This is a genomic window from uncultured Paraglaciecola sp. (genome assembly GCF_963977085.1).
Lineage (GTDB): Bacteria > Pseudomonadota > Gammaproteobacteria > Enterobacterales > Alteromonadaceae > Paraglaciecola.
This window is the reverse complement of record NZ_CAXBNC010000016.1, coordinates 1-57,671: the sequence shown is the minus strand read 5'-3', so window position 1 is coordinate 57,671 and position 57,671 is coordinate 1. Positions and strand designations below refer to the sequence as shown.

Sequence of the window (57,671 nt, the reverse complement as noted above, 5' to 3'; positions counted from 1 at the left end):
CCATCTAAGTCACCAAATGCAGGACCACTGCCTATGGCGAGCAAATTAACATCTGCAAATTCAGCCATATCTAAAAATGAACCGTCAGCCATATTTTTTAGTAACAAGTTCTCTTGGCCATCACCGCCTACTGCATACAAATCAACCCAACCATCATTATCAAAATCTCCCGCTGCCACACCTCCAGACATACCTAAAATACCGTCTCCGTTTGGCACAGAATGGCTAAAATTTAATCCAGCTTGAGTGGAAATATCGGTAAAACTGAAGTCTGTAGTTGTTACTGTGGTTGAGTGGCAGGCGTCGGTGTCACTGCCTTGTGGCGAGGTTGAATCCACTATTACGGCAACACCACTGCGTAATGCAGGCTCTGGTGTGGCAACAATAGGGGCGCTTGAATTGTTTGATGAGCCACCGCCGCAACTCATAAGTAATATACCCAATAGGGTCGTGGATAATGTTGATTGTTTAATTTGATTCATATTTATTACTGCTAAAAGTGAAGATCTAAAAATGACTTATGATCCTGAAAATTAAGACTTGAACGTTGAATAAAATCATCAACATAATCGAGGTCATATTTATGGGCGATATTATCCTTGGGAATATCGGTCAATTGGTTAGGAAAAATGCCATAACCGGCCAAAATACAAAGCCATGAAAAAGGTGGGTAATAACTCTGTAATTTGGCTTGTTTTATCGTTTGTGTGATATCTTCTGCGGCCATCCAACCATTGACTATTCGTTTTAGTTGATTTGAAATATTCGGATTAGCCGCATTTTCTAACCAATAATCTGTGTCGTCTCTGGAGTTCAACCTATAGTGCGCCACTATGTAATCTCGTATCCCTTCAAAACGACGATTTATTAGTTGGTTAAATTCATCTTGCTGGTTATTCGAAAAGTGGCTGGTTTCATTGGCTTCAATAAAACGTTCAATGGTTTCTTGCACAAAGTGTAATGCGGTAGCTTCAAGTGGCTCAATAAACCCCTGTGATAAACCCACAGCTAGGCAGTTTCGATGCCAATGTTTTTCTACTCTTCCTACTTTCATTTTTAAGTGACGGGCTTGTACATCCGAATCTAATAAATTCAGTTTATTTCTGAGTTCAGTTTCAGCTTGATCGGCGCTGCAATGTTCGGAGCTATACACATAACCATTTCCGACTCTATTGGTAAGTGGGATGTCCCAGGCCCAGCCATATTTCATAGTGGTTGAAATTGTTTGGGATCGCAGTGGTTGGCAGGCAGGTGAGGGGATAGCAACAGCACTGTCGTTAAAAAGGTTTTCTTTAAAACTCACAAAAGGCACGTTTAGGCTTTGTTGGATCAGCACACCACTAAAACCTGAACAATCAATAAAAATATCACCGTTGATTGTATCGCCATTATCAAGCTGCAGATTAGCTATGTCTCCATTAGTTTGCATACCCACATTTAACACTTTAGCTTGAATGTGTTTAACACCTTTGGCAATCCCTTTGTTCGCTAAAAATTGACCCAATAAAGTGGCATCGAAATGATACCCGTAACCAATAGGAAAGGGAAAGTTGTGATCAGGAATAGGAGATTTGTTCTGCTCTGCCAATTTTGCTGACAAATAAAACCTGTCGGGATGGCAAGCTACGTTCAGCCCCTTACGTCTATAAACGCTGTTATAAAATAACGCAGGTGCTGAAAAAGCGTCAATTCTAGACGCAAAAGGATGAAAATAGCTTTCAAATCCTTTACGAGACGACCAACCGTTAAAGCGAATACCATTTTTGTAAGTGGCATTGCAAGCGGGCATCCATTCTTTTTCTTCGACTCCAATCTGTTCAAAAAAGGATTTGAGCTGAGGTGTTGAACCTTCGCCCACACCGATAGTGCCAATAGCGGGTGACTCCACTAAGCTAATTTGAATGCCTATTTTTTGCCATTTAACGGCCATTAAATTAGCGGACATCCAACCTGCGGTGCCACCACCTAGGATCACAATATGTTTATTGGCAATTGGCGTTGTATTCATAGTATCTGCAAAGGATTGTTAAAATTAACGGAGTTCAGTTTAATGCTGAGTTTAGACATTGGATTAATGCCTGATCGTCTTAAAAGCTATAATCCAATGTTTATACTCGAAAATAAAGAAGAGCCACATAGCGCGGCCCTTCTTCACTATCAAACTATATATTACAAGTTGTAGTTAACACCGAAATACACAGTACGTCCGAAGTATTGGATGGTACCGGTACGGTTGGTTTCACCAAAATATGAAATGTTGGGTTCGTCGGTTAAGTTGTCAACCGACACCACTGCTTGCAAGTTTTCTGAAAAGTTATACGACATCTGCGCAGAGTAAATGGTTTCCTCGTTAAAATAAGCAGATTGCTCACTACCTATGGCAATTTGTTGACTTAAGTATGGACCACGATGACGCACACTTACCCTTGCATTAAGTTTCTCATCGTAATCATAAAATAATGTTCCACTAAATACTCTGTTGGATAAACCTTCAAGTGGTGCATCTGAGCCTGCTTCACCTGGCACTGCTGATGGACGGGTAATTTCACTATCAGTATAAGACCAGTTAATGTTAATCCCTAAACCAGACCACAAATCAGGTAAAAAGCTAAAGGTTTGTGTATATGCCACTTCAATACCGCGCATATATCCCCCTTCACCATTATTTTCAGCATGAGTGTAGTTACCATCTTCAAGTTGAATAGGCACATCATTTTCGTCGAATAACGGTGGAATATCGAAACCTATTTGTGAAAGGTCAAAGTCTTTTTCAGTGACTGTACCAACAAAGTTAGTAATGTCTTTGTTCCACAAGGCGACAACAAAAGCGCCATCTGTTTCTGAGAAATAATGCTCATAGGAGATATCGATTTGATTGGCGTAAAACGGACGCAAAAACGGACTGGTTTCACTGTTGTAATCTAAAAACTGGGAACCTTCTCGTTCATTAATACTGATACCACCTACTAAGGCTAAGGTATCCATATCGGGTCGAGATAGTACTTTTGCCGCTGCAAAACGAATCAGTTGTTCTTGATTTAGTGAAAAAGTTAAATTAAGTGAAGGAAGATAATCGGTATAAGTTGTGCCTTCTGTACCTTGAACGTAGTTTGTGCTGATAAGGCCATTGTCATCAGCAATTGGATCTCCGTTACCCGGTCCAACATCAATTAAACCGGTACTCTTTTGTTCAGTTTCAACTGCGCGTATTCCGAAATTACCACGCACCGGAAAATCACCTAATTCAGCATCAATATTGGCTTGGATATAAGCCGCAGTGACGTTTTCTTCAATTACATTGTTTTGAGTTAAGGTCCAAGCGTTATTCCAATCTGTTGTAGGTGTTTGGTCTACGTTTGGGATCCAACTATCCAAAATTTGATTAACGTCTACTGCCAAATATTGAGGCATATTGGAAAAGTCACCGCCTAAACTCGAAATCGTTACTTCATCAGAAGATAACTGATAAGGCTGAAAGCGCTCTACTTCGATTGTATTTCCGTCGGCATCTTGTCCGTAGGTGATGTATTGTCCGCTACGTGAAGTTTGATCTGTTACACCGTAAACAAATCTGCCACGCTCTAATGAATACTCACGTTTTGAAGAACGCAGCCCAGCTTCAACTGAACTAATAAACTCGTTATCGAGTTCATATTTAAAATCAATTTTAATTGCATCAGATGAGTTAGATTCTATACGAGGATAAGCTTCTGCTGCGACAACCATCATATGATCTAAGTCAGTAAAATCACGATTAAAACTAACATTTGGGGATTTCAACCCATTTAACTGATATTGCACAACTAAGCCGTCATCAATTACAGGTGTGTCTATGCTGGCGTCTTCAAAGTAAGCCATACGCATTACTCTGTCTTTGCTGTCTTCGTCACCTTCAGAATGTGCAACATCCACTGTCACTGACAAATCGTCATTAACATCCCATTCTCCCTTTAAGCCCCACGAAGACACTGAGCTTTCTGTAGTTGCGTCATCGGCTTGAGTTTGTACGCGTATTCCGCCGTACTGTGAGGTGAGCGCTGGTGGTGCGTCGACCATATTATTGGGATCACGAGAAAAGGTACCGCCAAGTAAGGTATTACCCGATAAAATAGGGTTGGTTAATACACCTCCATTGGGCGTGCCACCTAAGGACGCTAATCTAACTGTAGATAAACCATCAACTCTTAATCCACGATCAAATTTTTCAGAATCAAATTTTGAATGGAAGCCGTCGAATTGAAAGCGTAAGTCATCACGGGGTTCCCAATTTAAGGCAATAACAACGGCGTTTCTGGTATCTTCACCGCCTCTGTCGTGTAATTCAAAACCATCGGAGACAAACAATTGTTCGGGTAAACCGTCATAAATTCCACCGTGTTCTGATGAAAATGAATTGTTAAGCTCTTCGCTATATTCGTCAAACTGTAAACTGATAAACTGATTTGCAACTGTAGGTTGCTTCATTAACGCTACACCTACTGATACACCAAAAGTGTCATCAAGCATCTTCGCTTGGTACGAGGCAGTAAAACGTTGGCCAATTGAATCGAGATATTCGCTATCTGATACTGCGTTATTAGTATTGCCGTGAGCCGAAAGGCGAATTTTTTGATCTTCTTCATTATCTAGTGCACTGGCTGTTTTTAATTCTACCGTGCCCGCCACGCCACCTTCTATGAGTGATGCTTTTTGTGATTTATATACCTGTGCGGCTGATATAAGTTCTGAGGGAAATTGATCAAACTCTACTGAACGTCCTCCAGAAGATGAAACTTGTTCACGTCCATTAAGTGTTGAAAGGACAAAACCACCTGATAAACCACGGATGTTTAACTCACTGGATTGACCATCGCGGCGTACAGAGGTGACACCGGGTAAACGTGTTAGCGCGTCGGCTATAGATACGTCAGGTAGACCACCAATGTCATCGGCAGATATAGCATCTACAACAGTGTCGGCAAAACGTTTTGTATTTAGAGACTTGATAACACTGCCTCTAAAGCCTTTAACTTGGATTACTTCCAATTCACTTTCTGGTTCAGCCGCAGCATCAGTTTCTTGAGCAAAGCTCGCACCAGAATGCAGGGTAAGTCCTGCTGCCAAAAGGCTGAGCGTCATTAGGCTCGGTTTAAATTTTTTCATTATATTTCTTTCCTAGTGTGTTCTAGTAACTTACAGAGCAGACACCTTTATATGAGTGGCGTCTTTGTGAACTGTAAAAATATTCGATAATCCATATCTTATTTAGGAAGTTTTAGGTGTAACGTGACGATGATAATGCTAATAGCTCGCGGCCCAAATACAACCTTTTATTAACATGCAAAAAAGCCAAAATGACGCCTAAAATCAGCTTTAATATATAAAATTCTATAAAAAACAATGAGATAAGCTTTTTTGTCGATGTATGTTGCAAATTATGAATACGTATTCATAAGTCATGTATTTCATTTACAACATATTACAATTAATCAACAATAGCCTTGCTCGAATGATCGTGGATGCGAATTCCTACGCTGAGCATGATGGTATGGACTCCTGGAATAGTTTTTTGATTACGTGACAGTGTCATTTTAATAACTAGAGAAATAACCATCGAAGCTACTAGTTCTAACATGCTAGCAGCTGAGTAACACACTTGGAGAAACCATTTATGTCTATGTACATGAAGAAACTTTTAACTACTGTACTGTTTGCATTGTCTGCAGCAGTATTGTCTAGCTGTGGAGGTGATCAAGTAGGATTGACCGGCACCGCAGATACCTTACTTGTATGTAAATCACCCGAAACAATAACAGAGGACGGTTCGGCATGTGAACTCGTCATCGTGCCTTGTAACTACCCTGAAGTGCCTAATGACTTGGGCTTGTGCGTTATGGATACAGGCGCATGGCCAGATGGCGCGAATGGCATCACTATGCCAGAACCAGAATATACGCCTAAAGACGGCGAAGTGGTGCTTTATTACGCGTTAAAAGACGCCGAGTATACAGGTTGGGGCTTGCATGCCTTTAATGAAGGACAATGTACTTCATGGTCAATGTTTGATGGACCTGGTGGCGATACAACAGGTACGAGTTGGGGGATTCCTATTGATCCAGTAGGCGTTGATCCTAATTACGGTGTGTATTGGGTAATGGATACAACTGTTAATGTCAATTGTGGTAACTGGATCCCCTATAATTTTGATGCCGGTGTACAAGTTCAATTCACTGCTATTGCGCAATTAGCAGATGAGACGGTTAATCCAACTAACCGCTTTTTCCTGCTTGAAGGTTTAGATATTGTTTTCCCTCACCCTCGTACTTTTGATTCTTTAGTGGTACCAGGCGGCTCTACACTTATTTGTGAAGAACCACAGATATTAAATGAAGCCGGTGATGCCTGTATCGATGACCCTACAGCTTTACAAACCTTTGTTCCGGGTGAAGCAACCCTTTATTTAAAAGGTTCATTTAACGATTGGACAACTAACGAAGAGTACGTGTTCGAATATGCTGATAGTGTGTATACCATGGTCGCTTCTATACCCGCTTCAGCAGATGACTATAGCTTTAAAATTGCAGATGACCTTTGGTCTGAAGCTACTTCTTTTGGGGCAACTGCCACTGAAGAAGAAGTTGTTGTTGGTGAAGGTAAAACCCTAGTGGTTGGCGAAAATGTGGGTCAAAACATCACTTTAACTGTTTCTGCAGATACGAACTACCAATTTATCTTTGATGCGACCGATCCTGAATTACCTGTTTTGACAGTAATTGAAGTGCCACTTAAGCGTGTAATGTACGTTAAAGGTACCTTAAATGAGTGGAGTAATAGCCAAGCTATGGTGTATGAGGGTGACAATATTTATAACTCTGTGTTCACCTTAGATGCAACCGATTACGAATTTAAGGTAGCGGATGCCAATTGGACAGATGATACTAACTTTGGTGCAGCTTTAGGTGATGAAATGATCGACCTTGATGTATCCAAGAGTCTAGTGTTTGGTGAAGGTGTGGCACAAAACATGACTATCACTATTGCTGAAGCGGGTAACTATAAATTTGTATTGGATGCTACGGATCCAGCAGCGCCTATTTTAACAGTTAGTACTGCGGTTCCCTATGGTAATAATGCTTTGTACCTTAAAGGCACTATGAACGATTGGTCACAGGTTGAAGGATATGGTTTGGGCTATGCTGACAATCATTATAGTTTGGTAACATTATTGGACCCTGCTACACACGAGTTTAAAATTGCTCCTGAAGATTGGAATGATGCTGCAACTGTTGGTGGCTTACCTGACAATAATGTGATTACTCTGGATGAAGCGCTTACCGTTGCAGTAAAAGATGACGGTGGTTCAGAGAACTTAAGATTTGTGGTTGATGCGTCAGCTATGTATCAGTTTGATATTGATGCAACAGATAAACATGCACCAGTATTATTGGTGAGCGAATATACACCTTTTGCCGCCCGTACTATGATGCTGAAAGGTACCATGAACGGTTGGAGTAACGATGTTGCTTACGAATTCAGTTATGCTGCCGGTATCTTTACATTAGAAACGACCTTAGACGCGGCAACACATGAGTTTAAAGTGGCTTCTGCTGATTGGGAAGATGATTCAACTATTGGTGGATTGCCTGATATGAACGTAGCACTAGCTGCGGAACCGTTAACGGTTGCCATAAAAGATGACGGTGGTACTGAAAATATAAGATTAGTCGTTGCCGAGCAAACCACTTATATCTTTACAGTGGATGCCACTATAGTAGGCGCACCTGTATTAACGATAACCGTTAAGGAATAATGGTTAACTGATGTTTTTGTAATACACAAAACTGTATAAGAAGCCGCGAGATTATCGCGGCTTTTTTGTATGTCTTGTCTCATCCTAAAATACATTGACATACAAAGGACTTCTTTATGGAAACCTCAAGTAATAAAAAGCCTAGACGCCCAACAGGTATCTCTTGATGGTCGAGAAATTCGAGTTAGTGTCTGTAAGTTTCCGTTAATGTAGTTTTCTTTGTCTTTTTTAATAAACTAATTTTTAACTTTTAATACAACCACTTACTTTAATTTTAGCGCAGATCACTTTGACCACTCCCAGTTTATCAACCTTGAATAGTCCGCTCTATTACCTTAATCTCTATTTTTATTGAACGTTCAATTAATAAAGACACCTGAAGTTACAGTCATAGCCATTCTTTAAAAGTAGTTAATAGACTTAGGTGCTGAGCTTCGATTACAAGCTACTGCTATTAATCCCATTAGCAAAAAAGCAGGCTTTATTGTCTGCATAAGGTAAAGAATAATGATAAAACCGTTTCGCAGTTTCCACCTTGTTTGTACCCTAATGTTAGTTTCTGGTTTGGCTGTTTCAGCCCAAAGTCATGCAGCAGTCAATATTATTCACGGCAAGACTATCATCCCAGGTGGTAATGCCACTTCTGATAAAGACTTAACAATCAAAAATGACAAGTTGGCGTTTTCCTTAGCGTTAGGTTCAGCGCCTCCTTGGGGGGTGGCCCGTGGTTGTATTGTGGATATTGCCAACGTTCAAAAAGATGGAGCCTTAAGCCATGATCGTGTTGCCTTCGCAGATTTTATGCCAAACAATTGGTCAAGCTGGCCGAATACTTATCAAAAGCTCGATATCATTAAAGACTCAAAGGAAGAGGCGATCGTTAAAATTACTCGGGATTTTGGTGAGGTGGTCATTAGCACTGTTTATAGCCTAAAAACTGGGTCTGATCTCATTCATGTTAAAACCACTATGACCAATGAAGGGGAAGCATTAGTCGATATGTTATCCGGTTATGCATTGTGGCCTGATGGTGGTTATAAGTTCGCGGTGCCCGGTTTTGCAGGAAAAGAAGCCTCGCTGGTGACTGAGCCTTTGGCTGACCGTTTTGTTGGTTATGGCGCAGATTGGGCGGTTGCCTTGCATGCTCCTTATATGACAGAGCTGAGATACCAATCACGGGATCTCTACACAAAACATAGCCTGCAAAAATCACAATCCATGTCATTTGAAGGTGACTATCAAGTGCTGGCCAGTGGTGACCTTGCGCCTGTGGTTAGGGCTGAGATTGAGCGTAAAAACCTGTCGTCTGGAACATTAACCGGCAAAGTGAAAACACAACAGGGTAAGTCTGTAGCTGAGCCGGCTCTTGTAGTGCTAAAAGATGGTGTGCCATACATTTGGGCACTGGGTAAGAATGGCGAATATAAGCTTGATTTACCTGTGGGGGATTATCAGGTTTACGCCACCAGTAAAGGTTATTCAGTCAGTGCAACGCAAGACATAAATATTAAAAATGCTGCAACGCAAAACCTGTCATTTAGCGATCTTTTGTCCCCAGGTGAAGTAAATATTCAGGTAACAGACGCTCAAACAAAGTCGGCATTAGACGCTAAAATTCAAATTCAAAAAGGTAACAAACCTTTGATTGAATTTTTTGGCGCAAAAACCTTTTTCACCGAGTTAAGCAACGTTGGGCAGGCAAAATTCACTTTGGCCCCTGGCGATTATCAGCTTAAAGTGTCTGCTGGTGGCGATTTTTTAGCGAAAGCTGTATTGCTTGATGTCAGCGTTGTTGCCAATAAAACCAGCCAACTGGCCAGTGCAATAGCGGTCAGTACTTATCCAACACAACAGGGCTGGTATGCCGGTGATTTGCATCATCATTCAGATGTACTTGAAGGTTCGACATCACCAGAATATCTGGTGCGTTCGCAGCTGGCAGCAGGTCTAAACGTTACTTTTGTCAGTGACCATGATTCAACTAAGAATCATACTGCTATTAAAACGCTATCGGATAAGCGTGGCATACCCTTTATTCCATCAATAGAATTCTCACCATCTTGGGGGCATTTTAACGCTTTCCCCATTGATGTTGGCGCGCAACTATCGGTAGATCCTGGGGTCGATGATATCCATGACATTATTAAAGATGCCCGGCATATGGGGGCAACAGCGGTTGCTTCTAACCATCCCTACATCCCTTATGGTTATCTAAGCAGTCTAGAGAAAAATACTGCAGTGGGTGGTTTTGACCCTAGCATTGACTTGCTGGAGATAAATGCAGTAGTGGATTATCGTCAGGTAGTTCAAAAAGCCCGCCAGTTATGGTCTGCAGGCCTGCCTTATTATTATACTGCTGGTTCTGACACCCATGATGTGTGGAATGAAACCAGCGGTCTTAACCGTATTTTTGTATATACAGGCAGTAAACCAAACCCTAAAGCCTTTGCTCAGGCGATGAAAAATGGCCGCTCCTATGTGTCGTTTGGCCCAATAATCTATCCGCAAAATGTGATGTTTGGCGACACTATAAAGCTGGCTAAAAATCAGCCTCAATCCATTAGTTTTGAGCTGTTATCAGTCAATGGTCTTAAGTCTGTGCAGTTAATTGGCAATGCAGGTGTGATCAGTGAGCAAAGCTTATCGGGCGAGAAGGCATCATTAGTATTTGATTTACCTCTAAAATCAGGGTGGTTAAGTGTAGTGGTTGAGGATAATAAGAAACACAAAGCGTTCTCAAACCCAATATGGCTGCAGTTGGTGGATAAAACACAATTCTGAAGTGTGCTAGCTAAGTTATTAAAACTATACAGGATCAAAAAAGAGGGCGTGTTCATACATGCCCTCTTTTTTTGGGCGATTGAATAGCTGTCAAACTGTCATGGATTTGTTTGCTTAGTCTCAAGCGCCTTAATTTGGCTAAGGAATTGTTCATCGCCTCCGTTTCTTAAAATCATCACTAAAGAATATTGCTGTTTTTTGGTAAATCAAATCATTCTAGCCCAATTTAAAAGGGTGATTTTATGCGGCTAGCTTATTTTATATTGAACGTTCAATTAATCAAATTTGATATTGATTGAACGATCAATTAATATAAATACTGAAATCATAATCAACCCAGTCTTGAGGATCTGCATCCACACATATAAACACACATAAACTAAACAGGATTTTCTATGAACACTAATGTGCCCATGAAGCAAAGTTTAATCGCACTCTCTGTGCTATCAGCAATCTCTATTACCTCCTTGCCTGTAATGGCTCAAGAAGTACAAGGATCACAAGCCAAAACCGAAGAACAACAAGAGCCAATGGAATCCATAGTGGTTACCGGTCGCAGTGTTTCTTACGCAAATAGCGCATCTTCTGCTGAAATGAAAAAACAGCAAACTCCTATGACAAGCGCCTTGGCTTTGATTGATAACCTGCCAGGCGTATTGGTTACTGAAGGAGACCCCTTTGGTTCCGATGAATGGTCAACAAGCATTTCAATCCGCGGCTTTGAGTTAAATTTAGCATCGCAGCAAATTGGTATGACAGTTGACGGCATTTCTAACGGTAATTCAAATTACGGCGGTGGTACAAAAGCCAGTCGTTATATCGATACTGAAAATTTACGCGCCACAGAAGTATCTCAAGGTACTGCCGACATAGGCAGTCGCTCAAATGAAGCACTGGGCGGTACGCTAGATTTCACTACTATACTTCCAGCGTTTGATGAGCAACTTACAGTCAGTACGACTTTAGGTGAGTACAATGCAAAAAAAGTCTATGTTCGCTACGATACCGGTGAAATCGCTCAAGACACCTTTGCTTGGTTGACTATCTCAAGTCAACAAAACGACGACTACATGGGCGGCTCAATAACGAACTCAAGAGATCATGCCGAAGGCAAAATAATCAGCCGTATTGGTGACGTTAATTTAACCGCTTATATCAGTTATGACGACGCTCAGGAATATACTTACCAGCGCATCTATGGCTTAGCACAATATGAGCAAAACCCAGATTGGGATGGCTTAACTGAAGTATGGACAGGCGTTCCTTATCAAGATCAGGTATGGCGTGAAGGTTGGATTACTGAGCGTGAAAATTTGTTTACTTACGTAAAAGCAGATTTTACCTTGGGTGAAGTGGACGTTAGCTCTAATGTTTATTATCACGAGAACGAAGGCGCAGGTAAATGGATCCCTTATTACATGGTGGATGTTATCGATGACGGCGCCGGCAATGCTAACTCAGAGCTAGACGCTTCTTCTACTGTATACGGCGGCGCATCTCAGGGGCTAATTTATTTTGTTGACCGTGCAGGTCAGTCACTTTCACCTATTGAAGGCTGTGCCAGTTCTATCGGCTTTCCTTATGGCGGTGCCGGAGCCGCCCTTGATCCAGGTTGTTACGAGCAAGGCGCTATGCCTGTCAGTTCTAATCGTCACACCCATTACAACAAAAAACGTTATGGCATAAATGCTGACTTTAAATGGAATACTAGTATCGCGGGTATGGAAAACACAGTACGCGGTGGTTTCTGGTATGAGGATTATCAGCGTGATGAATACCGTGATTGGCATAAAACCATTGATGCTGCATCAAGTCCTAGAGCAGAGAACAATCCTTACTGGGTCCAGTATGACCGTGAGTTCCCAGTTGAGACTTTGATGTATTACGTTGAAGATGAAATGGATGCTGGTTTTGCCAAGTTCCGTCTGGGTGCAAAGAAGTTTAATGTTGAGGTAGTTAAGGAAGATCAATTTACGCCCGCTAATGACTTGAGTGTATCCTCAGACTCTGACACTTTGTTATCAGCCGGTTTTGTTGCTCCTATGCCGTTGCGTGGCCTAGAAGTGTTTGGTGGTTATGCAGAAAACTTTGCCGCCATTAAAGATGCAGTGTTAGAGCGTGACGATACTGACTTGAGTTTAGTTGAACCTGAAACTGCAGATAACATTGACTTTGGTCTGCGTTATTCAAGCCCAGGTTTTAACGCCAGTATTACTTATTACAAAATAAAATTTGAAAACCGTATTACTTTTGTGAGTAATGAAGATGTGAATGGCATCGACTTCTTAGAAGCCGCTGCCGGAGGATACATCAACGACGGTGGTATTGAGTCAGACGGTATCGAAGCCTCTGTTGATTACAATTTTACCGATAATTTTGGTATTTACGTTTCGTATACAAAAAATGATGCTACCTACACAGACGAAGCCTACCGCGGTAATACTGTGTTAGGCAGTGCTAAAGACATGGCTGTGGTTAGCTTTGATTTCAGTAAAGGTGACTTTTACGCAGGTTTTAGCACTAAGTACGTAGGTGAGCGCTACTTAGACCAAGCCAATACCCAGAAAACTGACTCTTACATAGTGAGTGATTTGTATATTGGTAAAACGGCATACGATATTGGTGGAGCTATCGACAGTATTGAGCTGAGCTTCACAGTAAACAATGTCTTTGACCAAGATTACCTTGGCTCTATAGCGCCAAGTGCAGGCTGGATTGGTGCACCGCGTATTGCGGCGCTTAACGCTAAGTTCGTCTTGTAACAATAGGTTAATAGGTTACATGCAATAATATTGTATGTGACCTAGTTTATGTTTGGCAAAAAAGGCAATCGTCCATGATGAGATTATTAGTAATTTCTACTTTATTGTTTAGCGCTGTGCTCTGCGCCAAAGCACCAAGCCGTATTTTGTTTGGTTCTTGTTCTCATCAAGATAAAGACATGGCGATTTTTAATAGCATTATAAAGGACAACCCTGAGGTGTTTATTTTTCTTGGGGACAATATATATGGCGACACCCAAGACATGACGGTGTTGGGCAACAAATATCAAAAACTGGGCGCTAAGCCGGGTTTTAAAAAACTAAAAGAGCAGGCTGAGTTAATCGCGATCTGGGATGACCACGATTTTGGTGCTAACGACGCGGGTAAGGAATACCCCATGAAAGAAGCGTCTCGAGCGCTTATGTTGGATTTTTGGCAAGAACCTGAATACTCGCTACGCCGTACTCGTGAAGATGGCATTTATACTTCCTATCTTTATGGAGAAGGACAACAGAGTATTCGTGTCATTTTACCTGATCTGCGCTGGAACCGTGATGCCCTGTCTCATGTATCTCCCGAAGAATATTCGAGTGAACGTAAACCTAAAAAAATGGGTCCTTATAAAGCAAACAGCAATACAAACGCTAGTATGCTGGGTGAAAAGCAATGGTTATGGCTAGAACAAGAATTACAAAAACCAGGTCGGATAAAAGTTATCGGCTCTAGTGTACAATTACTGGCTGACTTTACCGGTTGGGAATCTTGGGCAAATTTCCCTGCTGATCGCCAGCGTTTGTTCAAGCTTATTAAGCAGCATAAAGTCAATGCTGTTGTACTCATAAGCGGTGATACTCATTGGGGTGAAGTTAGTTATTATGATCAGGATCTTGATTATCCGTTATGGGAGGTCACTTCTTCAGGATTAACAGAAGAATGGAAAAACGTCAGTCCCAATAAAAATCGTATTGGTCAGTTTACCAATAACGTAAACTATGGGACGCTAAATGTGAATTGGCAAAAACAAGATCCAATTATCACCCTAGGCCTTTATGATGAAGTGGGTGACGTTGTAAACGAACACAGGTTTAGGCTGTCATTGCTTGAACCTTACTAAAAATAGCAACTGTGTAGGAAAGATATGCCAAAAGTAGGAATGGAACCGATGCGTCGTCAGCAGTTGATCGATGCCACTATTGAGGTGATTGCAGATGTTGGTCTGCGAGGTGCCACAATTAACCTAATCTCTCGTCGCGCTGGAATGTCATCAGGCATTATCAGTCACTATTTTGGCAGTAAACAGGCGCTTATTGAAGCGACTGTACGTTATCTATTAACTGGCTTAAAGGATGCGTTGATTGAACGCGTAAGTCCCACGACAACACCAGAGCAAAGATTAATGCTGATTATTGAAGCAAACTTTGCGCGGCTACAGCAATTAAGTGATACCACCAAAACCTGGTTAAGCTTTTGGGCACAATCGATGCACGACGCTGAATTGCACCGTTTGCAGAATGTAAATAGCAAACGACTACTTAGTAATTTAGCCAGTTCATTTAAAAAACTAATGGGCGATGACGACGCCAAACTAGCAGCTGAGTTATGTGCTGCAATGATCGACGGCCTGTGGTTAAGAGCTGTACTCAGTAAGTCTGATCAAGATCAATTTAATCACAGTGAGCAATTAGCGAAAAATTACGTGCGTTCACTTATCAAACTGTATGGAGCTTAAATTGACGAGACCCGTTTACCAAAATTTTATTAATGGCCAATTTTTAGGCAATCAAAGTGGTGCAACATTTGGGGTTAAAAACCCAGCCACCGATGAGGTGATTTATCATGTTGAAGTCGCTGATGAATCTATTCAAAACGCCGCCATTCAAAGTGCTAAACAAGGTTTTGCTCTTTGGTCGGCACTGACACCTATTGAACGTAGTCGTATTTTATTAAAAGCCGTAACCTTGCTCCGTGAACGTAACGATGAATTGGCAAAAATTGAAGTGCTAGATACCGGTAAACCTTGGCAAGAAGCCGAATGTGTGGATGTGCAAACCGGCGCCGATGTGATTGAATATTTTGCCGGACTTGCTCCGGCACAAGTGGGACAGCAGCAAATGGTAGCCGAAGACTTTTATTATACCCGTAAAGAACCTTTAGGTATTTGTGCTGGAATTGGCGCTTGGAACTACCCATTACAAATTGCGTGTTGGAAGTCAGGCCCAGCCTTGGCTGCGGGCAACGCTTTTATCTTTAAACCTTCAGAAGAAACCCCTTTAGGCGCAATTAAATTAGCAGAAATCTACATCGAAGCAGGTGTGCCAGCTGGCGTATTTAACGTTGTGCAAGGTGCGGCTGAAGTCGGGCAGTGGTTAACCCACAGCCCTGATATTGCAAAAGTATCCTTTACCGGTGAAGTGGGTACAGGTAAAAAAGTGGTCGCCAGTGCCGCAAACTCCCTTAAAGAAGTCACTATGGAGCTGGGTGGTAAGTCGCCACTGCTGGTGTTTGATGATGCTGATGTATCACAAGCAGTGAGCGCAGCTATGTTGGGGAACTTTTACACTCAGGGTGAAGTTTGCACTAATTGTACCCGTGTTTACGTACACAAAAGCATCTATCAGCCATTTATTGAAGAGCTAAAACTCCGCACCGAACAAAATATTATTGCTGGTGATCCCCTTGATCCTAAAGTGAATTTTGGCGCGCTAATTTCAAAAAAACATCAAGATTTAGTCATGAGTTATATAGATAAAGGTATAGCCCAAGGCGCGACACTTTTAACAGGTGGTAAAATATTACATCCTGATTCCGCACCCAATGGGTATTTTGTGGCACCCACTGTGTTTATCGACTGTAGCGATGACATGACCATAGTCAAAGAAGAAATCTTTGGCCCTGTTATGAGTGTGCTGGTGTTTGAAGACGAAGACGATGTTATTCGCCGTGCTAACGACACCCATTTGGGTTTAGCAGCTGGGGTGTTTAGCCAAAATATTAAACGGGCCCACCGCGTTATCCATAAATTGAAGGCAGGTATTTGTTGGATCAATAGTTATGGTAATTCACCAGCCGAAATGCCAGTAGGCGGTTATAAACAGTCTGGTATAGGCCGGGAAAACGGCATCGAAACCCTAGATCACTACACCCAAACCAAATCAATTTATGTGGGCATGGGCAATATAGAGAGCCCGTTTTAATGGCTGTAGAAACTTATGATTACATCATAGTAGGTGCCGGCTCAGCCGGTTGTGTGTTGGCCAATCGACTATCTGCAGACAGCAGTAATAGTGTTTTATTACTGGAAACGGGTGGTAGTGATAAAAGCATTTTTATTAAAATGCCAACAGCCTTATCCATCCCCATGAATTCTGATAAATACGCCTGGCAGTTTCATACTCAAGCTGAGCCCTATTTAGATAATCGCAAAATGCATTGCCCAAGGGGCAAAGTGTTAGGCGGTTCATCGTCGATTAATGGCATGGTATACGTGCGTGGACACGCTAAAGATTTTGACGAGTGGCAACAGCATGGCGCTGAAGGCTGGGATTATCAATCTTGTTTACCTTATTTTCAAAAAGCCGAATCTTATTATTTAGGCAAAGATAGTTATCGTGGTAGTGACGGACCTTTAGGGGTGAATAATGGCAATGAAATGGCCAATCCACTTTATCAAGCCTTTATAAAAGCCGGTCAGCAAGCTGGCTATGCCAGCACTGACGATTATAATGCTGCCCAGCAAGAGGGTTTTGGCCCTATGTGTATGACAGTCAAAGACGGGGTACGCAGCTCGGCAAGTCGCGAGTATCTTGATCCAGTTAAGTCTCGAAGTAACTTAACCATAGTCACTGCTGCCTTAGCTGAAAAAGTAGTGTTAGAAGGCAAAAAAGCCGTTGCCGTCGAGTATAATGTTAATGGCAATAAAATAACTGCCAAGGCGAATAAAGAGGTAGTCTTAAGCGCTGGCTCCATAGGCTCTCCGCATTTATTACAGCTTTCAGGCATAGGTGACAGCGATACCCTAAAATCAGCCGGTATTGAGGTAAAACATCATCTACCTGGGGTTGGGCAAAACTTGCAAGATCACTTAGAATTTTACTTTCAATATAAATGTAAACAACCCATCACCTTAAATGGCAAGCTGGGTTTGATTTCTAAAGCTTTGATCGGTGCCCGTTGGTTATTAACTCGCAGTGGCCTAGGCGCGACAAATCACTTTGAGTCTTGCGCCTTTATTCGCTCAAAACCCGGCGTTGAATGGCCTGATATTCAGTATCATTTCCTACCTGCGGCGATGCGTTACGATGGTAGAAGTGCGTTTGCTGGCCATGGTTTTCAGGTACATGTGGGGCATAATAAACCCAAAAGCCGCGGTGCGGTGACTATTCAGTCAGCGGATCCAAGGGTTGCGCCTAAAATTCAATTTAATTACTTACAACATCAAGATGATATTGAAGGGTTTAGAGCCTGCGTACGTTTAACCCGTGAGATTATCGAGCAAAGTGCCTTTGATGAATATCGTAATGATGAAATTCAACCAGGAAAAGAAATACAAACTGATGAACAAATTGATGCCTTTGTTCGACAGTTCGCTGAAAGTGCATACCATCCATCATGTTCATGCAAAATGGGTGAGGACGATATGGCTGTGGTTAATTCACACACCCAAGTCAGAGGGCTTAGGGGGTTGCGGGTGGTAGATTCTTCTATCTTTCCCACCATACCAAACGGCAATTTAAACGCACCAACCATTATGGTGGCAGAAAAAGCGGCAGACTTCATTTTAGGAAAATCAGCACTGCCTCAATCGCAAGTAAAGGTTGCCAATGCAAAAGAGTGGCAAAGTGTACAACGTAGTTCAAAGATCTAAGCTGGCCACCTACAGTACCTAGATACTGTGGGGCTTGCAGTGGTGCACAGCATAAATTGTTTATGCTGTGTTAATGCGAGGCAAAAAGCATGGGGAAACAATGACGTATTATTATTTATTGGAGGGCAGGGGATTATGACCTTATGGCTTAATGCTGGCATCATCTTCACCCTATTGGCAATAATAGTTATTTTATTTAAGTGGGGAAATGTACGCTGCGTAGGTGTTACACCTGTAAGAACCTTTACCTTTATAGCTATTTTATTTACCTCTGGCCTAGATGTTGGCTTGATTATGTTTCCCCTTACTGAGTTTGCTGGTTATGCAGATTTAAAGAGCAACCCAGAATATAGCTTTGCTAATCCACTGGCCATTGAATTTGCCTATTGGGGGTTTCTCATCTGGGGATTTTATTTTGTAACCTGCTTCTATTTTTGTGTCGTAGAACCTAAGGTCAAGTTTTTCGACATTCCATGGGTGAAATTAATCAATAATGTGGTCATTATTGGTACCTGTGCCTTTACTGCCTTCCTGTTGCTCTCCAATTTACCCTGGTATTTACCTGCCATTGGTGATGGCGAGTCTCTTGTTCCTAGCTTCTATTTAATTGTATTTGCAGCCATATGTTTTGCTGTGTATTCAAGCACCGACATTAAATATGTACGTTTTTTAAGTATCTCTACCACCTGGTTATTTATCGGATTAATCGGCTTTATGTGGCTTGGCGCCTTCATGGGCAGCGACAGTCAGTTATCAGCATTTACCGATAATTTAGCGCTGATAGGTAACTACTTTGGCAATATTGATGACTTTGTTTTGCCGCTCAATGCCTACCATGAATTTTATTTATTTTGGTGGTTTGCATGGAGCATTATGATAGGTCAGTTTACGTCACGTTTTGTGGGGGGCTTAAGAACCTACCAGTTGTTGGGGGCTATGTTGATTTTCCCTTCAATTCCCATTGCAGTTTGGTTTAGCGTACTTTACCAATACCATGAAGCTGGTATTCCCACTGCGGGCTTGAAAAATTTTGCTATGGCCTTTGTGGGTATAGTATTTGTGATCAATTCACTCGACTCATTGATCCGTTTGTACACAGATAACTTAAATATGACAGTTAAACGTTTTGGCAAATTTAATTATATTGCGTTAAATGTTGTTGCACTGGCACTCTTAACTCTGTTGTTTAAACTGGAATTTTTAGAAATTCAGTGGGTAGGCGCATTAGTGATTGGGTTATTCTTTGCTTGTGCCATATTTATTGCATACAGCAAATTTAAAACGGTACGCAATATAGATAGTTCCCCTGTAGACAATAAAATTGACTATACAAAAATTGAATCGGCTAGCTAAAACATTGCTAATCTGAGCAATTATTTAAAACTGCTTTTGCCGCTGGTACTTTTGTTTCCAGTGGCTATTTACTTTGTTCAGGTCTTTGGTTTTGGCACTTAAAGATACTATTTGTAAATTTATGAGCAAGCAGCCTATTCCTAATTCGCCACCTCTCTGTGGTCAGAAACGCACAGGGGCACAGCCCCTGGTTTAACAAACATGTTGCAATCAAGCCCTTTGGTCTTTTAGCTTTTTAAGCTGCTGAATACGTATGTAAGCGCTGTTATACATCTCGCTAAACCCTTAGCATATGAACACTAATAAAAGCTAAAAAACAACTACTAAAAGCAGGGTTAAATGAGCCAATCCAAAACGTTACTGCAATTACCTTTTACAATCATGGCAATGTTTTTGGCGAGTTGTGGTAGTGGAGGGGGTAACAGTGGCAGTACTAATCCTGCTCCAGTATCAGAAAATAACGCGCCTACTATAAGTCGTTTTTCAAACGATAATAGTGCTGCAAATCCTCTCGAAGTGACGTTTTCGTGGACTGTCTCCGACCCTGACAGTGATGCTTTGTCTTGTGTATTAAGTCTTGGAAATGGACTACAAGATGTCTCAATATCAGATTGTATAACAACTAACTCAACAGTTGTGAGTTATACCCTTGCTGGCGTGGTTGAAGCTAATCTAACTGTCACCGATCCAAGTCATACCTCTACAAGTCAGAGTCTTTCCTTAACTTTAGAAAATGGCAATAGTGGCTTACCGCAACCTATTGTGATGGCGAGTGATAATGAATTAGTCATCTTTTATAATCGCCCAGATGGAAATTATCAAAATTGGGTTTTACATCTATGGAATAACCAGAGCTGTGACGCCTATGCGGATTTTGCATCTGATGGCGGCACTGAATGGACAGTAGGACAAGCACAAAGTGGGGTGGATTCAAACTACGGCGCTTATTGGGTTTTACCTTTAAAAGCTGACCACAGTGAATGTGCTAATTTTATTGTGCATAAAGGCGATGAAAAGGATATTGGTGATGCCGATCATCAAGCCGATTTAACTGGCAATAGAATGATATGGGCCTTATCAGGCATAGCTGAACTATATGCTGAAGCCTTGTTATTTCCTTCCGGAGTTCTAATTGCCGACACAGCGGCTCACTGGGTAGACACTCAAACAGTATTTTGGGACGTAAATGGCAGTGCCGTGGCGAAAATTCGTATTTACAGCTCTGCAATAGATGACTTAGGTTTCGACGGAGAAACTGGGATTACGGGCAACAATTTTATTGAATTTACACCGCAATCCTCTGGCACTCATCCGGCAACTAGCCTTGGTTTGCCAAGGTATCAGAACCTAGATGCCTATACAGCAGACACGTCTCCAACAGTTGATGTGAAACAAATGCTGACCGGTAAATTATTGGCCATTGCTTATGATAGTAGTGATGCAGTTATAGCGGCGACTTACGTACAAACACCTCGTGTATTAGATGCCATTTATACGGCAGGATCTGACGATGCAAATGAAGCCTTGTTAGGGCTGAATTATTCTGCAAACTCAATTCAATCTAACGTTTGGGCGCCAACAGCCCAACAAGTCAAAATTAATATTTATGATGTGAATAAAACCTTGCAATCCAGCCAGTCAATGACCCTAGATAATAACACCGGAATTTGGTCAATTGACTTAGATAGCAGTGTGGATAGACAATATTATCGATTTGAGCTGACGGTTTACCATCATATTAATCAACGTTTTGAGACCATAGAAAGTACCGACCCGTATTCAGTCTCTCTGTCTACAAACGGCAGTTATTCGCAGTTTGTGAATTTAGACGATGACAATCTAAAACCACAGAATTGGGATACCCATGTTTCCCCAAGTATTGTTGATCCAGAAGATGCGGTTATTTACGAAGGGCATATCCGCGATTTTAGTATCAGAGACGAAAGCACAAGTGCTGCCAACCGCGGTAAATATTTAGCTTTTACCGAACAAGACTCTTTGCCCGTTAGTCATCTTAAATCTCTTGCCGATGCCGGTTTAACCCACTTTCAATTGTTACCGGCGAATGATATTGCCACTATAGGTGAAGACTTAAGTAATAGAGTGAATATTACAGATACAGTCGCGGACTTATGTGCACTTAATAGTAGCGCACCTGTTTGTGGCGTTGAGGATGGCACCGCGACCTTATTATCAGTATTCGAAAGTTATGATCCTAGTACCTCAGATGCGCAAGCCCTAGCAAATGCCATGGGCGGTTTAGATAGTTTTAACTGGGGATACGATCCTAAACATTATTCCACACCAGAAGGCAGTTATGCCTCTGACCCAGACGGAACTGCAAGAATTCTAGAAATGCGCGCCATGATCCAAAGCTTGCATGAAATGGGCTTACGGGTGTCGCTAGACGTGGTGTATAACCACACAAGTTCATCTGGGGTGTTTGATAACTCGGTATTAGACAAAGTGGTGCCCGGTTATTATCACAGAAGAAACCTCACCACTGGCAACGTGTTGCAGGATACTTGCTGTGAAGATACCGCGCCTGAACACCAAATGATGGACAAACTCATGGTGGACTCCCTTGCGCTGTGGACACAGGCTTACAAGTTTGACGCATTTCGTTTCGATATCATGAGTAACAACTCTACCGATTCTATTCTCAACGCTAGAGACGCCGTGCAAGCTTTAGACTCAGATAACTATTTTTACGGAGAAGGTTGGACCCGTAACAACAATGGTTATACCCAAGCCAATCAAAACAATATGGCGGGTAGCGAAGTCGGTACCTTCAACGACCGTCCACGAGATATTATTCGTAGCGCCTCTTTGTTTAGTGATTCGGGCAGTCTGGACGATCAGGACATTATACGCTTGGGGTTAGCGGGCACCTTAGCCGATTATTCCATGCAAGATAAAAGTGGTAATGTGAAATTAGGCAGTGCCTATTCGGCTAAACCGGCTTATGGGAAAGATCCTGCAGACATTATTAATTATGTGTCGAAACACGATAACGAAACCTTATGGGATCAGCTGCAATATGGGTTGTCCAGTGACCTGTCTGTTGACGACAGAGTACGGGCGCAAAATATCGCTGGTACTATTCCCTTTATTAGCCAAGGCATACCTTTCTTTCAACTGGGCGGCGACTTGATCCGTTCAAAATCCATGGATCGCAATACCTACGATGCGGGCGATTGGTACAATTGGGTTGATTTCACTAAAACCTCCAATAACTGGAACATTGGTTTACCACTGGCCCAAGACAACCAAGGACAGTGGAATACTATTGGCAATTTGGCGTCCAATATTGACACCCAGGTTAGTATGAGCCACATAGCACTTTCTGCAGCGGTATTTAATGAAATTGTAGCTATTCGCCAATCAAGCAAATTGTTTAGACTGACTGAAACCCAAGATGTGATTGACCGTCTAGGTTTTCACAATACAGGGGTGAGTCAAACTCAAGGTTTGATTGTGATGAGCCTTGATGACGGTGCTGGCTTAGAAGACTTGGATGGTAATGTCGATGCAATAGTGGTGGTGATAAATGGTACCTCTAGCGAGCAGTCACATAACATACTAACGGCTAGTGGTTTTGAGCTGCACAGCGTACAACAAAGCTCTGCAGATAGTGTGGTACAAACTGCCAGTTTTGTTGAAGGCGCAAATAGCGGAACCTTTACTGTGCCAGCGCTTACCACTGCTGTGTTTGTTAAACCGCAAGTTGGGACCCAAGGTACGGGTCTAGCGGCAGATGTGACTGTCAATCAAGCTGATGTTGCGCCATTTGGAGACACCACTGTTTACCTGCGTGGTTCTATGAATAATTTTGGTGATGATGGTTTAACTACAGCAGATAGTTTTTCTTATGTTGGCAATGGCGTCTATAACCTTGATTACCTATTAGACTCAGGTACGCAAAACTTAAAAATTGCGTCTGATGATTATGCTTTGGTTAATTTAGGTTTTAGCGATGTGTTAATTAATTCTAACTCAGTCACTGCAAGTGCAGATGCTGACGGCAATATCAGTTTTACTGTCAGTGCTCAAGGTAACTATAATTTTCAACTAGATGCCTCCCAAGATACGCCTGTGTTGACTATCGATAGTGTATCCCCAACTGTTAACTGTTCAGCCCTAGAGGATTCAGCACAAGACATTCCCTTTAACATTACTGGTGGCGGACAACTCTACGTACGTGGCAGTCATTCGGGATGGGGCCCTGATGAAACTTACCGTTTGCATTACAAGGGTAATAATACCTATCAAGCGGTAGCCGAATTTAGCGGTGATTTTCAGTTTAAATTAGCCTCCGACGATGGCAGTTGGACTACACAATTATGGGCACAAACTGAAGATGGCAACATAATCTCTGAAAATTTAACTGTGGGGATCAGTTATCCCGTTGCCTTCAATGATGCAGGGGAAACCAATAATCAAATCAGCTTAACGACAGGAACCTATAGCTTTTTATTAACCTTAAACGAATCTAATCCTAGTAAAGGTAGCAATGTTGGCTCTTTAAATATTCAGCAATGTTTGCCTTAATTTAAGGAAGCCAGTACGCGCTTGATTTGCATTCTGGTGTTTTTCCCAATTTTTACCATCTACTTGCAACCCTTGTTGCGTCTGAAATGCCTTAACCTGCTTTCGGCTATTGCTACCCCAAATTCTATCTACAGAGTGTTGGGTGCCTAGAATTTGATTTAGGGCAGATTGGATAAAGCGGATCTCTGCGGGATTGACCATTTCAATTTGATATTTGACAACTTGTTGATTTAAATGCCTCAATATTCGTAATATTTGGTAAGTGTCAAAATTAGGTAGGGAAGTTGATTTTAGCTGATGGCACCTTATTCACCACCAGCTAATTATACGGATTGGTATTAGATTACAGTTCACCGGCACCGTTGCTGGCTTTACAGATATAAATATCTTCTTTAATACCGGTTTGGGTCTGGTATTGCTGTGCAAGCAGTTGTTTTGCGCCATCTACCAAGTTATGGGGCATCACGGCAACTACGCAACCTCCAAAACCGCCGCCAGTCATCCTGACACCACCATTTTCACCTAAGTAGGACGACAGTAATTCGACGATAAAATCTATGGGTGCAACAGTAATTTCAAAGTCATCTCGCATGGATTGATGTGACTCAGCCATTAAACGAGATAGGGTACTGATGTCATTATTACGTAATGCATCGGCCGCCAATAAGGTGCGTTCACTGTCAGATACCACATGGTGAGCGCGGCGATAAACTAGTTCTGATAATTGCGCTTTTTGACGCTCTAAGTCAGTTAAACTAATATCGCGCAGGGCTTTTATACCTAAAACCTGCGCCGCTTCTTCACACTGCAAACGGCGAGTATTGTATTCACTGTCGACTAAACCACGCTTAACGTTAGAGTTGATGATCATCACCGACAGTGATTCTGGCATGGAAATTAGTTGCGTATCTAGTGAGCGACAATCCAATAATAATGCATGATGTTGGGCACCGCAGGCACTGACCATCTGATCCATAATACCGCAGTTGCAACCTACAAATTGATTCTCTGCCGCTTGACCATTTAAGGCAACCTCAGATTTACTCATAGGTAATTGATACAACTGTCTAAAGGTTTCACCTATCACCACTTCTAAGGACGCCGATGAACTTAAGCCAGCACCTTGAGGCACGTTACCAGTAATGGCTAGATCAGCCCCGCCAATTGTCATACCTTGTAGTTGTAGGTGCTTAATGACACCTCGCACATAATTACTCCACTGTTGTGATGGGTGGGACTGAATAGCACTTGTTAGGCTAAATTCATCTTGCTGGTTTTCGTAGTCAAGGGCTACCACGCGCACTATTTGATCTTCGCGAGGAGAAACTGCCACCAAAGTTTGATAATCAATGGCACAGGGTAAAACAAAACCATCATTGTAGTCTGTATGTTCACCTATAAGGTTGACGCGGCCCGGTGCTTGAAAGTGGCGGCTAGGTGCTTCACCAAAACTGTCAGTGAAAACTGCATCGAGTGTCTTAATTCTTGATTCTAATTCCTTAGCCATGATGTCTAGTTTCCTAAAGTTTCGTTGTAATGCATGTGACTGACTTGCTGCAGTTTTTCTGCGGCTTGTTCGGGTGTTAAATCACGTTGTGGCTCTGCCATCATTTCATAACCCACCATAAATTTACGCACTGAAGAAGACCGTAACAGTGGCGGATAAAAATGTGCGTGTACTTGCCAATGATCGGTGTCAGTTAGGTTATTCGGTGCCCAATGCCAACCCATAGAGTAGGGGAATGAACACTGAAACAAGTTGTCATAACGGCTAGTTAATTCTTTAATCGCTATCGCTAAGTCTGCGCTTTGTTCTTTGCTGAGATCCACTAAACGAGCACATTTGAATTTGGGCATTAATAGTGTTTCAAAAGGCCAAGCGGCCCAATAGGGCACTACTGCCAACCAATGTTCAGTTTCTACCACAGTACGACTGCCGTCGGCAGATTCTTTGTGGGCGTAGTCTAATAACAATGAGCTTTGATGTTTATCGAAATAACGTTTTTGATTTAACTCGGCTTTTGCCACCTCATTAGGAATGAAGTCATTGGCCCAAATTTGCCCATGTGGGTGAGGGTTGGAGCAACCCATAGCGGCCCCTTTATTTTCAAATACTTGCACCCAAACATAGTCTTTTGATAATTCTGCGACTTGTTGTTGCCAAGTGTCGATGATCCCTGCAATGGCACTGACAGGTAGTTCAGGCAAGGTCAGGTTATGTGCCTCTGAAAAACAAATAACGCGACTGGTTCCGCGAGCAGCTTCAAGAGTAAATAAGTCATCATTGCTCAGCTCTGATTCGGGAGTGTCTTGCATTAAGGCAGCAAAATCATTAGTAAACACAAAGGTACCAGTGTAATCAGGATTCACTTCACCATTGATCCGTGTATTCCCAGAACACAAATAACAATCTGCATCATGGGCATCATTTTGATTCACTTGGGGTTTTTCTACTTGCCCCTGCCAAGGGCGTTTAGCACGATGGGGTGAAACCAAAACCCAATCACCGGTAAGTGGATTACGACGACGATGGGAATGGTCTGTAGGATCAAAATACATAACAATTTAGCCTTATTAACTTTATATTAACTTAAGGGTACACGTTTTCCCTTTTTAATGCCAAGAATTTTTGAAATGTGACTAATATTGATTTTTAACAAGTTGTAATATAGCGTGTACAGTATCTGTAGAGTATTCCCTAAGATGGGTAAACGTTAAACATGACAACCTTAAAAGACATTGCTAAGGCTGCTGGTGTGTCTCATGCCACTGTTTCAAGAGTGGTCAATAATGGCCCTAAAGTAGGCCCAGTTCTACGTGCAAAAATTAATAAACTAATCAAAGAAATGGGGTATAGACCTAATGCTAATGCTCGAGCTTTAGTGACCCAAAAAAGCACCACTATTGGTGTAGTGATCCCCGATGTTGCCGACCCCTTTTTTGCTACACTTGCTAACGGTATCGACAAGATATCTAGGCAATTAAATATGCAGATGCTTATCAGTACAGGTAAATTAAGTGCTGAATCTGAGCGAGAGGCTATCAATTTATTGCTTGAAAGGCGCTGCGAAACCATCGTTATTCATAGCAAAATGATAGGGGATGAAGAACTCATAGAATTGTTTAATGCACACCCACATTTTGTTTTAATTGATCGCTATATTGCTGAAATTGAAGACAAATGTGTATGGTTGGACAACCAAGAAGGTGGCAAAATTGCCGCTAGGCACTTGTTGTCTTTAAAGCACCAGCAACTTGCCTGTATTACCAGTAGTTATGACATTGAAGATCCCAAGTTACGTTTGCGTGGTTTTGTCGAAGAGTTAGGTAAAGCGAATATCACCCTAGACAGTCAAAGACTGGTGCGGGCAGAACCGACCCTACAAGGAGGTGAAATCGCCACGCAAAAATTACTGGCTTCAGGTCAAGCTTTTAGTGCAATTTTTGTTTATAACGATGCCATGGCCATAGGTGCTATTTCAACACTAGAAGACAATGGATATTCTGTACCTAATGATGTGTCAATTATTGGTTTTGATGATGTTTTACTGGCGCGTTATTCCAGACCTAAACTCACCACACTTCAATATCCCATCGACCTTATGGCGCAAAATGCAGCGCAACTAGCATTACGCATTCATCAAGAACCAACAATGTCATCAGATAAGCTAAAATTTATACCGCAACTGATTAAACGAGAATCCACTTCTCGCTATTTAAAATAAGCTAACACACATTATTCCATCCAAAGTGGATCTCGCAAAACCAAGTAGTTGGAATAAAGGTTGTTAAGGAGGAGTAGGGTAATACAAATTAAGGAAGTTAATTTTCTCTTATGAACATTAAGTTTGAGTTAATCGACTTTAGCATTGAGATAGTTTTTTATTTAGATACTCAGCTTTTAACACTTTTAATGCCTTTGTGCTTATTTAGAGATCCTCATCTTGATTTTGTTGTTTAATTTTTCTGATCCTGTCGAGTATGGAAAGGAAGACCCTAAACAATTTGGGATCAAGATGGTTTTGAGTCATGTCCTCCATTATGGTTAGCGCTTCAGCTTCTGGAATGGCTTTTTTATATACTCTTTTGTGCACCAGTGCATCGTATACATCAACGATAGCCACTATTCTTGCGGCTTCTGGAATTTCTTCACCTTTTAAACCCTCGGGATAGCCGGAACCATCCCATTTTTCATGATGATAGTAAGCAATACTGGATGCGATATCGAGCATAGGGATCCCACTTCCCGCTAACATTTCACCACCAATTCGCGAGTGATCTTTCATTATTTCGAATTCGGCTTCCGTCAAGCGACCTGGTTTTTGTAATATATTGTCAGGAATACCAATCTTTCCAATGTCATGCATGGGGGCAGCGAGTTTTATGTCTTCTATTTGAGATAAAGGCCAGCCGAGTTCCATCGCCATCTCAGCCGAATATAAACCGATTCTGCGGATGTGTGCACCCGTTTCTTCATCCCTTTTAACTGCGGCGGAGATTAATCTAATAGCGATTTCTTCTTCTCTATCACGGATTTGTTGGGTTCTGCGGTGTACTTCTAATTCCAATTTTTCCTGGGTTAGCAGGTTCTCGCGCATCAGTTGTTGTTTTTCTTGGATAGAGTGGTGATCTTTGTCGTTAAAGCTAAGCAATAGTAGTTTGTTGTTGTCTACTAATATGGCTGTTGCTTCTAAATGCCAATCGGCGTCATCTGGCCCCTCTTCGACCCATAGCCCTGAGTTCAAGTGACCTTGCTGTTTGCGTTGCCAGTGGTCTTGCGCATCGAAGATAAAATGTTGTAGAAAAGCAGGCAATTCTTCTTGTGTAAGTTGGCTGCCCTTGTTGATGCTGGGGTAAAAATGTTTAAGCCAAATGGGTGGATCAGTTATACAGCTGAATAGCTCGTTGTTAGTTGTCGCAAATACAGCAAAATTAAGATCTGCATAGAGTTTTTCCAGAATTCCAGCTGACATGAATGTTTATTCCTCGATTCCTAACATCTTCCGTGACAAGGTAGAAAATAACGCTTCAACATTGTCTCCTGACTTGGCACTGGTTTTTATAATCGTAAGATTTTTGTCTATGTTGTCAATCGATTCTGGGGTAATGAGCCATTGGTCCTCGATATCAGCTTTATTTATGGCCAGTACCGCAGGTATATTTCCAAGTACATTTTGGGCTAATTGATGAATGGATAATGCAATATCCAATGTTTTTTCCCTAGTACCATCTGCCACCAGGATATAACCGGCCGCGCCCCGTAAGTAATTGGTATTGATTTCTGTGTAGTCGTCTTCACCTTCGAGATCCCATATCATTAAATTGATATCCTGATTTGAGATCGACAAGGCCTTTTTATTGATTTTCACACCTATAGTTGTTAGATATTTATCGCTAAAAATACTTTCAACAAAGCGTTTTATCAAACTGGTTTTTCCGACGGCAAAGGCCCCCAGTAAGCAAATCTTTTTTTGTATCACTGTATTTTATTCCTCAAGAAACCACTTAGATTTCAAATTAGTCAGTGTTTTCAAATGGATCGTTTATCCTAACAGTCAGTTGCCATAGTATGATTTTTCTTGGCTTCTCTCTAGGAAATTTTTTACCTTTAGATTAACTTTTTAGTAAAATAGTTTCGGATATCGGTGATTTTGTCAATTAGTTAAAAGTGTGAAGGCTTCATGTTAATGTCTAGCCGCGACTATAAAACACAATCGCAAGAAGATAATTATAATTTCTCATACTCTGCTTTTTAAAAAAATACCCAAAGGCTAAGGAGTGTGCTTCCTTTAAATGCTCAATCTATATTAGCGGCTATGTTTAGGAAGTCTTACAAGTCGTAATAATCTGCTAATAGCATGAGTAACTATGTATGTCTGCTTGTATTGGAGTAGACTTTATTTCCCTTATTAATTTGAATTGATAGTGATGATTAAAATTAGAATAATCAATTGGTTAAATTTAAACCTTGGATTGATGGCGATGCTGTGTTTTAGCGTAAATGGGGCTGCACTTAATCTGCAAATCGACACAGATAAAGGCAAGATCGCAGGCCTTTATGAGCAAAGTACTCAGGTATATCAGTTTAAGGGGGTACCTTTTGCCAAGCCGCCAGTAGGAGATTTACGCTGGAAACCACCAGTGGCAATGGATCCTTGGCAAGGTGTGAAGTCAACTAAAGAATTTGCCTCTCGGCCCATACAACTGCCTATATTTGGGGACATGAATTTTCGGTCACCTAGCACCAGTGAAGACAGTTTATACCTGAATATTTGGAGCGCTAATTTAGCTCCTGAAACCCCACAACCAGTATTGGTGTATTTTCATGGTGGAGGCTTTATTGCCGGTGACGGTTCAGAGCCTCGTTACGACGGCACCAGCATGGCGCAAAATGGTATTGTGACTGTGACTGTTAATTATCGTTTGGGCATTTTTGGATTTCTGGCTCATCCAGAACTCAGTGCTGAGTCGAGTTATAGGGGCTCTGGTAATTATGCGTTTTTAGATCAGGTTGCGGCATTACTATGGGTGAAAAATAACATTGCTAGTTTTGGCGGCGATCCACAGCGCATTATCATAGCTGGTGAGTCTGCAGGCTCAATGTCAGTCAGTGCCTTGATGATTTCGCCGCTAAGTAAAGAGTTGATTGCCGGCGTGATTGGTGAAAGTGGCTCTGTTGTAGGGAGTAATCTATCCACTAAATCATTAAAGTCGGCTGAACAAAACGGAGTAGAGGTTTTATCTAAGTTAGGCATAAACTCCATTGCTGAGTTACGAAAACTGAGTGGCACCGAATTACTTGAAAGAACGTCAAAACAAAACCTTATTTGGTATAGACCGAATATCGACAATCATTTTTTCCCAGTCGCTCCTCTTACCTTATTGCAACAAGGGCATATGGCTAAAGTGCCTATGTTAGCTGGTGTAAACTCAGAAGAGGGCAGCTTTAAGCAAATTTTAGGAGACAAAGCCGCTACGCTTGAAAATTACCACAACGCAGTAAAACAACTATACCCAGAGCATTTTCAGCAGGTTTTAGCCTTGTATCCAGCCAGCGATATTCAATCGGTTATGGATGCTGCTCAAGACTTAGCCAGTGATCGCTTTTTAAGTTACAGCACTTGGGTATGGGCAGAGTATGTGCAACGTCATAGCGGCAAGGATGTGTTTTATTATTTGTATACTCACCCAAGACCACCTATGACCTCGGATTTTGATGACATGGAGCCTGCATTAGCAGGGGGATTAGTCGAGAAAACCAAAGATACGCCCATCAAGCCTAGCAGCCGTGGTGCGGTGCATTCAGCAGAAATTGAATATGTAATGGGTAACTTGGCAAGTAATAAAGTGTTTGCGTGGACTGCAGACGACTACGCCATTTCTGATAATTTTCAACGGTATTTTATTGCTTTTATCAAGACGGGCAATCCCAATAGGGCTGAATTACCCACTTGGCCTAAATTTGCAGACAATAAACGTATTGTAATTGATAAAAATATTAGCGAAGAGGCGATGTCATTACTGCGAAAACGTTATGAATTAATGGCTAAAATTAACGGCTTTGAGCTTTGAGCAAATAAAGTAGTGTCCTTTTTAAAATAATTCAAAGAACTGAGGTAATAGAGAGCAGGACTCTCTATTACCTTCTATTTTTGTTACTCAGTAATCATCTCGTCTTGGGGTGATTCACATGTGCTTGTATCCTGTGATTCAAAGGCTTGTTTATCACGTACATTTTTTTGCACAGTGACTGCGGCAAATATACTTAATACATAAGCCATGGCGTAAAAGCCTTTTTCACTCAATAATAACTCGGCATTGAACAACCCTATGGCTAACAGGGCAATAGATATGCCTGCTGATGCCCAAGATATGCTGTGATAAATCTTCGATGTGGCGATACCCTCTGCTTTATCACGAATGGTTTTTTGTAATGACACCATAGAGAATAAACCGTATAAAATAATACATAAATAATAGCCTTTTTCATTTAGCGCCATTTCAGCATTGAATAGGCCTAATCCATAGGCACCTGCACCAATGATTAACGCGGCAATAGAAGCTAAAGTGTAAGACTTGGTGGGGGCTTGAGTATTCATAATCGTTTTCCTTTTCGGTCATTTGGTTAAGTCGTTGAACTGACGCTACAATAAACATTAGCTAATTAAAAATAAACCATGGTGCGATTTGTAGCGGTTATTGCTACGAAAGGTATATTAATTATATACCTTAGGTTAGGGCGAGGGTAATATTTTCATTTTATGGAAAATGACGTTTTGTGTTGCCTTTATTCAACGTTTGCGGCATCAATATATTCTTCATCGTTATTTAATTCACGATCAACCGTAACCCCAAAAGATGTTTGATGTTCATAGTGGTAAAGAAAGAGTAGCAATCCACTTTTTCTATCAAAAATAAATAGAGGTGATGATTTTCTTAGTTTTATAACCATTGAAACTCAAAATCTATTTGAGGTTGGTTCAACACTAAATTAACTCGTGTTCTTCTGTAAAAAATAATGTCGAACTTTCCAAATCCACAAACTTTTTTTCGTCTGCAAGAAATTCCATTCTATGCTTTTTCATCATTGGAGAATTTAACCCTTGAAGATAGTCATCTTCTGACTCCCACCAAATTTCTGCTATGCCATCATATCCATTAGACATACCTCTAATATTACGCATTTTGGTATTTAATTGAGTATCGATAGTATGACTTTGTACGTATTTTTTAGCTCTATAATCTTTAGCTACCTTTAAAAAGTGTGGGCCATGAGTATTCAACCAATAATCTTTAAACGCTTCGCTAGAGAGGTTTGGATGTTTATTGATGCACATTACCATTTTAATCATATTTGAATCCTTTATAAATTATTGCTGCTGTTTCACTTATGCACTAGTGCTGTAATTAGGGAGAATCAAAGCCGAAATTAGTCATTTCGCTTGTCGCATCGCCTCACTAATAATATTACATATTATAGCAATATTATATATTGAGTAATTAAAGTTTATCTTTTCTACTGTTTGTCATTATCGTAAATCGTTGCTTATGTCTTGATTAATCTTGATTGTCTACTCTTCATTTTTTGGCGGGTAAAGGCTTTTGTACTAAGGGTTTAGGAGTTTCTACCTGGTTTGTACTCTTTTATTTTGGCTGGAAAAATACAGTGTTAAGAGAGAAGGAGTTGAGTAATATATTATTCTGTATATTACATATATAGATATTAATATTTATATGTGTAATTATTATTTGGTGTTGATGAGTGAACATACAAACCCTAGAAAAGGATAATAATGTGAAAAGTAGCCAGTCAAATTCATTTTTCAGGAGAGTAGGCGTGACAATTGTCGGGGTCAATATCTCTTCAGGAGTCTCTGCCGCTGTAGACGAAGTAGATAAAACCAGTGCAGATGGTATAGAAGTGGTGGTTGTTACTGCCTTAAAGCGCTCGCAATCCATTGGCGATGTGCCAGCTTCAATTTCGTCCATTGGCGGGCAGGACCTGAAGGACAAAGGCATAGCTGAAATGAGTGATCTTCAGTTTATCGTGCCGAGTTTACATTTTGGCGGCTTTCTGGGCTCACAAAATATATCGATTCGTGGGATCGGCGAATTTAATGGAGAGCCGGGCGTTGCAGTCAGTCTTGACGGCATATATCAAGCCAAGGCAACATCGGCGCAACTCTCTCAACTTGATATCGAACGTATTGAAGTGCTACGTGGTCCACAAGGCACTCTCTATGGCCGAAACTCCAACGGCGGGGCGGTTAACTTCGTATCCGCTGCGCCAACATCAGAACCTGAAAGTTACTTAAAGTTGGGTTACGCAGACTTCGATGAAATGTCAGTGGAAGGTGTATACAGCGGACCAATTACTGATACCACCGCAATTAGGATTGCCGCTAACTATAGGAACATAGGCGAGGGCTGGGTTGAAAATCAAACTGCTGGAGGCGGCGATCTTATGGAGGGCAGTTTCACTAATTTCCGTATTAGGCTGGTTTCTGAACTGACGGATTCCCTCAGTGTTGATCTTATGTATGCACGCAGTGAGATAGACGGGCGCTTGGATCATTATGCTTGGATAACCGACAATCGTGAAATAATTGCATTTCAAGGCGGTGTGCCACAGCTGGCCGATGCGCAGGTCACGACTGAGCCCTGGAAGGTCAATACTGACTTTGATGGTGACGCAACTCGTACATTTGATCTATACGGACTCACCGCCGATTGGGATTTGTCCTTCGCTACCCTGCGTTCAATCACGTCCTACCAGGAGTTTCAAAACGGCAAAGTTGACGATCGGGATTCGACCGATTTGTCCATCTTCTTAGCAGATGAATACGATGAAACACAGTCTCTTTCTCAAGAATTTAACCTCAGCGGTAACGCTGAGTCTGTTGACTGGCTTGTAGGGCTTTTCTATGCCGACGACGAAAACCAGCGCAATTCATACTTTGGCTTCCCGCAACCGGTTTTAGGTTTTCCAGCGCCAGCAGTATTGGAAAATATACGGCCTACTTACGATTCTACTTCCACTGCTGTATTCGTGGATGCTACTTGGAATATTACAGATAAAACCAGAATCAGTGGCGGTGTTCGTCGTACAGAGGATGAACTAGTTGACGCGCATACCAGTGAAATTTTCATTTATGTACCCGATAAACTCAGCGTAGGCGTGGCTTGTGATCAGCAGGAAAATCTCGACTGGTCAGCAACAACTTATAGAGCATCCGTTCAACATGACACATCAGATAACAGTAACATTTATGCGAATTACTCCGAAGGTTATAAAGCCGGTGGTGTCGTTCCATCTGAGTGCAGCGAACCCTATAACCCCGAATTTGTCGATGCTTTTGAAATAGGCTACAAAGGCAGTTTTGCGGGTGGTCGATCGAGCCTAAGTGCTGCACTTTTTTACTATGACTACACTGATTTTCAAGTCGCTCAGATTATTGGTTTAGCCAGCGCTACGGTTAACGCAGGCGATGCTGAGGTGACAGGAGCCGAGTTCGAGATGTCTACCGCTTTAAGTCAAAGTTGGCACCTCAACGGTTCTGTTACCTTGCTTGATACAGAGTATGGTGACTTTATCAATACCGATGGTATGCAGCCTCAGTTGGGCGCGCAGCAGTTGAAGGGGAATCGCTTAAATGGCTCTCCAAAAACCAGTGTAAACTTTGGCTTGGCTTATAATACCGCACTTTCTGTTGGTGGTTCGCTAACTTTACGGGGTGATGTAGCTTATCGTTCTAGAACTTACTTCCGCGAATTTAATGACAAAGACGACTCTCAGGAAGCCTATGCAGTGGTAAACCTCAATGCTGTCTGGGAAAGCGACGATTCACTATGGGGTGGCCGCCTGTTTGCCAAGAATCTCACGAATGAAGACTACGTTGTGGGGCTTGTGGGTTCGTCTGCCAATGGTGGGCGGATGGGTAGCTGGGGCGCTCCTCGCCAAGTGGGTGTGGAGCTAACTTACTGGTGGGCAAAATGAAACAAGATATCAAAGTTATAGTAAGTGATTCGCAACCCAATTCGAATCTTCCAGGGCGCTTAGGCAATCCTGATTTACAGCTGCGTAACGACCCTCGTGCCGAGCCTCGCCTAATTGAAGTGCTAGCAGCGTTCGGTATGGACGTGCAGCCTGAACCCGCTCCAGTTACAGCTGAGTCGACGTACCAGGACTGTCTTGCCTATTTCAAAGAGGTGGAGATAGGTTACGAAGCATTATATACACCGCTGCATCATGGTCTGCCGGATCTTGGTAATGTTCGGTCCACTGAGATTATTACAGGTGTCGATGGCAATGAGATTGCTCTTTACATCCATCGCCCATCAAAGGTCGAAAAAGACCTTCCCTGTGTTGTACATCTGCACGGTGGTGGCATGGTATTTTTAAAGGCGGCGGATGTGAATTATGTACGCTGGCGCGATGAGCTTTCAGTCAACGATATGGTGGTTATTGGCGTCGAGTTCCGCAACGGCGGCGGCGCACTTGGCAATCATCCCTATCCCGCAGGGCTCAACGACTGTGCCAGTGCAATTCGCTGGGTACATGCAAACAAGAAGGAATTGGGTGTTTCTCATATTGTTGTTTCCGGAGAATCGGGTGGCGGAAATCTCAGTTTGGCTGTGGCGCTGAAGGCGAAAAAAGAAGGTTGGCTTTCGGAAATTTCCGGGGTCTACGCCATGTGTCCTTACATCTCTGGGATGTATGCTAATCCGCCTTCCGATTTGGTCTCTATGCGAGAAAATGACGGTTACACCATTAACCTCTCGATGATGGGCGCTCTTGCTAAAGCCTACGACCCAGAGGGGGAAAACCATGAAAACCCGCTTGCCTGGCCTTATCACGCGAAACTCGATGTATTGGACGGGTTGCCACCACATACCATTTCCGTAAACGAGCTTGATCCCTTGCGAGACGAAGGTCTCGCGTATCATCACAAGCTTTTGGCCGCAGGTGTCTCTTCTGTCACTCGCACGGTCAAGGGTACTTGCCATGGGAGTGATTGCGTATCGCCAGCGGTGATGCCAGATGTGTATGCGGCTACAGTGGGCGATATTACCAAATTTACCCGATCTCTCGTTTAGTAGTTACGACGGATAACCAATCAATATTTTCCACTATCGACAGAGCACATACGAGACAGTTGAGGACAACACTATGAGTACACCAATGGATAATTCGGTCGCAAGTAATCAACCTGAACCGCTGACCAATTACAATACCTATACAGGTCACTTAGCACTGAGGGAGGCAATTTCGCGTGAAGCACCGAATCAAAGCGAGGATAGGCTAATTTATCTGGGAGAAAAAACAGGTTCGTGGGAAGCGCAGGAATGGGTGCGTCAATCCCACCAAACTCCTCCTCAGTTAGTGCAATACGATGTACGGGGGAGTCGTATTGATGAAGTGGTTTTCGATCAATCATGGCATAACTTGATGGCTATGGGATTTAAGTCACAAGCTCACTGTTTGGACTGGAACGATCCTTCTGCCGGGTCGAGTGTTGTTCGTGCCGGTATGTTTTATCTCTTGAATGAAACGGACCAATCGATTCTTTGCCCTATAGGCATGACCCACCATAGTCTACCGGCTTTGCAAGTTGATGACGCCCTTGGAGAAAAATGGCGGCCATTAGTCACCTCTAGCGATTATGATCCACGCAGTGTGCCTATCTCAGAAAAAACGAGTGCGATGATAGGCATGTCGTTGACGGAACAGATCGCGGGAACAGATTTGCGCAATCTGCAAACTGTGGCGATAAAAAGTGACGCCCCAGGCGAGTATTTATTGAGTGGCTTGAAATGGTTTTTTTCAGCCCCTCAAGTTGATGCGTCGATTGTTCTGGCAAAGACTGAAAAGGGCATAACCTGCTTTTTGATGCCAAGGTTTCGGCCTGATGGTACAAGAAACAGTATCTTTATTCGCAAGCTTAAAAATAAGGTAGGAGATAAGGCCAACGCCTCAAGTGAAGTTGAACTGGTAAATGCGTCGGCACAAATAATGGGGCAAGAGGGCAAGGGCCTGAACGTGATGTTTCGTATGATCAGTCATTCACGAGCGGATGCGGGATTGGCTTCTGGTGCGATGATGCATCACGCCACAAGCCAAGCATTACATTATGCCCGTCAGCGCCAGGTGTTCGGAAAATCACTAATATCAATGCCCTTGATGGAAAATGTGCTAGCGGATCTCGCGATTGAGACTGAGGCGGCCACAGTTCTGTCTATGCGTTTGGCACGCGACATGGATGAAGAAAAAAGAGGCGTCGGTAACGGGGCATTAACGCGCATTGGGGTGGCACTTAATAAATATTGGAGTAGCAAGCGGGCGACCAATGTAATTGCTGAGGCGATGGAAGTTTTTGGTGGCAACGGCTATACCGAAGATCACGCAATGGCGCGGCTTTATAGGCAGGCTCCGCTCAATAGTATTTGGGAGGGATCAGGCAATGTTATTTGCCTAGATGTTTTGCGAGCAATGCGCACAGATCCTGAATCATATACGGCATTGTTAAATGAAATAAAATTGGCAAAAGGTCATACAGCACAATTGGATGCACTCATTATTGAGCTGGAGGCTTGTCAGAAAAATATTCCTTCTCCAGTCGTTGCCCGTGTATTTGCACAAAAGTTATCAATTGCGATTCAGGCATCGCTATTGATTCGCCACGCCCCTGGTTATGTTTCCGATGCATTTTGTTGTTCGCGACTGGGTTCTCAATACACTGGTACGCTTGGTTCTTTACCCAGTAATATAAGAATGACTGATATTATTGATAGGGCTATGCCCTATAGCTAGACGTAGATTGTTCTTAGGCTTAAGCATGACAAATACTCTCAAGGAGCTAGGATTGATATGTGCAAACTCAAAAGGCTTGATGCCTCCTGTCAAGGAAGGATTTCACTACTGAGCGATCAGCAAGTTATAGAGCGTGTTTTTACCCATATAGACAATAAAACCACTGATCTAGGGGATACGGTCTGGACAGAGCCTGTGGCAAGCTATTTGTCTAAAGATCGTTTCGACTCCGAAATCGCACTTTTACGGGGTTTGCCCATTCCATTTTGTCCTTCTGCTATGCTGCCAGAGAACGGCTGCTACTTAGCGAGAAATGCGGCGGGCACACCGCTTTTGGTCGTTAGGGGTTATGATGGACAAATTCGGGCGTTTATTAACGGCTGCCGACATCGTGGAATGCCAGTTGCCAAAGATAGTGGGTGCGCGCGTGCCTTCGTCTGCCCATACCATGCTTGGACTTATGGACTTGATGGGAAACTTAGGAAAATTCCCGGGCACGCTGGCTTCCCAGGGGTTGAGTTGCAGGAAAACGGGCTGGTTGAAGTAGATGTTTTAGAAAAAGGCGGGCTGGTCTATGTTAATCAAGGAGGCCCTATCGACTCTTCAATGCTTGAAAATGTGCCCGACTTTTTTACATCTGAACAACAGTTTTTTGATCAAAGTGATTATACCGATAAGGCAAACTGGAAGTTACTCGCCGAAACCACCATGGAGGGATATCACATCAAGTCTCTCCACAAGCAAAGCTTCTATCCGTATGGGCTTGACAATATCACTATAGTGGAGAACTTTGGTTGCAATTCTCGGGTCATTTTCCCCTTTAGGCGTATTGAAAAACTTCGCGATATTGCGCCAGATGAACGACGTCTAGATGGTATGGTAACCTCGGTGTACCAGCTTTTTCCAAATGTTAATATTTCCATTCTGTCCAAGCATACAACCATGACCATCTTTGAACCGCTTAGCCCATCACGAACCAAAATGTTGATTTACCGAATGACAAACAAAAGCTCAGATGGCTTGGCAATTGATGTGGAAGAGGCAAAGCGAGACGCTGTTTTTGTCAAATCGGCGGGTTTTGATGAAGATCGTGAAGCGGCTTGTAGCATTCAAGGCACTCTGGGAAGCAATGCAAATCAGCACCTTACTTTCGGGCATTTTGAAAAAGCGATTGTGAATTTTCATAAAAGTCTCACGGATCACTTATCGTGCTCATAGGATTAGCGCGTTCATCTAATAGAGTAGGGACAGTGCTTGACGCACGATCACAAATTTTTGTCACCTTGCCAATTAACTTTTCGGCATGCTTTCATTCAAACCAAACTACCTATTGTGAGACTAAACAATGACAATAAACACCAGCGAAAATAACGGTTTAAAGATTACATTTGAAACTAATATTGTGAGAGTCACTCTCGCAAGACCAAAGCAGCTGAATGCACTCAATGACAGTATGCGCCGCACATTTTCTCAACTCCTAAATGAACTGATGGAACGACCGGATATTCGTTTGTTAGTCATTACTGGCGAAGGGAATTCGTTTTGTTCTGGTGCAGATCTTAAAACCACCTCTTACCCCAAAGTGGAAGGTGACTGGTCAACAAGGCGAAATAGAACGGCCACTTGGCAACATTTGCTTGAACAACTTGATCGTATTCCTCAAGTGACTATTGCCAGCATGCAAGGCCATGTTATTGGTGGCGGTGCTTTGTTAGCAACGGCTTGTGATTTTAGAATTATTGCCAAAGATGTGAAATTTCGTATCCCTGAGCTTAGCCTTGGTATTCCAAATGTATGGAACGGCACACCTTTATTGGCTAGAGAGGTCGGTTTACCAGTAACAAGAGACTGGGTTATGACGGCCAGAGAAGTGCAAGCAGACGAACTCTACCTAAGAGCCTGGGCGCAAAGGTTAGTTGACCTCGATTTGCTAAAAGACAGTACGCAAGCGCTTATCGAAGAGTTATTGAATATTCCGGCAGGACCCCTTGCTTTAACCCGATCAATGACATCAGCCATAGGCAAAAGCAAATCAGGCATGAATTTGGGATGGGCCGACGCCGATCTACAACAATGGGCTTTTACCGAAGAGGAGCATCAAGCTGAGGTTCGTAACTATACACAAAATCGTAAACGAGGCACTCAGGAAGGTTAAGTTCAAACAAAGGCCAACATGGCCCTAACATTTGTATAATAATGACATAGTGGTGGGCGATTCACATGCTACATGTCGAGAAGATACTTTGAAGAGCGATCTGTCTCTAGTGCCTTTTCAGTTTTAACCAAGACCGGCTTTTAACAGCGGTGTTGGAGATAGTACTGTCTGTAGAAATCGCTGCGTACCTTAGACTCCATGTTATTGTTGCGAGCCTGAAGGCAATGCTCCAAATGCATCAAGGTCCATAATTTGCGGTAAATTTTCTATAGACCCAGTGCCAAGAAACAGTTCCCATGGCTGCTGATACAGTGCATTGTACTCTTTTGTTGTAGTATCCAGTTCGATGCGCAAACTCTTGTTGATCATGCTGTCTGGCAGCAGTGGATCAAGAGCCAATATGCGTATCGCTTCCCCTCCTACCAGTATAGATTCCCTAAGCGCTTCTAGGCTTTTAAGGTTTTTCTGTCGTCGCATAGAGCTTTTAAGCCGTTTTACTCCACGGCGATACCCTTGTTCCAAAGCCGAGCGGTTCCAAAGCAGTGCTAAATTAAGCGCTAAGTCATCCGAGTAAAGTTCTTTCGGGGATGAATAGATGAGATCAGTTACGCCAGACATTGCCTCCACTAGCTCACTGATGCTTTCGCGCGATAACGCGAGGTTGTCTGGACGCACCAACATTCGATCTTCTACTACTTTAAAACCTAACCTGAGTCCTGTTTCGATTAAACTTTGCCAATCTGTTTTCCTTATTTTTAGTGGAGGATGAATGCATAACCATCGTTGATTCCACTCCTTAATTCTGTCTTCGCCTTTGCTCCAGTCATCAATCCAGTTGCGAACGGGATTATACGCTGTCGTAATCTGATAGAAACCTCTCTCATCCGCTTCAATAAAGCCTCGTGAGGCAAGCCGAGAGAGGGTAACTCTTACAGAGTTTTCACTTATATTGAACATACAAGCTACGTGAATAAGTTTTTTCACCGGCCAGGCAGTGGATTTAGTTGACCTTAAGAGATCTAACAATAGGTTTTTTGCCGTTATTTCTCTCAACTTCATGGGTTGCTCCGGTTAGAATTGGGCTTTGTCATTCAGGCTTTCTCTGTAGTTTAATTGGATGTCGCATGGCGGTTACTGGCCTGATAAGCCCAGATTTTCATCAGGCTTGAGTGATCACTCAAGCCAACAACTCTTAGATTCCTCCCAATTTCACGAGACTCAATTTTGTTAAATGGTTTTGTGCCATTGTAATACAAAATACAAGAGCAATTTTAATCTAGGCATACTTTTTTGTCTACTTCCCTATAGTACTGCAGCGTCAAGGTTGACACTGCCCATGTTTTTATCACATGGACAATGAACCTTTGCGCTCCGGTTTGCCAGCCTAAGTGTTAACCGAACTATTCGACGAATGACCGAATCGTCAGTTTAGCGAGCTGCGACATGTGAACTTCGTCAGGTCCATCTGCTATGCGACAATATCTGGCTGCGGTAAAAACAGTGGGGATGATGGTGTCTTGGCATACGCCCGCTCCACCAAATATTTGCATAGCGCGATCTGCTACAGCTTGACACATATTTGGTGCAACAATTTTTACCATTGAGATGTAGGGCATTGCGGCCTTGAGACCTTCATTGTCCATAATTTCCGCTGCTTTTAGCGTCAATAGACGGCATTGCTCAATATCGCAGCGGCTGCGCGCTATTTCATGTTGAACGCTGGTCTTCGCGCTTAATTTTTCGCCAAAGGCAACCCGTTGTTCTGCTCTTGCACACATCAATTCTAGGCAGCGCTGGGCTAACCCTACAAAAGTCATGGCGTATTGAAAGCGTCCTGGGCCGAGTCGGCCTTGGGCTATTTCAAAACCACAGCCTTCCCCTTTAAGAATATTACTAACGGGAATTCGCACATCTTCAAACAAGAGCTCGGCGTCTCCACCTGGTGAGTGGCTGCTACCAAATACGCGCAGCTCTCTTACCAGTGTTATTCCTGGCGTATTGCGGGGCACCAAAACAGTGGAATGCTGACGATGTTTCTGTGCCTCTGGATTCGACTTACCCATAACCAACATTATTTTACAGCGAGGATCCACCGCTCCAGAGGTCCACCATTTGCGACCATTGAGCACATATTCCTCTCCATCTCGTTTTATCTCCAGTTCCATATTAGTTGCATCGGATGACGCAACTTGAGGCTCAGTCATTGCGAATGAAGATCGAATATCGCCTGCAAGTAATGGCTCTAACCATTGATTTTGTTGCTCTTGTGTACCGTACTTTGCCAATACTTCCATATTGCCCCGATCTGGGGCACTGCAATTAAAGACCGGTTGAGCCCAGCTTACTCGACTCATCGTCTCGAACAAGGTAGCAATTTGAACATTGTTCAGCCCGGAGCTCCACGGCACATATTCTTCAGGTAAGAAGAGATTCCACAGACCCTCTGCCTTTGCTTTGTCACGCAGGCCATCGAACCATTCAGGCACTTTCCCACGATTATTTTGATCGAATGTAAAATTATCCCATTCTTGTTCACGTGGATAAATATGCTCCCGCATAAACTGTTCAAGACGTGCATTCAACTCTTGCACTTTTTTATCCTGATGGATCCCCATTCTGTTCTCCTACTGTAATTTTATTTTGTGCATGAACGTTAATTAAGCCGAAAAATTATTGATCAAAATGACGGGTACCTAAATTCGCAGCACTCAATGAGGCCTGAATCACTGCGACACTGTAAATAGGGAGTGTCAATCAATGAGACGATTCGAGGTGCGCCTGCCAAGTTTGAGTCAATTCAAATTAATTATTACATTATTTAAAATTAATATCTATATCTGTAATGTTTGGCGAGTGATTTAACGCCGAATAAGTGCTATTTGAGATTTTCTATTTATAGCCTTAACGCTATATAGCCTGCTAAAAATTGTTTAAAGAGACGCAATAAGGAGGAGGGGGATTGTTCATTCAGGTGCAGCGTATTTACAGCTGTTCTAAAAAAGCAGCATTTGTCACTCTAATCAAATGCTGAACAGGGATTTTGCCAAGCTTACTATTAGAAGTCTTAGCCAACGGGTAGCACTTTACTTTTAGTCAATACAGATGAAGTAGAGGTTATTATGGCTTGTCTTAAATTATTGATTAATGAAGATAGGGTGTCTGGTGCACGCCAGATAGTTGTTATAAACCCTCGTAATTAAAACCGTATTGATGCGATCGCTCTAAAATTAAACTAGCCTGCTATTTTTTGCCGTTATCTCAAAAAAAGGTTTATAAAGGCGAACCTTTAGATTAAAGCATGTTTGTTTTGCCATCGGCATAAAAAGTCACGCCATGTTGGGCTAATTGATATTGGTCTAGATAAGTGTGAATAGAGCCGAAGGTGGCCGTGGCAATTTTTCCTGGGTGGTCTTTCGTGGTGACCTCATCCATTAACATAGCGCCAAACAGCAACTTAAAACGACTGGTTCTGACTCGCTGAGCAGTATAATAGGCGCGGGTATTGGCTTTGAGTTTTTCGATGTCAGTTGATTGATAAATAGCGGCATTGAGCATGTCCAGTGTATGTTCAGTGCAATTTTGTAATTGGCTATTCATTGGGTTAGCAATCACAGAGTATTTGGGGTTATGCAACTCAGCATTTTTACCACTGGTGATTAATTCAATTAGTCGCGTTTGGATTTCTTCACTGGGAATAATAATCCCCGCTTTTAAGGTGTGTGCCCCCCAGAAAAAGTCCACGGGATAGTCTTGTACAAGCTGGCTCCTATTTGGCTTGCCAGCTCGCTGATATAGGTTGTGGATCGCATAACCCTGAGCAGTTTCACCATTTTTGAGTTGAATATCTGAATAGACTGCAATAGCGGTGTGGGTATAGTGAATACCTTTAGGTAACTCTTTTTCAGGCCTGCCAACACGAGCAATGATAAAGGCTCTTGCGCCTTTTGCTGCGGCATATTTCTCCACATCTTTGGCAAATTTTACAATTTTTTCGGGTTCGAGTGTGGATTGTTTGTTTGTCTCGCTACCCGCCCAGCTTGGGGCACAAAGTAATGCTAACAAGGTAAAGATAAGCTTAGTTTTCATAGGGTAATGCTCCTGTAACAGTGAAAGGCTGCCAATCTATATTGGCAGAATTGTTTGAATACTTGATTTAGTGATTTTGAATAAGGGTGTGTTTGTTGTGGATGACAAGGACTTTATTGGGGGCAGGATCTGCGGTAATAGTCGTCTCGGTGATAACTAAGGGACCATGATGTGCAGGTCTACTGGCTAAATCGCCAATAGATGTACCCGTTTTTACACTGGCAGCACCGGCGGTTAATGCCACGCTTCCTGCGACCATTAGGGGCACTGCTACCGCGGCACTGGCGACTTTGGCAGTGGATACTGCACCATGACTTACCGCTAACACTGAATGTTTACTGGCTTGGCCGCTATGGTGGGTTGAACCTTCAGCTTGTGCCGTAATAGTTGTAATACAAAGGGTGAATACCAAAGCAATAGTTGTAAATTTCATTGTGATTCCTTTTGGGTTATGCCGAAACGTTTTCGAAGCAAATCAACATTAGGCTTTAGTATTTAGTAGGTAAACACTCTCGTGTTTTGTATACTCCTTTGACACTTTTGGTATAGTTTAGTAATACTTTTTACGATTAATTGAGAAAATATATGAGTCAAATTAGTCAGGTGAGTCAGACTTTGAAGCAGTTATTACGGCAACAGCAGATCACTTACAAAGATATTGCCCTTAAACTAGACATGAGCGAAGCCAATATCAAACGGATTTTTTCCACTCAAAGTTTTACTTTGCAGCGCCTAGAGCAACTTTGTGACATTTTGCAGATGAGACTATCGGACTTATTTGCATTAACCGAAAAGCAAGTACAGCAAATTAGTCAATTAACGGCTGAGCAAGAAAATGAGTTGTTGGCTGACCCAAAGTTGTTATTAGTGGCAGTGTGTGTGCGTGATGCATGGAAGTTTGATGAGATCATTAATTATTACGACATAGATAAACATCAATGTATTCAGCTTTTGGCTCGGCTAGATAAACTTAAAATTATTGATTTATTGCCTAATAATCATTTTAAATCGCTAATTGCTCAAGACTTTAGGTGGATCCCTGGAGGCCCACTAGAAAAATTTATGGAGCAGGAGGTTATGGTGAAATTTATGGCGCCTAAACAAAATGAGCAGTGGCTGTTTCGTTTTTATTTGCGGGGACGTTATTCCCAATCATCTATTGAAATTATCCAACGCAAACTCAATCAATTAACCAAAGAAGCGGCAGTACTGAATCAAGAAGATGCAGATTTACCCTTAAACAAACGTCAACATATTGGTTTGCTAATGGCAATGCGACCCTGGGAACCGTCGTTATTTGAGAATATGCGTAAACAGAAGAGTATTTGAGATTACTCATACAACCTGAAGACCAATGTGTTTCAGGTTGTATGAGTGTACACAAAATGAAGTCTTATCTAGCAGTCCATCCACCGTCTATCACCAAAGCTTGGGCGGTGATATTTCTGGCTTCATTGGTGAGCAAAAACGCAGCGGTTGCTGCCAACTCATCTATTCCAATAAAAGCTTTTTTAGGCATAGGTGCCAACATAATGGTTTCTACTACCTCTTGTTCACTGATGCCATTTTCAATTGCTTGAGCCGCAATCTGATTTTCGACAAGTGGGGTTTTGACATAGGCTGGGCATAATGTGTTGACTGTCACATCACAATCACCTGTTTCTAGGGCGAGGGTTTTCGCAAAACCTAGTAATCCATGTTTTGCTGCGACATAGGCAGATTTAAAGGGTGATGCCACAACTGAATGCACTGAGCCTATATTGATAATGCGCCCATAATTTTGTTTGCGCATATTAGGCAGTAACGCTTGGCTAAGCATAGCAGGGGCCACTAACATAATATTGATTAACAGTTGCCATTTTTCAGGGGGAAAGTCCTCGAGTTTACTGACGTGTTGCACCCCTGCATTGTTGATTAATACATCGACTGTTAACGGCAGTAGATTGGTTGCTAGGTTAGCGACATCTTGTAAATTGGTGACATCGAGCTCAATGGCTGACGCAGCCATATCTTGATTGTGTAATTGTGTAACCGCCTTTGTGGCTGCCGTCAGATTGATATCCGCAATGATGATATGGTGGCCTAAGCTACCTAAGTGCTCGGCAATACCCAAACCAATACCACTTGCGCCACCTGTAATAAGTACATTTTTTTTAGACATGCCAGCTCTCCTAAATATCTAATTTTTGTTTTAAAGATTCAGCTATTTGTTTCACAGCTTTAATTTGCTGACCATTTTGTGTGGCGTAGTCGCTACCTGTATAACCCCACCAGTCCCAGCACCCTTGAGGATTTAATGGCATAAACATAGAGTTTTTAGTTTGTGGATAAAGTACAACCATATGGTTGTTGTCAGCCCAATTATTTAAACCATTGTTTTCTACAAACTGACGACCGACAGTCTGTTCATTTTGTTGACAGCCATGAAAACTAATGTGTAGTTGGCAACTTTCACCAGCCTCACAACTTTTAGGGATATACACAAATCCTTGCTCGGCAAGACTAGTGGCGGGCTCTCCACCTAATGTTTGTTGATTGATGTTGACGAGTTTTCCATTTGTTTGGGGACTTCGGGGTTGCAAATCTGAGAATAGAAAATTCAGCATGTTACCCGCAGCATCATAATCACAATTGCCTAAAAAAGGGGACTCAGACAGATCACATTGAGAACCTGCTGATAAGGTTGGGAAGTGATGAGCAAAGGGTTCATGATTCAGATATTGCACATTTTTGGATTCAATCCACATTAAATATTGTTCGTGTAAGGCATCAGACACCTTGGTTTCAATTTTGGCGTCTTTTGTGCCTCTAAATAACCATACTTTGCTGCTTTTAAGGTTCTCTAAGCGGGAAATTTGGTTTTGTTTTTCATATTCTTGTGCTTGAAATGTCAAGTTTTGGCTGGTGGCATCACTGCTTTTATTAACACATTGGGCAAGGGCGGTTTTGATACTGTTTTGGGCACAAAAATAAGGGCCAGCGGCAATGATACCCACTTTATCTACCCAATCAGAATGAGCGATGTGGAATTGATTGGCCATGTAGCCGCCACTCGACAATCCAGATACCGCAACTTTTGTTAGATCTAAATTGAGTTTTTTAGCAGTCACTTGACCACTGCTAATTAGTAAACCGCTTAGCAATAGAATTGTTATGTTTTTCATTTTAATACTCTTTAATGATTTGATTTATTGCTCGATAAATTCTTTGATTTTTTGTGCTTTTTGGCTGATACCAATCACACCATTTAGATGACCAGAATCACCTGCCAACTCTTCTAATTGACTTGTCTTACCTAAGTCTAAAAGTTGTTGATTTGCCTCGTGGCTCAAATAAGGCATAAGCAATAAATCATTTGATGAGGGTAAAAATAAGCTTTTGGCTTTAATTTTTTGCAAACCTTCAGCAAGGCTTTTGCCATGACCGGCAACAAACAATTGTGAGGCTCTTGCTAAGTATAATAGGTGGTTAGCATCTGACAGCTTAGCCCGGGCTTCAGCTCGACTTCTTAACCAGTTTGAAATGGCATAGCTACCATGGATGGAGTGCAGTGGCTCTGTTTGCAAGGTTTGATGATCCACCCCTTTCGTTTTGCCCACTAGGTTAAACGCTTCTGGGGTTAATGCGTCTTGGGTGATAAACATTAAGGCTGCAATTAATCCTTCAGTAGGGGCGGAGTGGCTATAATAATCGCCATTTCGCCAATTAGGATCGAGTCGAATAGGGATGGCCCAACGTTCTAATAAAACTGTAGTCCAGGCGTCACTTTGACCACTACCTATTACCGAGATCATCCTAGGCACCCAGTCTGGATAAGCGGATGCCCAGTCAATGGCTTGCATCGAACCCATAGAAGCACCAATCACGGCATGTAAGCGGTTGATACCTAAACTCTCAAGTACCAACTTTTGTACATTCACAAAGTCTCGGATAGTGACCACAGGGAAGTCCAAGCCATAGGGTTTGCTTGTATCAGGATTAATTGACGCTGGGCCTGTGGTGATAACATGAGGATCATTTGCCCCTAAATTAGCTAGGCTGTCGACACTAATGACATAAAATTTGTTGGTGTCTATGGCTTTGCCTGGACCAATCAACGCGTCCCAATAACCTGCTTGTGGATCGTCTTTAGAGTATTTACCTGCCGCATGAGAACTGGCCGAAAAGTAGTGAGTGACTAAGATGACATTGTCTTTTTCTGGAGTGAGTTTGCCATAACTCTCCCAACCAACAGCCACATTTTTAATGGTTTCACCATTAAAAGTTTTGAAGTTTTCCGTCTCAAATCGTTGTTTTACCACTATTAGCTCTGCTGCTGCAAAAGAGCTAAATAACAAGGTAATACACACCGCAAAATATCTGACGTGATGTAGTTTTAGTTGTTTCATTTCTGTGTATTTCTCGTAGATCGTTTATATAAAACTAAATAAAGCAATAGCTAATGCCACACCGCATAGAGGTACTACTACTGTTAGTGCGCCCAATGCCCAGTAGGCCTGTTGATGGGTTTCGTGACAGATTGCTCTGATCGTTGTGACGACGTAACCATTATGTGGTAACGAATCTAATGCTCCAGATGAAATAGAAACAATGCGATGTAATTCGTCTGGGTCGACTCCTTGCTCTAAATAACCTGGCGCCAGAAGAGGTAAGGCAATGACTTGACCACCGGACGCAGAGCCAGTTAAACCTGCAATCACACTAATCGCAATGGCCGCCCCAATTAATTCGTTACCTGGTATTTGTGCCATTACTTCAACTGCTGTTTGAAAAGCCACTGTTGATTTGGCAATGCTGCCAAAACCCACTACCGCTGCTGTATTACCTATCGCAATTAACGCCCCAGTGGTGCCAGCGGTGACGGCATTTTCTAAATGGTGAAAATACTTAAAATTAATGACCATTAAACATAACACTCCGCCACCTAGTGCCACTATTAAGGCTAGTTGCTGCAGTGAATCATGTAATAAAAATGATAAAACTAACACCACTAAAAGTGGAATAATTCCGGTTAAAGGGTGAGGGTAATCACGCTCTGGGATTTCCGGATCATGGCTGCGAGCTTCAAATTTCTCACCGTTAGCTATGGCTTTATTGATCATTTTTCGCATCCACCAAAAGCCAAAACTGGCCATAAATATGGCGACAACTAAGCTAACTTCCCATGCTGCAAAAGGCGAGGTACCTAAATATTTGATAGGGATCCAATTTTGAATTTCAGGAGAGCCTGCAGAGGTCATGGTAAAAGTAACAGAACCAAATGCCAATGCTGCAGGAATAAAGCGGCGTGGCAAATTGGCGTCTTTAAAGAGACTAAGTGCCATAGGGTAAACAGAAAAAGCCACCACAAACACACTGACTCCGCCGTAAGTGAGTACCGCACAGGCTAACACCACTGCCACAACGGCTTGTTGCCTACCTAATTTGCTGATGATCCATCTCGCTAACGAGTCAGCAGCTCCGGTATCTTCCATAAATTTGCCAAATAATGAACCCAGCAAAAACATAAAAAACCATGAGGCTATAAAACCTGAGAAACCTTGCATGTAACTAGTAACAAAGTTGATATCACCAATAAAAATGGGTAAACCACTTGTCAGTGCCACTATGAGTGCACAAAGAGGGGCGGCTATAAATAGATTCATGCCGCGAATAGTTAACACTATTAACAGCAATAACCCACCTATTAAGCCAATTAAACTAAGCATATTATTTGTTCCCTTAAAATTAAGTCTGTGACCGCAGACTAAGGGCTGTTGATTTTTCATATGTCATCGAGGATATATGAAAGATTAACAACCCCTTAGAAAGGATGATGCTAGTGTGTGGCAAAGTGTATTCGTTGCCCATAGTACTATGGTACTAAGGACATCAAGTCAGTTCTGGATTAATGTTACCTAGACCGCAGCAAATAGAAAAAAACTAAAAAACACAATCCAAGGACACATGATGAAAAATATAAACAACAAACAAGGTTTGGCTGCCACTAAACAAGTATTTAATCAATCTCTCTGCGCTATGGCGGTAGGAGCCGTATTACTTGCAAGTAGCACAGTACACGCTCAAGAAGTTGAAACTAAGAAAGGCCTTGAACGAATTGAGGTCACTGCCCGTAAAACAGTTGAAAGCTTGCAGGAAGTCCCTGTATCAATCACTTCGATTGGCGCAGTTGAACTAGATGAAAAAGGCATTTCGGTATTAACCGAAATTCAGCAATTTTCACCTAACACGACTTTACAGAACAGTCGTGGCACAAACTCAACCTTAACTGCGTTTATACGTGGAGTGGGGCAGCAGGATCCTCTTTGGGGTTATGAACCAGGTGTTGGGATCTATATTGATGATGTTTATGTGGCACGTCCGCAGGGTGCCGTATTTGATTTGTTAGACGTTGAGCGCATCGAAGTATTGCGCGGTCCTCAAGGTACCTTGTATGGAAAAAATACTGTTGGTGGTGCACTTAAGTACGTAACGAAACAAATGAGTGGGGACACTGAACTCAATGTCCAGGGTACTTTGGGTAGTTATAATCAGCGTGATCTAAAGGTGACAGGTCAATTTCCTATCATCGCAGACACTTTATATGTTGGATTTGGTTTAGCCGACTTATCTCGTGATGGATATGGAGAATATTTGCAATCAGCATTACCCAATCAGGATTTAGAAAACTACAACAAAGACCTAACGGCAGCACGTGTGACTATAGAATTTACTCCAAGTGATGATGTGTTTTTTCGATTGGCTTGGGATAAAACCACGGATGACTCTAATGCGAAAGGAGGTTACCGTTTATTACCTAGCCTGTTAACTGACGCGCCTGTACCAGACAGTGTCTTTGATTCTTACACCAGTTTGCCCACTGAAAACAAAGTTGAATTGGAAGGCATTAGTTTAACGGCTCGTTGGGATATAAGTGACGCACTCAGCCTCAAATATATTGGTTCTAAGCGCGAAAGTTACTCACCTACTAACATTGACTTTGATAATACGGCATTGGATATCTTTGATGTTCCAGCTATTTATGAAGACGAAAACAGCTCTCATGAAGTGCAGTTTAACTATGTAGGAGATGGTCTGTCACTCGTTGGTGGGGTTTACTATTATGATGGCGAGTCTTGTGGACAGTTTGAGGCGGTACTAGGATTTTTAGGACGTGCCGCGTTTAGTACACCAGGTTTAACTCGTGAGGTGAGTGGTTGTAATAACAGTGAAAGTACAGCAGTTTATGTGCAAGGCTCCTATGATATTACCGAGCAGTTATCATTAACCTTAGGCGCCCGTTATACCGATGAAGAAAAGCAAGCCACAGTAAACAATGGTTTAGTCTTTGACAATGTGTACCCAGAGTCTGGTTGGATACCTGGTTATGTTCGTCCAAGTGGTGACATAGTGCCACAAGTGTTAGGTAGTGACTCGAATGGAGATGGCGTTTTGGATGCTCCCTCTGTAGCAAGCTGGTCGCGCTTTACGCCTAGAGTAGGTCTAGAGTATCAAGTGGATCGTGACCTAATGTTTTTTGCTAGTTATTCCCAAGGCTTTAAATCAGGAACTTATAACCCTCGAGCAACAGTCAATGAGCCAGCTGCTAATCCTGAAATTGTTGATTCAATTGAAGTGGGAATGAAAAGTGACTGGTCAGATTCTTTACGTGTAAACCTCACTGCATTTTCTCTAGATCACAAAGATCGTCAGTATATTGGTGTGATACCAAGTGAAGATGAGACAGTGTTAAACCAATATTTAGCGAATGTGGCGGCGACATCAGGAACAGGAATCGAAGCTGAAATTAGCTATATTGCAACTGACAATCTCACAGTGGATATTGCAATAGGTACTTATGACGAAAAAATTGAAGAAAACAACGCGGTTCCTCCTTTATTAGGGATTTCAAATACCCCTGCATATACTTTTAATTTAGCGCTAAATTATGTGTTAGAAAGCGATATCGGCGACTTTACCTTTAATACTAATTATTATTACCGCGATGATTATCGTTTGTTTGAAGACAGTGATCTGCTTCAAGAAGAAGGTTACGGTATGCTCAATGCCAGCGTCAATTGGCAAAGTGATGGTGGCCAATGGTACGGTGGATTACACCTTAAAAACTTAACTGATGAAGAGTATTTAGTTGGCGGGTATAATTTTGCAGTAGATAACGGTGATGGTACCTACGCACCAGGATTGGGTGGTGATACCACGCTAATTGGTTATTATGGCGATCCAATGACTGTTAGCTTAACAGTTGGTTACAGATTCTAATTTGTTTTTAGAATACTAAGGCAGCTTCGGCTGCCTTTTTGTGTTTATGCATTGGCTTCACTCTAAAATAATCATACCCTTGTAACTTATTAGTTGTTTTCATCAGTAATTGTCTTTAAAGGTTATATTAATGCATGCGAAAGCCATAGTTGCAGATGATCACCCCTTATTTCGTAGTGCGTTAAAACATGCGGTGTTAAGTGTCTTAGGTGACAATATTTTAGAATCTGCCAGTTTTCAGGAAACCTTAGAGTTATTAAACATCCACCAAAATATCGAACTGGTATTTTTGGATTTAAACATGCCCGGCAATCAAGGGTTAATGGGGTTGACTGTACTGCGTAATAATTACCCAGATGTGTTAGTGGTGATTGTATCGGCAGAAGAACGTCCAGATATCATCAAAAAGGCCATAGATTTTGGTTCAAGTGGTTATATTCCTAAATCTACTCCTTTGCCTACTATCACCCAAGCAGTAGAACAAATTTTAGAAGGGCAAATATGGGTGCCTGAGGATATGCTCAACGATGTTAAACAGCTCAATAATTCCGAATACATTAGTTTTGCTTCGCGACTAGAAAAGTTGACTCCCCATCAACTTAGAGTGTTACAACTGATGGCAAACGGCTTATTAAATAAACAAATTGCCTACGAGTTACAAGTGAGTGAATCAACTATTAAACAACATGTTTCTGCGGTGCTTAATAAGCTAGGCTTTAATAACCGCACTCAGGCAGGAGTGATGTTCAAAAGTGTGATGAGTACAGTTGCAGGTGAGTAATTTAACTTATAGAAGCAGAAATCGACGATTTTTAATCAATGTATTCATTACAGGTAATAGAAGTTTTCTTACCCAAATTCACAGTGAACCTTGTTACTTTCTTAATAAGCCTTTAGTATCCAGCCGGCTTTTTCCAATAATTGGACGGATATGAAGTTTAGGACGCAAGTAAAATTAACATTTGTAGTGTGTTTTTTTTTATTGGTTAATACTGCAATTAGCGGCGAAAAAATTACTGTTGCTTTTGGTGAAGTATTGGCGCCATGGGTTATAGTCGACACTAATCAGGGGATCATTGTTGACTTGTTTGAAGCTGCAATGGCACCTTTAGGGTACGAAGTCGATCACTACTATTTACCTTACGCTCGTCGCACTAAGGCATATCAAGTCGGCGATGTTGATGTTGTCTCTGACATGAACTTAAACTCTATTGAGCAATATGATCTGCAAGGATACTTTTCTGATATTGCTTATTCATACGAAAACTTTGCCTTTAGCTTACATAAGAATAATTATCATTTTACTCAGTTAAATGATCTCAAAAATCACAGTTTACTTTCGTGGCAAGATGCTATTGTGCATTTAGGTAAAGAATACGCCATGATGGCAAGTAATAATCCGCGGTATTCAGAAACCTTTGATCAATCGATGCAGGTCAAAATGTTATTTTTAGAAAGATATGAAGTGATACAAATGGACGCTCATATTTTTGATTATTATCGCGCTCAATTGGCTAAATCGACAGAGATCTATACCAAAGTAAAAGTAGACCGTTTTGCTCTGCTTGGGGCCAGTCCAAATGGTTTTCTATTCAAATCTGAAAAACTCCGAAACGAATTTAATCAGCAATTAGCATGGTTAAAGTCCACAGGTGAATATCAAAAAATTATGCAGCGTTACAAGTAGTGTTATCTGAACTTTTGCACACTAAGGTAAAAAAAAGTAAACAGTAAAAGTAACAACGCTAATGTAGAGGGTACTTGGGAAATACAACAGTGAATAAGGTTTAGCAATAAAACTGCATAACAAAGGGGCCTCTGCCCACAAGCCCCTGGTGTTGTATAGTCACGCTCAATTCTTGTTAGATGCAGCCATTACCAGCTGATTTTTGCCTCGAGCTTTTGCTTGGTACAGAGCATCATCAGCGAATTTTAATAACTCGGCTGTATTGCTAGTGCGATTGAAGGTTAATTCGGCTAATCCAAAACTCGCAGTCATTACAATTGAATCTTGCTCAGATTTTAATCTTATCTGACTCATGCCATCACATAGTCTTTGACTGATTTCTTCGGCACTTTTGATATCGGTATTAGTCAGTACAATGACTATTTCTTCACCGCCATATCTTGCAATAAAGTCGTCTTTACGTAAATTAGCTTGCTGTAAATATTGTGCCACTCTTTTTAAACATTCATCTCCAACCTGATGCCCATAACTGTCATTAATTTTTTTAAAATTATCAATATCTATCATCAGTAGAGACAATTTTTCATTATTTTCCATGGCTTGTTTAAACTTCAATTCAAAATAACTATCAAATGTTTGGCGATTGAATAATCCTGTGAGGTGGTCAGTTTCTGATAACTCTTTTATGCGATCATGCTGAATTTTCAAATAGTGCGCTTTATCTTCCAGTTCCCTATTGCGAGCAGACAATTCCTGGGTTTTCTCTGCCACTTCTTGTTGCAAGTTATTGGTTAAATGTTCGGCCATATCTAGCGCAGATACAAACCTTAGAGAGTGATATTGAGTTTGTGCGAATAAAAACAAAAACAGAGTATATTCAGAAATATAAATATTATAGGCACTAGATAATGCAGCAATTACGTCATTTAACACCCCCGCAAACATTGCAAAGCCGCTGATAATCATCAAAGGGGAACGAAAAGATTCTACTTTTATCGATTGTATGACTAACCCAATAGCATAGACCGCAAATATCCCTAAAAGTACCTGATAGTAGATTAAATGATTTACAACTTCTTTTAACGGTATGAATAGCGTAACAATTACAACAGCCGCGACGACTAAGTAACCAAACTTAACTACTTGGTCAGAAAGCTTAGATGTGAAAAAACATGAAAAGAAGTGAATTGCTGCCACGGCGGGCCAAACGACAGTGATGTATTCTAATCTTAATAAAATATCAAAATTGGCTGGATCACCTAAAAGGTAATAAGCGTAATCTGTCGATACAGCAGCTCTTAATAAAACAGAAAAAGCAAACACAGCTAACAGCAATAAAACGCGTTCTTTGGGTCGAAACAAATAGAAAACGATATTTTGAAATACTACCAGCAAACCGATTGCAATTAGCGCTACTCGACTAGCCAAATCTGAAAGTAATAATTTATTAGCTTGCTCTAGTTCAGTGACTTCGAAGGCACCATACATGCCAGCTCGTTTATATAATTGCGCTGATAAGTAAATGACCAAGGTGCCTGAGTTGGCATTTTTAGGTAATAGCAATATATGTGTTTTAAAGCGCATTTGTTGCGCCTCATAGTTTTTTGAAATGATTCCTGATTGACCTAAATACTGCACTTCTCCAGAATCGCTAATCCACCATGCCTGCCAAGCGTCATTAACGTTGCGCATGCGAATTGCTGGCTCTTTGAATGTAAGCTGTAAATTATTGAGTTTGAGTGCATAGGTACCAAAGCGAGCTTCACTTAAGGTCTCTTCATCCACTAAAGTACTAACAAAATTAGGTAATTGTACAATTTTAAATTTGGATTCAGTGGCATTTATAGTTGCTAAGGGAGTCCATTCTCCCCAGTTTAACGCCCATTTTCCGGCAAGACTTGCCTTGCCATCTTTTAATTCTTTTTGCACATCGATACTAGGTATGGTTTCGGCAAATAATTCTGAGGAACTCAACATACCAATCACAAAACACATGATTAATGCGATGTACCTAGAAGATCTCAACATAATCTTTATTCCATTTTAAGATTGAACTGCATCGCATCTAAAAAGTTTTTATACATAAACATATCACAACAATAACATGGATAAAGTGAATAACACTCTAATTTAGTTACATAAAAGGATTAATTTCGTTTGTTAAATAATAAGGTACAAGGGTCTCAATCCATAGCTAATTAATGGGAAATCCTAGACTAGGAGAGCAAAAGAAAAGCGCTCTTTCGTACTTGGGAGTCTATAAATTCAAAATGGCAAAACAACTAGCTTTATTGGGCTACAGTCATGAAGATGGGGTACTAGTATTTGAGTCGCTCACTTTTGCTCTTTGGAACACGTCTATAAGGAAGTCAAAAGGCTTTTATGAGTGATAAAGGCGCAAATTAGATAACTAAATAGTTGACTAAAATGTGCAGCGAAGAGAAACCGATCCAACTGTGACGTGTTCGCTAATTAACGGTGTTGTTAGGTGTTAAACCAGCCTTAACTATTACACCACCAACTACTGCACTGCTTATAAATATTTCAAATTTGAAATATTTATAAAACTGTATGAATAAATCTATCACTGTAAATTCCAAGAATATGCCAAACACCTAGTGAGGTCGAAATAATTGGATTGTTATATTTTCGCACTATTTATCATGTGCTCTGTTCTAAGGCGATAACCCTCTTCCCACGCTACCAAAACTGCAAGTATCCCTGAGAAAAAAATGATACCCATAGACATCGGAAGAAAAGTTATAAGAGACATTGCGCCTATACTCTTTCCCATAAATGTTAAACAAAACATCACAATTGAAAAGATAAATACCAGCAACCCGATAATCGCCGTAGCCCTAGCAATCAAAAGTAAAAAGCCCAAATGTTTACTCTGGATATTCTTATAAGGTTTCATAATTCATCCTTGATGGTTAAGTTTGAGGAAAATATAACGCTTTTTATAAATGGCGCGCGTTTTTTGCGCGTCCAGTGGAGGCCGTTTTTTGGCCGCAATGATGTTTAATAAACTTGTATGGATAATACACCTACCCATTAACCCCTTTTAAAACA

The 57,671-nt window shown here is 41.8% G+C and carries 41 protein-coding genes (1 of these 41 running past the window's edge); 21 read left to right on the top strand and 20 right to left on the bottom strand.

The features are described 5' to 3' along the window. From AAC000_RS16810 to AAC000_RS16800, 3 genes are all read right to left on the bottom strand, one after another. Positions 1-482 carry the 5' end (the start) of a CRTAC1 family protein gene (locus AAC000_RS16810; RefSeq protein ID WP_339724257.1) on the bottom strand. The gene continues 1,213 nt to the left of window position 1, outside the view, so only the first 482 of its 1,695 coding nucleotides appear in the window; the start codon lies at positions 480-482; its stop codon lies beyond the left edge, outside the window. A gap of 11 nt (positions 483-493) precedes the next feature. Next, on the bottom strand, positions 494-2,008 hold the full coding sequence (locus tag AAC000_RS16805) for a tryptophan halogenase family protein (protein WP_339724255.1): 1,515 nt from the start codon (positions 2,006-2,008) through the stop codon (positions 494-496). 161 nt (positions 2,009-2,169) lie between these two features. Beyond that, positions 2,170-5,142, bottom strand: coding sequence for a TonB-dependent receptor (locus AAC000_RS16800; RefSeq protein ID WP_339724253.1), 2,973 nt, complete (start codon positions 5,140-5,142; stop codon positions 2,170-2,172). A 520-nt stretch (positions 5,143-5,662) separates the two neighbouring features. On the opposite strand from AAC000_RS16800, the gene AAC000_RS16795 reads away from it, so the two are divergent. The 9 genes from AAC000_RS16795 (at position 5,663) to AAC000_RS16755 (ending at position 24,101) form a co-directional block, all read left to right on the top strand. Next, positions 5,663-7,789: a hypothetical protein gene (locus AAC000_RS16795; RefSeq protein ID WP_339724251.1), complete on the top strand. Its 2,127-nt coding sequence runs from the start codon at positions 5,663-5,665 to the stop codon at positions 7,787-7,789. Between the two features lie 507 nt (positions 7,790-8,296). Next, complete coding sequence (locus tag AAC000_RS16790) at positions 8,297-10,570, top strand: CehA/McbA family metallohydrolase (RefSeq protein WP_339724250.1); 2,274 nt, start codon at positions 8,297-8,299, stop codon at positions 10,568-10,570. 395 nt (positions 10,571-10,965) lie between these two features. Beyond that, a complete protein-coding gene (locus AAC000_RS16785; RefSeq protein WP_339724249.1) occupies positions 10,966-13,332 on the top strand; it encodes a TonB-dependent receptor in 2,367 nt (788 codons plus the stop codon). A gap of 74 nt (positions 13,333-13,406) precedes the next feature. After that, positions 13,407-14,447 carry an alkaline phosphatase D family protein gene (locus AAC000_RS16780; protein ID WP_339724248.1) on the top strand — a complete coding sequence of 347 codons (1,041 nt, stop codon included), beginning with the start codon at positions 13,407-13,409 and terminating at the stop codon, positions 14,445-14,447. A gap of 24 nt (positions 14,448-14,471) precedes the next feature. After that, complete coding sequence (gene betI / locus AAC000_RS16775; protein WP_339724247.1) at positions 14,472-15,062, top strand: transcriptional regulator BetI; 591 nt, start codon at positions 14,472-14,474, stop codon at positions 15,060-15,062. 1 nt (position 15,063) lies between these two features. Further along, complete coding sequence (gene betB, locus AAC000_RS16770; protein ID WP_339724245.1) at positions 15,064-16,527, top strand: betaine-aldehyde dehydrogenase; 1,464 nt, start codon at positions 15,064-15,066, stop codon at positions 16,525-16,527. Then, complete coding sequence (gene betA / locus AAC000_RS16765; protein WP_339724243.1) at positions 16,527-18,197, top strand: choline dehydrogenase; 1,671 nt, start codon at positions 16,527-16,529, stop codon at positions 18,195-18,197. Before betB ends, betA begins: the two co-directional genes overlap by 1 nt. Positions 18,198-18,332: 135 nt before the next feature. Further along, positions 18,333-19,550 carry a BCCT family transporter gene (locus tag AAC000_RS16760; protein ID WP_339724241.1) on the top strand — a complete coding sequence of 406 codons (1,218 nt, stop codon included), beginning with the start codon at positions 18,333-18,335 and terminating at the stop codon, positions 19,548-19,550. 339 nt (positions 19,551-19,889) lie between these two features. After that, positions 19,890-24,101, top strand: coding sequence for an alpha-1,6-glucosidase domain-containing protein (locus tag AAC000_RS16755; RefSeq protein WP_339724240.1), 4,212 nt, complete (start codon positions 19,890-19,892; stop codon positions 24,099-24,101). On the opposite strand, the gene AAC000_RS16750 is transcribed toward AAC000_RS16755, so the two are convergent. The 3 genes from AAC000_RS16750 to AAC000_RS16740 all read right to left on the bottom strand — a co-directional run bounded on the left by AAC000_RS16750 (position 24,075) and on the right by AAC000_RS16740 (position 26,660). Further along, the gene (locus AAC000_RS16750) at positions 24,075-24,344 is read right to left on the bottom strand and encodes a peptidoglycan-binding domain-containing protein (RefSeq protein ID WP_339724238.1); all 270 of its coding nucleotides are present in this window, start codon (positions 24,342-24,344) and stop codon (positions 24,075-24,077) included. The genes AAC000_RS16755 and AAC000_RS16750 overlap by 27 nt on opposite strands. A 100-nt stretch (positions 24,345-24,444) precedes the next feature. Beyond that, positions 24,445-25,608, bottom strand: coding sequence for a galactokinase (galK, locus tag AAC000_RS16745; protein ID WP_339724236.1), 1,164 nt, complete (start codon positions 25,606-25,608; stop codon positions 24,445-24,447). A 5-nt stretch (positions 25,609-25,613) separates the two neighbouring features. Continuing rightward, positions 25,614-26,660, bottom strand: a complete 1,047-nt coding sequence (locus AAC000_RS16740; RefSeq protein WP_339724234.1) for a UDP-glucose--hexose-1-phosphate uridylyltransferase — start codon at positions 26,658-26,660, stop codon at positions 25,614-25,616. Between the two features lie 161 nt (positions 26,661-26,821). On the opposite strand from AAC000_RS16740, the gene AAC000_RS16735 reads away from it, so the two are divergent. Continuing rightward, the gene (locus tag AAC000_RS16735; RefSeq protein ID WP_339724232.1) at positions 26,822-27,826 is read left to right on the top strand and encodes a LacI family DNA-binding transcriptional regulator; all 1,005 of its coding nucleotides are present in this window, start codon (positions 26,822-26,824) and stop codon (positions 27,824-27,826) included. Positions 27,827-28,030: 204 nt separating this feature from the next. Here the strand turns inward: AAC000_RS16735 and AAC000_RS16730 are convergent, their stop codons facing one another. Both AAC000_RS16730 and AAC000_RS16725 read right to left on the bottom strand, forming a co-directional pair. Beyond that, positions 28,031-29,074, bottom strand: coding sequence for an HD domain-containing phosphohydrolase (locus AAC000_RS16730; RefSeq protein WP_339724231.1), 1,044 nt, complete (start codon positions 29,072-29,074; stop codon positions 28,031-28,033). 6 nt (positions 29,075-29,080) lie between these two features. Then, positions 29,081-29,581 carry a Rab family GTPase gene (locus AAC000_RS16725; RefSeq protein WP_339724229.1) on the bottom strand — a complete coding sequence of 167 codons (501 nt, stop codon included), beginning with the start codon at positions 29,579-29,581 and terminating at the stop codon, positions 29,081-29,083. A 448-nt stretch (positions 29,582-30,029) separates the two neighbouring features. Between AAC000_RS16725 and AAC000_RS16720 the strand changes: the two genes are divergently transcribed. Further along, the gene (locus tag AAC000_RS16720) at positions 30,030-31,673 is read left to right on the top strand and encodes a carboxylesterase family protein (RefSeq protein ID WP_339724227.1); all 1,644 of its coding nucleotides are present in this window, start codon (positions 30,030-30,032) and stop codon (positions 31,671-31,673) included. Positions 31,674-31,756: 83 nt separating this feature from the next. Here AAC000_RS16720 and yiaA read toward each other — a convergent pair whose 3' ends face one another. Beyond that, positions 31,757-32,200, bottom strand: a complete 444-nt coding sequence (yiaA, locus tag AAC000_RS16715) for an inner membrane protein YiaA (protein WP_339724225.1) — start codon at positions 32,198-32,200, stop codon at positions 31,757-31,759. 387 nt (positions 32,201-32,587) lie between these two features. Continuing rightward, positions 32,588-32,953 carry an EthD domain-containing protein gene (locus tag AAC000_RS16710; RefSeq protein WP_339724223.1) on the bottom strand — a complete coding sequence of 122 codons (366 nt, stop codon included), beginning with the start codon at positions 32,951-32,953 and terminating at the stop codon, positions 32,588-32,590. A 410-nt stretch (positions 32,954-33,363) separates the two neighbouring features. Here AAC000_RS16710 and AAC000_RS16705 point away from each other — a divergent pair, with 410 nt between their 5' ends. The 5 genes from AAC000_RS16705 (at position 33,364) to AAC000_RS16685 (ending at position 40,567) form a co-directional block, all read left to right on the top strand. Further along, entirely contained in the window at positions 33,364-35,598 is a 2,235-nt protein-coding gene (locus AAC000_RS16705) for a TonB-dependent receptor (protein ID WP_339724222.1), read from the top strand. Continuing rightward, a complete protein-coding gene (locus AAC000_RS16700; RefSeq protein WP_339724221.1) occupies positions 35,595-36,698 on the top strand; it encodes an alpha/beta hydrolase fold domain-containing protein in 1,104 nt (367 codons plus the stop codon). Before AAC000_RS16705 ends, AAC000_RS16700 begins: the two co-directional genes overlap by 4 nt. Positions 36,699-36,771: 73 nt before the next feature. After that, positions 36,772-38,412: an acyl-CoA dehydrogenase family protein gene (locus AAC000_RS16695; protein WP_339724220.1), complete on the top strand. Its 1,641-nt coding sequence runs from the start codon at positions 36,772-36,774 to the stop codon at positions 38,410-38,412. A 57-nt stretch (positions 38,413-38,469) separates the two neighbouring features. Then, positions 38,470-39,630: an SRPBCC family protein gene (locus tag AAC000_RS16690; protein ID WP_339724219.1), complete on the top strand. Its 1,161-nt coding sequence runs from the start codon at positions 38,470-38,472 to the stop codon at positions 39,628-39,630. 127 nt (positions 39,631-39,757) lie between these two features. Further along, positions 39,758-40,567, top strand: a complete 810-nt coding sequence (locus AAC000_RS16685; protein WP_339724218.1) for an enoyl-CoA hydratase/isomerase family protein — start codon at positions 39,758-39,760, stop codon at positions 40,565-40,567. A gap of 201 nt (positions 40,568-40,768) precedes the next feature. Here AAC000_RS16685 and AAC000_RS16680 read toward each other — a convergent pair whose 3' ends face one another. The 4 genes from AAC000_RS16680 to AAC000_RS16665 form a co-directional block, all read right to left on the bottom strand. Continuing rightward, on the bottom strand, positions 40,769-41,626 hold the full coding sequence (locus AAC000_RS16680) for a hypothetical protein (RefSeq protein WP_339724217.1): 858 nt from the start codon (positions 41,624-41,626) through the stop codon (positions 40,769-40,771). A gap of 341 nt (positions 41,627-41,967) precedes the next feature. Next, positions 41,968-43,182: an acyl-CoA dehydrogenase family protein gene (locus tag AAC000_RS16675; RefSeq protein ID WP_339724216.1), complete on the bottom strand. Its 1,215-nt coding sequence runs from the start codon at positions 43,180-43,182 to the stop codon at positions 41,968-41,970. A gap of 676 nt (positions 43,183-43,858) precedes the next feature. Further along, positions 43,859-44,653, bottom strand: coding sequence for a DUF2145 domain-containing protein (locus tag AAC000_RS16670; RefSeq protein ID WP_339724215.1), 795 nt, complete (start codon positions 44,651-44,653; stop codon positions 43,859-43,861). A gap of 67 nt (positions 44,654-44,720) precedes the next feature. Beyond that, positions 44,721-45,086: a hypothetical protein gene (locus AAC000_RS16665; protein WP_339724214.1), complete on the bottom strand. Its 366-nt coding sequence runs from the start codon at positions 45,084-45,086 to the stop codon at positions 44,721-44,723. Between the two features lie 152 nt (positions 45,087-45,238). Between AAC000_RS16665 and AAC000_RS16660 the strand changes: the two genes are divergently transcribed. Then, entirely contained in the window at positions 45,239-45,982 is a 744-nt protein-coding gene (locus AAC000_RS16660; protein ID WP_339724213.1) for a helix-turn-helix transcriptional regulator, read from the top strand. Positions 45,983-46,046: 64 nt separating this feature from the next. Here AAC000_RS16660 and AAC000_RS16655 read toward each other — a convergent pair whose 3' ends face one another. Genes AAC000_RS16655 through AAC000_RS16640 form a run of 4 tightly spaced genes read right to left on the bottom strand, consistent with a single transcriptional unit; the run spans position 46,047 to position 50,361 of the window. Next, the gene (locus AAC000_RS16655; protein ID WP_339724212.1) at positions 46,047-46,814 is read right to left on the bottom strand and encodes a 3-hydroxybutyrate dehydrogenase; all 768 of its coding nucleotides are present in this window, start codon (positions 46,812-46,814) and stop codon (positions 46,047-46,049) included. Between the two features lie 10 nt (positions 46,815-46,824). Beyond that, the gene (locus tag AAC000_RS16650; RefSeq protein WP_339724211.1) at positions 46,825-47,817 is read right to left on the bottom strand and encodes a PHB depolymerase family esterase; all 993 of its coding nucleotides are present in this window, start codon (positions 47,815-47,817) and stop codon (positions 46,825-46,827) included. Positions 47,818-47,841: 24 nt separating this feature from the next. Further along, positions 47,842-49,041: a homoserine O-acetyltransferase gene (locus AAC000_RS16645; RefSeq protein WP_339724209.1), complete on the bottom strand. Its 1,200-nt coding sequence runs from the start codon at positions 49,039-49,041 to the stop codon at positions 47,842-47,844. A 24-nt stretch (positions 49,042-49,065) separates the two neighbouring features. Continuing rightward, positions 49,066-50,361, bottom strand: a complete 1,296-nt coding sequence (locus AAC000_RS16640; protein WP_339724208.1) for an SLC13 family permease — start codon at positions 50,359-50,361, stop codon at positions 49,066-49,068. Positions 50,362-50,602: 241 nt separating this feature from the next. Between AAC000_RS16640 and AAC000_RS16635 the strand changes: the two genes are divergently transcribed. From AAC000_RS16635 to AAC000_RS16625, 3 genes are all read left to right on the top strand, one after another. Beyond that, positions 50,603-52,912: a TonB-dependent receptor gene (locus tag AAC000_RS16635; RefSeq protein ID WP_339724206.1), complete on the top strand. Its 2,310-nt coding sequence runs from the start codon at positions 50,603-50,605 to the stop codon at positions 52,910-52,912. A gap of 130 nt (positions 52,913-53,042) precedes the next feature. Further along, positions 53,043-53,693, top strand: a complete 651-nt coding sequence (locus tag AAC000_RS16630; protein ID WP_339724204.1) for a response regulator transcription factor — start codon at positions 53,043-53,045, stop codon at positions 53,691-53,693. 150 nt (positions 53,694-53,843) lie between these two features. After that, positions 53,844-54,599 carry a transporter substrate-binding domain-containing protein gene (locus AAC000_RS16625; RefSeq protein ID WP_339724202.1) on the top strand — a complete coding sequence of 252 codons (756 nt, stop codon included), beginning with the start codon at positions 53,844-53,846 and terminating at the stop codon, positions 54,597-54,599. Between the two features lie 165 nt (positions 54,600-54,764). On the opposite strand, the gene AAC000_RS16620 is transcribed toward AAC000_RS16625, so the two are convergent. Then, positions 54,765-56,627: a diguanylate cyclase gene (locus tag AAC000_RS16620; protein WP_339724200.1), complete on the bottom strand. Its 1,863-nt coding sequence runs from the start codon at positions 56,625-56,627 to the stop codon at positions 54,765-54,767. 173 nt (positions 56,628-56,800) lie between these two features. Between AAC000_RS16620 and AAC000_RS16615 the strand changes: the two genes are divergently transcribed. Next, positions 56,801-56,989 carry a type II toxin-antitoxin system RelE/ParE family toxin gene (locus AAC000_RS16615; protein ID WP_339724198.1) on the top strand — a complete coding sequence of 63 codons (189 nt, stop codon included), beginning with the start codon at positions 56,801-56,803 and terminating at the stop codon, positions 56,987-56,989. A 251-nt stretch (positions 56,990-57,240) separates the two neighbouring features. Here the strand turns inward: AAC000_RS16615 and AAC000_RS16610 are convergent, their stop codons facing one another. Then, positions 57,241-57,516 carry a hypothetical protein gene (locus tag AAC000_RS16610; RefSeq protein ID WP_339724196.1) on the bottom strand — a complete coding sequence of 92 codons (276 nt, stop codon included), beginning with the start codon at positions 57,514-57,516 and terminating at the stop codon, positions 57,241-57,243. Positions 57,517-57,671: the final 155 nt, after the last annotated feature.

Bases quoted from the DNA above. Each gene is read 5' to 3' on its own strand.
- yiaA (WP_339724225.1), bottom strand. From the start codon at position 32,200: ATGAATACTCAAGCCCCCACCAAGTCTTACACTTTAGCTTCTATTGCC.
- AAC000_RS16790 (WP_339724250.1), top strand. From the start codon at position 8,297: ATGATAAAACCGTTTCGCAGTTTCCACCTTGTTTGTACCCTAATGTTA.
- AAC000_RS16625 (WP_339724202.1), top strand. From the start codon at position 53,844: ATGAAGTTTAGGACGCAAGTAAAATTAACATTTGTAGTGTGTTTTTTT.
- AAC000_RS16630 (WP_339724204.1), top strand. From the start codon at position 53,043: ATGCATGCGAAAGCCATAGTTGCAGATGATCACCCCTTATTTCGTAGT.
- AAC000_RS16785 (WP_339724249.1), top strand. From the start codon at position 10,966: ATGAACACTAATGTGCCCATGAAGCAAAGTTTAATCGCACTCTCTGTG.
- AAC000_RS16675 (WP_339724216.1), bottom strand. From the start codon at position 43,182: ATGGGGATCCATCAGGATAAAAAAGTGCAAGAGTTGAATGCACGTCTT.
- betA (WP_339724243.1), top strand. From the start codon at position 16,527: ATGGCTGTAGAAACTTATGATTACATCATAGTAGGTGCCGGCTCAGCC.
- AAC000_RS16805 (WP_339724255.1), bottom strand. From the start codon at position 2,008: ATGAATACAACGCCAATTGCCAATAAACATATTGTGATCCTAGGTGGT.
- AAC000_RS16640 (WP_339724208.1), bottom strand. From the start codon at position 50,361: ATGCTTAGTTTAATTGGCTTAATAGGTGGGTTATTGCTGTTAATAGTG.
- AAC000_RS16755 (WP_339724240.1), top strand. From the start codon at position 19,890: ATGAGCCAATCCAAAACGTTACTGCAATTACCTTTTACAATCATGGCA.
- AAC000_RS16695 (WP_339724220.1), top strand. From the start codon at position 36,772: ATGAGTACACCAATGGATAATTCGGTCGCAAGTAATCAACCTGAACCG.
- AAC000_RS16660 (WP_339724213.1), top strand. From the start codon at position 45,239: ATGAGTCAAATTAGTCAGGTGAGTCAGACTTTGAAGCAGTTATTACGG.
- AAC000_RS16680 (WP_339724217.1), bottom strand. From the start codon at position 41,626: ATGAAGTTGAGAGAAATAACGGCAAAAAACCTATTGTTAGATCTCTTA.
- AAC000_RS16655 (WP_339724212.1), bottom strand. From the start codon at position 46,814: ATGTCTAAAAAAAATGTACTTATTACAGGTGGCGCAAGTGGTATTGGT.
- AAC000_RS16665 (WP_339724214.1), bottom strand. From the start codon at position 45,086: ATGAAATTTACAACTATTGCTTTGGTATTCACCCTTTGTATTACAACT.
- AAC000_RS16620 (WP_339724200.1), bottom strand. From the start codon at position 56,627: ATGTTGAGATCTTCTAGGTACATCGCATTAATCATGTGTTTTGTGATT.
- AAC000_RS16740 (WP_339724234.1), bottom strand. From the start codon at position 26,660: ATGTATTTTGATCCTACAGACCATTCCCATCGTCGTCGTAATCCACTT.
- AAC000_RS16615 (WP_339724198.1), top strand. From the start codon at position 56,801: ATGGGAAATCCTAGACTAGGAGAGCAAAAGAAAAGCGCTCTTTCGTAC.
- AAC000_RS16795 (WP_339724251.1), top strand. From the start codon at position 5,663: ATGAAGAAACTTTTAACTACTGTACTGTTTGCATTGTCTGCAGCAGTA.
- AAC000_RS16635 (WP_339724206.1), top strand. From the start codon at position 50,603: ATGAAAAATATAAACAACAAACAAGGTTTGGCTGCCACTAAACAAGTA.
- AAC000_RS16710 (WP_339724223.1), bottom strand. From the start codon at position 32,953: ATGATTAAAATGGTAATGTGCATCAATAAACATCCAAACCTCTCTAGC.
- AAC000_RS16700 (WP_339724221.1), top strand. From the start codon at position 35,595: ATGAAACAAGATATCAAAGTTATAGTAAGTGATTCGCAACCCAATTCG.
- betI (WP_339724247.1), top strand. From the start codon at position 14,472: ATGCCAAAAGTAGGAATGGAACCGATGCGTCGTCAGCAGTTGATCGAT.
- AAC000_RS16760 (WP_339724241.1), top strand. From the start codon at position 18,333: ATGACCTTATGGCTTAATGCTGGCATCATCTTCACCCTATTGGCAATA.
- AAC000_RS16650 (WP_339724211.1), bottom strand. From the start codon at position 47,817: ATGAAAAACATAACAATTCTATTGCTAAGCGGTTTACTAATTAGCAGT.
- AAC000_RS16670 (WP_339724215.1), bottom strand. From the start codon at position 44,653: ATGAAAACTAAGCTTATCTTTACCTTGTTAGCATTACTTTGTGCCCCA.
- AAC000_RS16690 (WP_339724219.1), top strand. From the start codon at position 38,470: ATGTGCAAACTCAAAAGGCTTGATGCCTCCTGTCAAGGAAGGATTTCA.
- AAC000_RS16645 (WP_339724209.1), bottom strand. From the start codon at position 49,041: ATGAAACAACTAAAACTACATCACGTCAGATATTTTGCGGTGTGTATT.
- AAC000_RS16730 (WP_339724231.1), bottom strand. From the start codon at position 29,074: ATGTCAGCTGGAATTCTGGAAAAACTCTATGCAGATCTTAATTTTGCT.
- AAC000_RS16800 (WP_339724253.1), bottom strand. From the start codon at position 5,142: ATGAAAAAATTTAAACCGAGCCTAATGACGCTCAGCCTTTTGGCAGCA.
- galK (WP_339724236.1), bottom strand. From the start codon at position 25,608: ATGGCTAAGGAATTAGAATCAAGAATTAAGACACTCGATGCAGTTTTC.
- AAC000_RS16720 (WP_339724227.1), top strand. From the start codon at position 30,030: ATGATTAAAATTAGAATAATCAATTGGTTAAATTTAAACCTTGGATTG.
- AAC000_RS16685 (WP_339724218.1), top strand. From the start codon at position 39,758: ATGACAATAAACACCAGCGAAAATAACGGTTTAAAGATTACATTTGAA.
- AAC000_RS16735 (WP_339724232.1), top strand. From the start codon at position 26,822: ATGACAACCTTAAAAGACATTGCTAAGGCTGCTGGTGTGTCTCATGCC.
- AAC000_RS16610 (WP_339724196.1), bottom strand. From the start codon at position 57,516: ATGAAACCTTATAAGAATATCCAGAGTAAACATTTGGGCTTTTTACTT.
- AAC000_RS16780 (WP_339724248.1), top strand. From the start codon at position 13,407: ATGATGAGATTATTAGTAATTTCTACTTTATTGTTTAGCGCTGTGCTC.